Source organism: Streptomyces litmocidini (assembly GCF_014649755.1).
GTDB classification, from domain to species: Bacteria; Actinomycetota; Actinomycetes; order Streptomycetales; family Streptomycetaceae; genus Streptomyces; species Streptomyces litmocidini.
In genome coordinates this window covers 575357-632865 of the sequence record NZ_BMTQ01000003.1, presented here as the reverse complement: position 1 = coordinate 632865, position 57509 = coordinate 575357, and the positions used below count along the sequence as shown (strand labels likewise).

At 72.4% G+C, this 57509-nt stretch carries 51 protein-coding genes (2 of these 51 running past the window's edge); 17 read left to right on the top strand and 34 right to left on the bottom strand.

Annotation, left to right across the window (positions count from 1 at the left end; genetic code table 11):
• The 3 genes from IE180_RS09345 to IE180_RS09335 all read right to left on the bottom strand — a co-directional run.
• Positions 1-38, bottom strand: partial view of a MerR family transcriptional regulator gene (locus tag IE180_RS09345; RefSeq protein WP_190156306.1) — the start only. The gene continues 967 nt to the left of window position 1, outside the view; only the first 38 of its 1005 coding nucleotides appear in the window; its start codon is at positions 36-38; its stop codon lies off the left edge, out of view.
• A gap of 86 nt (positions 39-124) precedes the next feature.
• Positions 125-817 (bottom strand): SDR family NAD(P)-dependent oxidoreductase, encoded by a 693-nt coding sequence (locus tag IE180_RS09340; protein WP_190156305.1) that lies wholly within the window; start codon positions 815-817, stop codon positions 125-127.
• A 35-nt stretch (positions 818-852) separates the two neighbouring features.
• Positions 853-1491, bottom strand: coding sequence for an RNA polymerase sigma factor (locus IE180_RS09335; RefSeq protein WP_229860388.1), 639 nt, complete (start codon positions 1489-1491; stop codon positions 853-855).
• A 260-nt stretch (positions 1492-1751) separates the two neighbouring features.
• Here IE180_RS09335 and IE180_RS09330 point away from each other — a divergent pair, with 260 nt between their 5' ends.
• Together IE180_RS09330 and IE180_RS09325 are read left to right on the top strand one after the other, a co-directional pair.
• Complete coding sequence (locus IE180_RS09330) at positions 1752-2258, top strand: TspO/MBR family protein (RefSeq protein ID WP_190156304.1); 507 nt, start codon at positions 1752-1754, stop codon at positions 2256-2258.
• Complete coding sequence (locus IE180_RS09325; protein WP_190156303.1) at positions 2255-2467, top strand: hypothetical protein; 213 nt, start codon at positions 2255-2257, stop codon at positions 2465-2467. The genes IE180_RS09330 and IE180_RS09325 overlap by 4 nt, the downstream gene beginning before the upstream one ends.
• Before the next feature lie 148 nt (positions 2468-2615).
• On the opposite strand, the gene IE180_RS09320 is transcribed toward IE180_RS09325, so the two are convergent.
• Positions 2616-2873: a DUF6479 family protein gene (locus tag IE180_RS09320; protein ID WP_190156302.1), complete on the bottom strand. Its 258-nt coding sequence runs from the start codon at positions 2871-2873 to the stop codon at positions 2616-2618.
• A 169-nt stretch (positions 2874-3042) separates the two neighbouring features.
• Between IE180_RS09320 and IE180_RS09315 the strand changes: the two genes are divergently transcribed.
• Entirely contained in the window at positions 3043-3252 is a 210-nt protein-coding gene (locus IE180_RS09315; protein WP_190156301.1) for a hypothetical protein, read from the top strand.
• A gap of 51 nt (positions 3253-3303) precedes the next feature.
• On the opposite strand, the gene IE180_RS09310 is transcribed toward IE180_RS09315, so the two are convergent.
• On the bottom strand, positions 3304-5298 hold the full coding sequence (locus IE180_RS09310) for a hypothetical protein (RefSeq protein WP_229860387.1): 1995 nt from the start codon (positions 5296-5298) through the stop codon (positions 3304-3306).
• Between the two features lie 457 nt (positions 5299-5755).
• Between IE180_RS09310 and IE180_RS09300 the strand changes: the two genes are divergently transcribed.
• On the top strand, positions 5756-7198 hold the full coding sequence (locus IE180_RS09300) for a dihydrolipoyl dehydrogenase family protein (protein ID WP_190156300.1): 1443 nt from the start codon (positions 5756-5758) through the stop codon (positions 7196-7198).
• Here the strand turns inward: IE180_RS09300 and IE180_RS09295 are convergent.
• The gene (locus IE180_RS09295) at positions 7186-7833 is read right to left on the bottom strand and encodes a TetR/AcrR family transcriptional regulator (protein WP_190156299.1); all 648 of its coding nucleotides are present in this window, start codon (positions 7831-7833) and stop codon (positions 7186-7188) included. The two genes, IE180_RS09300 and IE180_RS09295, sit on opposite strands and share 13 nt — an antisense overlap.
• A 163-nt stretch (positions 7834-7996) precedes the next feature.
• On the opposite strand from IE180_RS09295, the gene IE180_RS09290 reads away from it, so the two are divergent.
• Positions 7997-9400, top strand: coding sequence for a purine-cytosine permease family protein (locus IE180_RS09290; protein ID WP_190156298.1), 1404 nt, complete (start codon positions 7997-7999; stop codon positions 9398-9400).
• Positions 9401-9440: 40 nt separating this feature from the next.
• On the top strand, positions 9441-11102 hold the full coding sequence (locus IE180_RS09285; RefSeq protein ID WP_190156297.1) for an amidohydrolase: 1662 nt from the start codon (positions 9441-9443) through the stop codon (positions 11100-11102).
• Between the two features lie 51 nt (positions 11103-11153).
• Here the strand turns inward: IE180_RS09285 and IE180_RS09280 are convergent, their stop codons facing one another.
• The 3 genes from IE180_RS09280 to IE180_RS09270 all read right to left on the bottom strand — a co-directional run bounded on the left by IE180_RS09280 (position 11154) and on the right by IE180_RS09270 (position 12764).
• Positions 11154-11807: a DUF305 domain-containing protein gene (locus IE180_RS09280; RefSeq protein WP_190156296.1), complete on the bottom strand. Its 654-nt coding sequence runs from the start codon at positions 11805-11807 to the stop codon at positions 11154-11156.
• 108 nt (positions 11808-11915) lie between these two features.
• The gene (locus IE180_RS09275; protein WP_190156295.1) at positions 11916-12368 is read right to left on the bottom strand and encodes a DUF6153 family protein; all 453 of its coding nucleotides are present in this window, start codon (positions 12366-12368) and stop codon (positions 11916-11918) included.
• Positions 12369-12419: 51 nt separating this feature from the next.
• Positions 12420-12764 (bottom strand): tetratricopeptide repeat protein, encoded by a 345-nt coding sequence (locus IE180_RS09270; protein WP_190156294.1) that lies wholly within the window; start codon positions 12762-12764, stop codon positions 12420-12422.
• Positions 12765-12868: 104 nt separating this feature from the next.
• Between IE180_RS09270 and IE180_RS09265 the strand changes: the two genes are divergently transcribed.
• The 3 genes from IE180_RS09265 (at position 12869) to IE180_RS09255 (ending at position 15511) form a co-directional block, all read left to right on the top strand.
• The gene (locus IE180_RS09265) at positions 12869-13834 is read left to right on the top strand and encodes a pirin family protein (RefSeq protein ID WP_190156293.1); all 966 of its coding nucleotides are present in this window, start codon (positions 12869-12871) and stop codon (positions 13832-13834) included.
• Between the two features lie 437 nt (positions 13835-14271).
• Positions 14272-14550: a GlsB/YeaQ/YmgE family stress response membrane protein gene (locus IE180_RS09260; RefSeq protein ID WP_190156292.1), complete on the top strand. Its 279-nt coding sequence runs from the start codon at positions 14272-14274 to the stop codon at positions 14548-14550.
• Positions 14551-14740: 190 nt separating this feature from the next.
• A complete protein-coding gene (locus IE180_RS09255) occupies positions 14741-15511 on the top strand; it encodes a hypothetical protein (protein ID WP_190156291.1) in 771 nt (256 codons plus the stop codon).
• On the opposite strand, the gene IE180_RS09250 is transcribed toward IE180_RS09255, so the two are convergent.
• A complete protein-coding gene (locus IE180_RS09250; RefSeq protein WP_190156290.1) occupies positions 15501-16562 on the bottom strand; it encodes a zinc-binding dehydrogenase in 1062 nt (353 codons plus the stop codon). The two genes, IE180_RS09255 and IE180_RS09250, sit on opposite strands and share 11 nt — an antisense overlap.
• 250 nt (positions 16563-16812) lie before the next feature.
• On the opposite strand from IE180_RS09250, the gene IE180_RS09245 reads away from it, so the two are divergent.
• Complete coding sequence (locus IE180_RS09245; protein ID WP_190156289.1) at positions 16813-20028, top strand: bifunctional cytochrome P450/NADPH--P450 reductase; 3216 nt, start codon at positions 16813-16815, stop codon at positions 20026-20028.
• A gap of 70 nt (positions 20029-20098) precedes the next feature.
• Here the strand turns inward: IE180_RS09245 and IE180_RS09240 are convergent, their stop codons facing one another.
• The 17 genes from IE180_RS09240 to IE180_RS09160 form a co-directional block, all read right to left on the bottom strand.
• A complete protein-coding gene (locus IE180_RS09240) occupies positions 20099-20725 on the bottom strand; it encodes a TetR/AcrR family transcriptional regulator (protein WP_190156288.1) in 627 nt (208 codons plus the stop codon).
• 51 nt (positions 20726-20776) lie between these two features.
• Positions 20777-22966: an ATP-binding SpoIIE family protein phosphatase gene (locus IE180_RS09235; RefSeq protein WP_444545781.1), complete on the bottom strand. Its 2190-nt coding sequence runs from the start codon at positions 22964-22966 to the stop codon at positions 20777-20779.
• 72 nt (positions 22967-23038) lie between these two features.
• Positions 23039-23905: a phytanoyl-CoA dioxygenase family protein gene (locus IE180_RS09230; RefSeq protein ID WP_190156286.1), complete on the bottom strand. Its 867-nt coding sequence runs from the start codon at positions 23903-23905 to the stop codon at positions 23039-23041.
• Positions 23906-24166: 261 nt separating this feature from the next.
• Entirely contained in the window at positions 24167-25810 is a 1644-nt protein-coding gene (locus tag IE180_RS09225) for a sodium:solute symporter family transporter (RefSeq protein WP_229860386.1), read from the bottom strand.
• Complete coding sequence (locus IE180_RS09220; RefSeq protein ID WP_190156284.1) at positions 25807-26010, bottom strand: hypothetical protein; 204 nt, start codon at positions 26008-26010, stop codon at positions 25807-25809. Before IE180_RS09220 ends, IE180_RS09225 begins: the two co-directional genes overlap by 4 nt.
• A gap of 194 nt (positions 26011-26204) precedes the next feature.
• The gene (locus tag IE180_RS09215) at positions 26205-27305 is read right to left on the bottom strand and encodes a phosphotransferase family protein (RefSeq protein WP_229860385.1); all 1101 of its coding nucleotides are present in this window, start codon (positions 27303-27305) and stop codon (positions 26205-26207) included.
• Positions 27305-28543 (bottom strand): acyl-CoA dehydrogenase family protein, encoded by a 1239-nt coding sequence (locus tag IE180_RS09210; RefSeq protein ID WP_190156282.1) that lies wholly within the window; start codon positions 28541-28543, stop codon positions 27305-27307. Before IE180_RS09210 ends, IE180_RS09215 begins: the two co-directional genes overlap by 1 nt.
• Positions 28544-28570: 27 nt before the next feature.
• Entirely contained in the window at positions 28571-29353 is a 783-nt protein-coding gene (locus IE180_RS09205) for an SDR family oxidoreductase (protein ID WP_190156281.1), read from the bottom strand.
• Positions 29354-29356: 3 nt separating this feature from the next.
• Complete coding sequence (locus IE180_RS09200; protein WP_229860384.1) at positions 29357-31036, bottom strand: class I adenylate-forming enzyme family protein; 1680 nt, start codon at positions 31034-31036, stop codon at positions 29357-29359.
• 42 nt (positions 31037-31078) lie between these two features.
• Positions 31079-32635: a long-chain-fatty-acid--CoA ligase gene (locus tag IE180_RS09195; protein ID WP_190156280.1), complete on the bottom strand. Its 1557-nt coding sequence runs from the start codon at positions 32633-32635 to the stop codon at positions 31079-31081.
• A 99-nt stretch (positions 32636-32734) separates the two neighbouring features.
• Entirely contained in the window at positions 32735-33886 is a 1152-nt protein-coding gene (locus IE180_RS09190; RefSeq protein ID WP_229860383.1) for an aspartate aminotransferase family protein, read from the bottom strand.
• Positions 33887-34008: 122 nt separating this feature from the next.
• A complete protein-coding gene (locus IE180_RS09185) occupies positions 34009-35124 on the bottom strand; it encodes a Zn-dependent alcohol dehydrogenase (protein ID WP_190156278.1) in 1116 nt (371 codons plus the stop codon).
• Positions 35125-35153: 29 nt separating this feature from the next.
• Positions 35154-36512 (bottom strand): NAD-dependent succinate-semialdehyde dehydrogenase, encoded by a 1359-nt coding sequence (locus tag IE180_RS09180; protein WP_190156277.1) that lies wholly within the window; start codon positions 36510-36512, stop codon positions 35154-35156.
• Positions 36513-36538: 26 nt separating this feature from the next.
• On the bottom strand, positions 36539-37243 hold the full coding sequence (locus tag IE180_RS09175) for a transporter (protein WP_190156276.1): 705 nt from the start codon (positions 37241-37243) through the stop codon (positions 36539-36541).
• Entirely contained in the window at positions 37240-38634 is a 1395-nt protein-coding gene (locus tag IE180_RS09170; RefSeq protein ID WP_190156275.1) for a flavin monoamine oxidase family protein, read from the bottom strand. The genes IE180_RS09175 and IE180_RS09170 overlap by 4 nt, the downstream gene beginning before the upstream one ends.
• The gene (locus IE180_RS09165) at positions 38618-39553 is read right to left on the bottom strand and encodes an alpha/beta fold hydrolase (protein ID WP_229860382.1); all 936 of its coding nucleotides are present in this window, start codon (positions 39551-39553) and stop codon (positions 38618-38620) included. Before IE180_RS09165 ends, IE180_RS09170 begins: the two co-directional genes overlap by 17 nt.
• On the bottom strand, positions 39546-41078 hold the full coding sequence (locus IE180_RS09160; protein ID WP_190156274.1) for a flavin-containing monooxygenase: 1533 nt from the start codon (positions 41076-41078) through the stop codon (positions 39546-39548). The genes IE180_RS09165 and IE180_RS09160 overlap by 8 nt, the downstream gene beginning before the upstream one ends.
• A gap of 646 nt (positions 41079-41724) precedes the next feature.
• Between IE180_RS09160 and IE180_RS09155 the strand changes: the two genes are divergently transcribed.
• A complete protein-coding gene (locus tag IE180_RS09155) occupies positions 41725-43212 on the top strand; it encodes an APC family permease (RefSeq protein WP_190156273.1) in 1488 nt (495 codons plus the stop codon).
• Here the strand turns inward: IE180_RS09155 and IE180_RS09150 are convergent.
• Positions 43209-43817, bottom strand: a complete 609-nt coding sequence (locus IE180_RS09150; protein ID WP_190156272.1) for a helix-turn-helix transcriptional regulator — start codon at positions 43815-43817, stop codon at positions 43209-43211. The two genes, IE180_RS09155 and IE180_RS09150, sit on opposite strands and share 4 nt — an antisense overlap.
• Positions 43818-44309: 492 nt before the next feature.
• On the opposite strand from IE180_RS09150, the gene IE180_RS37130 reads away from it, so the two are divergent.
• Together IE180_RS37130 and IE180_RS09145 are read left to right on the top strand one after the other, a co-directional pair.
• A complete protein-coding gene (locus IE180_RS37130; protein ID WP_268255440.1) occupies positions 44310-44435 on the top strand; it encodes a hypothetical protein in 126 nt (41 codons plus the stop codon).
• Between the two features lie 51 nt (positions 44436-44486).
• On the top strand, positions 44487-45722 hold the full coding sequence (locus IE180_RS09145) for a PucR family transcriptional regulator (protein WP_190156271.1): 1236 nt from the start codon (positions 44487-44489) through the stop codon (positions 45720-45722).
• Between the two features lie 7 nt (positions 45723-45729).
• Here IE180_RS09145 and IE180_RS09140 read toward each other — a convergent pair whose 3' ends face one another.
• The 3 genes from IE180_RS09140 to IE180_RS09130 all read right to left on the bottom strand — a co-directional run bounded on the left by IE180_RS09140 (position 45730) and on the right by IE180_RS09130 (position 48372).
• Entirely contained in the window at positions 45730-46878 is a 1149-nt protein-coding gene (locus tag IE180_RS09140; protein WP_229860380.1) for an MFS transporter, read from the bottom strand.
• 526 nt (positions 46879-47404) lie between these two features.
• Entirely contained in the window at positions 47405-47947 is a 543-nt protein-coding gene (locus IE180_RS09135; RefSeq protein ID WP_190156269.1) for a hypothetical protein, read from the bottom strand.
• Positions 47948-48141: 194 nt separating this feature from the next.
• Positions 48142-48372: a metal ABC transporter permease gene (locus IE180_RS09130; RefSeq protein ID WP_190156382.1), complete on the bottom strand. Its 231-nt coding sequence runs from the start codon at positions 48370-48372 to the stop codon at positions 48142-48144.
• A gap of 30 nt (positions 48373-48402) precedes the next feature.
• Between IE180_RS09130 and IE180_RS09125 the strand changes: the two genes are divergently transcribed.
• The 4 genes from IE180_RS09125 to IE180_RS09110 all read left to right on the top strand — a co-directional run bounded on the left by IE180_RS09125 (position 48403) and on the right by IE180_RS09110 (position 53421).
• A complete protein-coding gene (locus IE180_RS09125) occupies positions 48403-48597 on the top strand; it encodes a hypothetical protein (protein ID WP_229860379.1) in 195 nt (64 codons plus the stop codon).
• A gap of 118 nt (positions 48598-48715) precedes the next feature.
• On the top strand, positions 48716-51565 hold the full coding sequence (locus tag IE180_RS09120; protein ID WP_190156268.1) for a helix-turn-helix transcriptional regulator: 2850 nt from the start codon (positions 48716-48718) through the stop codon (positions 51563-51565).
• 172 nt (positions 51566-51737) lie between these two features.
• Entirely contained in the window at positions 51738-52610 is an 873-nt protein-coding gene (locus tag IE180_RS09115) for an NAD-dependent epimerase/dehydratase family protein (RefSeq protein ID WP_190156267.1), read from the top strand.
• On the top strand, positions 52603-53421 hold the full coding sequence (locus tag IE180_RS09110) for an MBL fold metallo-hydrolase (protein ID WP_190156266.1): 819 nt from the start codon (positions 52603-52605) through the stop codon (positions 53419-53421). Before IE180_RS09115 ends, IE180_RS09110 begins: the two co-directional genes overlap by 8 nt.
• Positions 53422-53632: 211 nt before the next feature.
• Here IE180_RS09110 and IE180_RS09105 read toward each other — a convergent pair whose 3' ends face one another.
• From IE180_RS09105 to IE180_RS09095, 3 genes are all read right to left on the bottom strand, one after another.
• Complete coding sequence (locus IE180_RS09105; protein WP_190156375.1) at positions 53633-55108, bottom strand: serine/threonine-protein kinase; 1476 nt, start codon at positions 55106-55108, stop codon at positions 53633-53635.
• A gap of 118 nt (positions 55109-55226) precedes the next feature.
• Positions 55227-55457 carry a hypothetical protein gene (locus tag IE180_RS37125; protein ID WP_190156265.1) on the bottom strand — a complete coding sequence of 77 codons (231 nt, stop codon included), beginning with the start codon at positions 55455-55457 and terminating at the stop codon, positions 55227-55229.
• Between the two features lie 91 nt (positions 55458-55548).
• On the bottom strand, positions 55549-57509 hold the 3' portion of the coding sequence (locus IE180_RS09095) for a glycoside hydrolase family 9 protein (protein ID WP_190156264.1). The gene runs 187 nt beyond the window's last position; 1961 of the gene's 2148 nt are visible here — the last part of the coding sequence; its start codon lies off the right edge, out of view; it ends in the stop codon at positions 55549-55551.

Genomic DNA, 57509 nt, shown 5'->3' with positions numbered 1-57509 from the left:
CCGGTGGTGATTCCGTGAGCAGCTTCGATCTCGGCCATGTCGTCCACCATAGGACCCGGCGACGACGCGGAAGGCCCTTCGAAGGGCACGGGGGGCCCGGGCGCGTGCGGTGCCTGGCCGTCCGTCATCGCCCCTCCCTCCGGGCCAGGACGGGTGCGACGAGACGTCGCTCGACCTCCGTGGCCGCGTCGAGCCCCGGGGGAAGCGCGGGGGGCCTGCCGGTCACCGCCCGGTCGGCGAAGCCCGTGTCGAGGTGGGGCAGGCGCACGTCCATGACGGAGATCCCACGGCCGCGCTGCTCCCGGCGCACCACCCCGAGCCAGGCCGCGAGCGCGGACTTCGCCGCCGTGTAGTCGGCCGTGCCCCGCACCGGCCCGTCGACGACGGCGCCGGTGACGACCGCGAGGACGCTCTCCGCTCCCAGGGCCCGGAGGGCCCCTCGCGCCACGGCCATGGGTGCGAGCGCGTTGACCGCCATCAGGTGTTCGGCCACCGCGCCGGGGACGTCCTCCGCCGGCCCGAAACCCGCGACGCCCACGGCGACGACCACGGCGTCGAGACCGCCCAGGGAGCGCGCCGCCCAGGGCGCCAGCTCCGTACAGGCGTCGAGGTCGTAGGCGTCGAACGAGCGCGCGGGGCAGCCGCCCGTCCGACCGGAAAGCTCCTCGAGGCGCGGCCGGTCGCGGCCCGCCAGCGCGACGGAAGCCCCGCGGTCGGCCAGCATGCCGGCGGCCAGGCCTCCGACGGCGCCGGTCGCGCCCACGACGAGCACCCTCGTGCCGCCGCCCGTCCCGCCTGCCGTGGTGCCGTGCGTCATGCCGTCCTCCCGTCCGCTGATTCCCGTCGGCCTTCTCAGCGCTCCTGGAGAATGCGGCGGAGCGCCAGGAGGCCGCGGCGGATGTGGCTCTTGACCGTTCCCAGGGGGAGACCGGTCCGCTCGGCGATCTGCGCGTGGGTGAGATCGCCGTAGACGGCGAGTGCCAGGAGCTGCCGTTGCACCGGGGAGAGTTCCGCCATCCCGTGCTGGACGAGGATCCGGTCGACGGCGTTCTCGCTCTCGTCGGCGTGGTGGTGCTCGACGTCGTCGTGCCGGGTCCGGACGACCGACTGCTCGATGCGGAGGCGGCGGGTCCGGGCGGAGATCGCGTCGAAGACGACGTGCCGGGTGATGCCGACGATCCAGCCGCCGAGGGCGCCGCGATCGGGCCGGTACCGTTCCCGGCTGCGCCAGGCGGACAGGAAGACCTGCTGGGTGACGTCCTCGGCGTCCTGCGTGTTGCCCAGTGATCGCCGAGCCAGCGCGTAGACCGTGGGAGCCCAGCGACGGTACGCCTCCCGCAGCGCGTCCTCGTCGCCGGCGCGGAACCGGCCGGCCAGCGCCGCGTCGTTCTCCTCCGTCCCCGTCGCCTCGGGCGATGACGGCCAGGTGGGCGCCCGCGGGGTGGTGGGACCGTCGGGAGCGGTGAGGGGGAACTGCAGGACAGCGTTCATGGCGTACTCCTCAGTGGCTTGTGCGCCGCCCTCCCGACAGTGGAAGAAACGATGCGTCTGGGCAACACGCATCGTTTGTGCATCGGATGATCCGGAGCCCGTCCGCATCCGGTGCCTGCCGTCCGGGGGCGATGGGATACGGGGCCGGGGCGGGGGTACGGGAGGAGAGGAAGCGTCTTCGCGCACCCGCACGACGGGCCGCGCCGTCCGGACCGGCCGGAGGGCCCGACGCGGGGCGACACCGCAGGAAGGACGTGCACATGAGGCTCACCGGCGGCGGCTCGGCCCCCCGGCCGACGGACGCGCCGACAGGGCGGTACGTGACGGCCGCGATCGCGGTGGCCGCCGCGGCGGCGGCCGGTGCCGCCGCCGTCGATCCGGACACCCCCTGGTACCGCTCCCTGCGCAAGCCCGCGTGGCAGCCACCCGCGTGGGCCTTCGGCGTGGTGTGGACCCCCCTGTACGCGTCCGTGGCCTTCGCCGGCGGCCACGCGGGAGGCCGCGCCCGCGGCCGGGAGCGGCGGCTGCTCGCCGCGAGCCTGGCCGTCAACCTGACGCTCAACGCCGCCTGGAACTGGTTGTTCTTCCGTCTGCGCAGCCCCCGTGCGGGCCTGGTCGGCACCGTGCTGCTCGACCTGAGCAACGCCGAACTCATCCGCCGTACCGCCCGCACCGATCCGACCGCCGCACGTGCCCTGTGGCCCTACGCGGCCTGGTGCGCCTTCGCCACCGCGCTGAACGCCTCCCTCGTGCGCCTCAACCGATGAGCGGCTTCGCCCACCCGCCCGAACGGCCCGTCTCCGTCGCGTTCGACCGGTGGCCGGTCGAACGCGACGGACGGACGCCGACCCCTCCCGGCCACGGCCGGCGGGCCGACCACGTCCTCCGCACCGGGGACCGGGCCCTCGCCCCGGCCCGGGCCGCCGCCCCGCGCGGCGCCGGCACGACCCTCGCCGACCAGGTCCCGGCGCCCTGACAGCGGCCCGGGAACGGGACGGCGGGGCGGGCCCGTCGACGGGCCCGCCCCGCCGGTCGGACGAGGAACGTCCAGGCCGCGCCCCCGGCACGGAGGCGCGGCTGTCACAGGCTGGTCGGAGGCGGTGCGCGCGGGGCGCCCGCGGCGCCTACTCCCGCGGGGGAGCCGGGGAGGTCTCCGTGCGCGCCCTCAGCTGGTACGGGCGGAGCCGAAGCGCTCCGTCGGCACGCGGCACCTCAGCCGGCCGGCGGTACTCCGACGTCCTGCCGGGCAGCCTGTCCGTGGAGGGCCGCGAAGGGTGGGACGAGGGGTGCGGCGGCCCGCTCTCGCCGTCCCGGACCCTGGCTCCGAGGACGAACGCGCCGATGAGCACGGCGACCACGACCACGCCGATCAGAATCTGCATGACTGTCTCCTCGCACGGGGGTGGCTCTGCCCGCCTGATTCGGCTTCTTCCGTCCCCCGTGGATGCGCCTGCCGGGAAAGGAACCCGTTCGGACGCACCGTGCATCCGGGCAGCCGTGACCCGGCCAATCAGTGCCGAATCTCCCTTCCGATCCGACGAGGTGATCCACGTGACCCCCACCGAGAACCATGCGCCCGGCGCGTACACGCCGAAGGCCGGAACCTTCGTGTGCGACTGCTCCGGCGCCCACCTCTGGCGCATCGACCTCGCCGGCCATCTGTTCCCCGCCTTCCCGCCCGGCTGCTCGGGTCGCTCGTGGCAAGAGCGGGACGCGACCGCGGCGGAGTCGGCGGCCGTCGAGGCGGACCCGCTCCCATGAGGTCGCGCCGGACCCGCTGCGCGGGTCCGGCTCGGCACACGACCGGACCGCTCACCCCCCGCCTTGCACGGTGCGGGCCGTCCATCCGGGCAGCGACGAGCCGTTCGCGAGCCTTCCGGTGAGGCGCACCCGTCCCGCGTCTCCCGCGCGAGCGTCGAGCACGGGCCCCCGCGCGGCGGCGTTCACGGCGCCGGCGGCGGTCACGCCCACGACCCGCCGGCTGCCCGCGGCCAGGAGGTGGCGTGCCCCGCTCGGCGCGGACCAGACCGTCCCGGCGAGGACGTCCTGACCGAACCGCCCGCAGGCGGCGGTGTTCCGTACCGTCGTGACGGGGACCGGCCGGCCGGCCGCCTCCAGGGTGACGTCCGCCCGCCCGGGGCCCTCCCAGGTGTCCGCGCGCGAGCACACCCACAGCGCCCGTCCCGCGCGCTCCGGAAGCGGCTGGGCGGCGAACTCCCAGCGGTTGACCGAGCGGACACCGCTGTCCCGCAGGGCCGTGAGGGAACACGCCGAACGCGCCCACGCCGCGAGGCCGAAGGGGCCCGTTGCCTCCCGCGGGCGGCGCGCGGGGGCTCCGGGCGCCGGCAGGGGCGTCCAGGTCAGATGAGCCGGGACGAGCCCGCCCAGGTCGACGACGAGGAACGCGTGGTCCTCCACGATCCGCGTGGAGGACCGCAGTCGGAGAGCCGGCACCCCGCCGCAGGAGCCGGACGCGGAGCCGGGACCGGCCACCGGCCCGGGACCGGCCACCGGCCCGGTGACGCCGTCCGCCGTCACGGACAGCGACCGTGCGGAGGAGCCGGGAGCGCGCAGATCACGCACCCCGGCCTCCGCGATCCAGGGTGCGAGGAGATAGCGGGTCAGGCGGCCCGTACGGGTGAGGACGACGGCCGCCGCCGTCGTCACGTCGCTGTCGTCGGCCCGCGTCTCCACCAGCGAGGGACGCCCCTGCCCGGTGCCCGGTTCGGTGTAACGGACCAGAGTGCGGCCCGTGTGCAACAGGACGACGACCGCGCCGTCCACGGCACCGGCGAACAGCAGCGAAGGCCGCCCGGCCCGGGACCCGGTCCCCGGGGGCGCACCGCGCGTCCACGCGGTGATCGCGCGCCGCAGCAGGGGCCTGTCGGAGGACCGGTCGCCGCGGGCGGGCCAGGCCGTGAAGTCGACGCGCGAGGTGTCGGCCCACCGCTCGGCGGGGACGCGCACCGGCGCTGCCTCCTCGGGGGCCACGGCCGCCGCCGGGCGCGGGGATCCGGCTTCCGGGACCAGCGCGCCTCCGACCGTTGCGGTGAGGAGCGCCAGGACCCCGGAGAGGGCGGCGACGCGGATGCGCCGACGACGGCGCAGCAGGTCGGTGGGCCGCAGGTGGACCGTGCTGGGATCGAACTCCGGCCGCAGCAGCAGCTCGGCCACGTCGGAGGCGGCGGCCGCGCGCAGCCGCTCCGCATCCGCCACGGCCCGGTCCGGATCCGCCACGCGGGCCTCGCGCAGCAAGGAGAGCACGGGCTCCCGGGCCAGGCCCTCCAGGGCCATGAGGGCGAGGGCCGCGCGCGCCGCCGGCGTCGCCGCCGCGAGCGCGCGGTCCAGCGCCAGCTCGTCCGTTCCCCCGGCCCGGGGGAAGACGCGCAGGCCGAGAGCCTTCGGCAGGGCCGCTCCCCACGACACGCGGAGCGGCGACCGCAGGGAGTGGCGGACGACGCGGGCGCGCAGCCAGTCGTGAGCGGATCGCTCGGGCGTCTCCCCGGACCGAGGTGCGGGGAGGCGAAGCGCGTGGCCGCCGGAGCCGGGACCCGCCCCGGCCCTGCGCCCGGGGAACCGCGGGCGTCCCGTGCCGCCTCCGGCGGTGAGGCTGTGCTGTACGACGGCGTGGGCGGCGAGGACCCTGCCGTGACGGCCGAGATCCGGCGGCAGGATCAGATGCGCCAGCCGTACCAGAGAGGGGTACTGCTCGACGAGGACCGCTTCCGCAGCCGTGCGGGAGGGGCTTCGCCGGGCGCGTATGGAGGCCGTGAGGGCGGGTGAGCCGTTCGTCAGGGGGGACCGCATACAGGGGGAACGACCCCGCGCGGGTGATGTCACCTCGTATCTTTGACCGGGTCCCGGTCCCGCGACGGCCGCCCCGGACGGGCACGCGGAACGGTCGCGCGGGACAACGGTGGGCCGCTCGCCCGACGCCGCCGTCCACCTCGTCCGCGCGGTGCTCATGCCCCGGCGGGCGAGCCCCCCCCCGCGGATACGACGTGTGGAGGACCCGGAGGCCCCGGTCCGCGGTGAAGTCGGCGACGGGGTCGGTGCGCATCCGCCCGCCGACCCCGTCTCCGGCCTCCAGGAGCGGCACCCGCGGCCCCGCCCGGCACGGGTCCCGGCGCGGGCGAGCTCCGCGGTGCTCGTACCGGTCGTCCTCGGGGCTCCTGGCGGTGGACTCCCGGTGCCCCGAGGACTCGCCCGGCACGACGGCGTATCGAGCCGCGCCGTTCCAGGCCGCTGCGTCAGACTGGGACCCATGACACGAACGGTGGAAGACGAACACTCCTACGACGTCGTCGTGATCGGCGCGGGCCCGGTCGGCGAGAACGTCGTCGACCGGGTGCGGGCCGGCGGCCTCACCGCGGCGATCGTCGAGAGCGAGCTGATCGGCGGCGAGTGCTCCTACTGGGCGTGCATGCCCAGCAAGGCGCTGCTCCGCCCCGCCATCGCCCGCTCCGACGCGCGCAGGGTGGCCGGTCTGCGCGAGTCGGTCTACGGTCCGCTGGACGCGATGGAGGTCCTCGCCCACCGGGACGAGGTCGTCGGGCACTGGAAGGACGAGGGCCAGCTGGACTGGCTGGACTCCGTGGGCGCCCGGGTCTTCCGGGGCCACGGCCGGCTCCTCGGCCCGCGCCGCGTCGAGGTCGCGGGTCCCGAGGGCGAGCGGCACGTGCTCACCGCCCGGCACGCGGTCGCCGTCTGCACCGGCACCCGCGCCCTCCTGCCGGAGCTGCCGGGACTGCCCGGGGCGCATCCCTGGACCAGCCGGGAGGCGACCAGCTCCGACCGGGTGCCCGAGCGGCTCGTGGTGGTCGGCGGGGGAGTGGTGGGCGTGGAGATGGCCACCGCCTGGCAGGCCCTGGGCTCGAAGGTGACCCTGCTGGTACGGGGCGGGGGACTGCTGCCGCGCATGGAGCCGTTCCTCGGCGAGCACGTGGCCGCCGCGCTCGGCGCGCGCGGCGTGGACGTCCGTACGGGCGTGGCGGTGAGCGCGGTGGTGCGCGACGGGGGCACCGGACCGGTCACCGTGGTCCTGGAGGGCGGCGACCACGTGGAGGGCGACGAGGTGCTCTTCGCCACCGGCCGGAAGCCGCGCACCGAGGACATCGGCCTGGAGACCGTCGGCCTGACGCCGGGTTCCTGGCTCGACGTCGACGACACCCTGCGGGTCACCGGGAGCGACTGGCTCTATGCCGTCGGCGACGTCAACCACCGTGCGCTCATGACCCACCAGGGCAAGTACCAGGCCCGCATCGCGGGTGCCGCGATCGCCGCCCGCGCGCGGGGCGAGGCCTCCCTGGACACCGGACGGTGGGGCGCGCACGCGGCCACCGCCGACCACGCGGCGGTGCCGCAGGTCGTCTTCAGCGACCCCGAGGCGGCCTCCGTGGGTCTCACCCTCGCCGAGGCGGAGCGCGCCGGGCACCGGGTCCGGGCCGTGGACCTCGACATGCGGTCCGTCGCCGGGGCCGGGCTCTACGCCCAGGGGTACCGGGGGCACGCCCGGATGGTCGTCGACCTGGACCGGGAGGTGGTCCTCGGCGCCGCCTTCGTGGGGCCCGGCATCGGGGAGCTCCTCCACTCGGCGACCGTCGCCGTCACGGGCGAGGTGCCCATCGCCCGCCTGTGGCACGCCGTCCCCGCGTACCCGACGCTGAGCGAGGCGTGGCTGCGTCTCCTGGAGGCCTACCGCGGCTGATGCGCCGTCACGGTCCCTCGTCCGTCCGAAGGGTACGGGGGAACCAGGGCGCGCGCCGCCGAGCGCGCGGCCTCCAGGGCGGGCCGGGGATCCCGGCCCGTCTCCTCGCCGAGGACCACCCGGGTGCTCAACCCGTCGAGGAGGGCCAGGAGTTCGGAGGCGCGGGCGGCTGCGTCCAGCGGGGCGAAACGCCGTCGCGCCGCGCCCGCCGCGAGCAGGGCCTCCAGGTCCTCCTGCCAGCCCGTGTCCAGTTCGGCCTGCGCCTCGCGCAGCGCCGTGTTGCCGGGGGTGCGGGCCCAGAGCTCGATCCACAGGGTCCAGCGCGGATCGCGCGGGCCGCGCGGGAGGTAGAGCCGCAGGAAGAGGTCGAGCTTGCGCTCGGCCGTGATCCGCCGGGCGAGCAGAGCGCGCCGCTCCTCGGCGAGCGCGGCCTCGCTCCAGCGGAGGGCGGCGAGCAGCAGCAGGTCCTTGCTGCCGAAGTAGTACAGGATGTGCCCGCCGCTGGTCCCGAGCCGCTCGGCGAGCGCCGACATGGTGAGGGAGGCGAGGCCGTCCTCGGCGATCGCCGTCATGGCCTCCTCCAGCATCCGCTCCTGGGTGACGTTCCCGTCCCGCCGTCGTGCCGCGCCTGCCACCGCCGCCGTCCCCGTCCTGCCGTTCCACCGAGTCCCGTGTCCGGGATCGACCTTAACCGCAACCTCCGAAGGCCTTGACGTGGCCCGGACCCCTCGCGCATCTTGAATGCCGTTCTAAAAGTTAGAACGGCATTCAAGGCGATATCCACGACAGGAGTGCGGTGTGCTCGAACGCGAGACGGCGCCCGTGACCACGGGCCGGCCGGCGACCGACGAGGTCTTCCAGGTCGAGGAGCACGGGATCGACCCCATCCCCGACGCCGAACGGCACGGCGGGGCCAGGGACGTCTTCTGGCTCTGGTTCGGCTCGAACCTCACCTTCACCTACGTCATCAACGGCGCCCTCGCCGTCGCCTTCGGGCTCTCCTTCTGGCAGGCCACCGCCGTCGTCGTGCTCGGCGGCCTCTCCTTCCTCGCCATCGGCGCGGCCGGACTCAGCGGCGTGCGCACCGGCACCGCCACCCTCGTCATCTCCCGCGCGGCCTTCGGCCGCCGCGGCAACTGGCCCGCCGGACTGCTGAACTGGATCGTCAGCATCGGCTACACCATCGTCAACACCGTGGTCGGCACCCTCGCCCTCGAAGCCTTCTTCGGCGACCTCGGCTGGAACGGCGGACACGCCGCCCGCGCCCTCGCGCTCGCCGTCACCCTCGCGCTGACCTTCGCCGTCGCCCTCTGGGGCCACGCCACCGTCCAGTTCGCCGAGCGCTGGATGGCCTACGTCCTCGCCGCCGGCTTCGCCGCCCTGCTCGTCCTCGTCCTGCCCGGCGCCGACACCTCCGCCCCCGCCGCCGCGCCCGGCGCCTCCGGCTGGAGCCTCGCCTTCGTCGTCATGTTCGCCGGCCCCTTCTCGTACCTCCCCATGCCCGCCGACTACACCCGCTACCTGCCCCGCACCACCAGTCTCAAGGCCCTCACCTGGAGCGGCGCCCTCGGCGGCTTCGTCTCCTCCGTCGCGCTCGGCGTCGCCGGGGTCGCCGCCGCGACCCAGGCCGACATGACCGACGCCGTCGCCGGCACCGAAGGCCTCCTCCCCGGCTGGTTCCAGCCGCTCTTCCTCGCCCTGGTGCTCGGCGGCTCCGTCACCAACTCGATCATCACGCTCTACTCGTCGAGCCTGAACCTCCAGGTCCTCGGCATCCCCTGGAGCCGGGCCCGCGCCATCGTCATCAGCGCGGCCGTCACCGCCGCCGGCTCCCTCGGCGCCCTCTTCCTCACCGACTTCACCACCTCCCTCCTCTCCTTCCTCTCCCTCCTGATCATCGTCTTCGCCCCCTGGGGCGGGGTCTTCCTCGCCGACATGGTGCTCCGCCGCTGCACCTACGACTCCGCCGCCCTGCACGCGGACACCGGCGGCGCCTACGGGTACCGCTCCGGCTGGCACCCGGCCGGCATGACCGCCCTCCTCGCCGGCCTCCTCTTCTCCGCCCTCACCTGCGACTCCGAGCTGTGGACCGGCCCCCTCGTCGCCCCGCTCGGCGGCGCGGACCTCACGCTCCTCGGCGCCGTCGTCTCCGCCCTGGTGTACGTGCTCCTCGCCCGCCGCACCGTCGCCCCGATCCAGTGACCCCCTCGACCCTTCTCGTACGACACGGAGCCACACCCCCATGAACCGCACCGTCCCCGCCGACCTCGTCCTCACCGGGGCCCGCATCCACACCGTCGACCCGGCGCTCCCCGAGGCCCAGGCCCTCGCCGTCCGCGCCGGACGCGTCGTCTGGATCGGAGCCGATGCCGAAGCGGCCGACTGGACGGGCCCCGACACCCGGATCCTCGACGCCGGCGGGCGACTCGTCCTGCCCGGCTTCGTCGACGCCCACAACCACGTCCGCCTCGGCTCCGACGACGCCTGCGTCCAGCTCGCCGGAGCCCGCACGCTCGACGAGATCCACCGGCGCATCCGCACCTGGCGCGCGGCCCACCCGGACGCCGGGTGGATCGAGGCCGAGGCCTTCGACTACTCCGCGATCCCCGGCGGGCGGATGCCCACCGCCGCCGACCTCGACCCGGCCACCGGGGACACCCCCGCCCTCGTCCTCAGCTACGACGTCCACACCGCCTGGCTCAACACCGCCGCCCTCCGCCGCCTCGGCGTCGACCGCGACCACACCGAACTGCCCTTCGGGCGGGCCGTCACCGACCCCGCCACCGGCGAACCCACCGGATTCGTCAAGGACTTCGCCGTCAAGGGCCTCTCCCGCGAAGGCCACCGCGCCCTGCGCGAGCTCGGCCTCCCGTGGGCCTCGCCCGACCGGCAGTACGGACGGCTCGTCAAGAGCCTGGACGACGCCATCGGCTACGGCATCACCACCGTCGTCGAACCGCAGAACTCCCTCGACGACCTCGCCCTCTTCGAGCGTGCCCGCGCCGAGGGCCGGCTCCGCTCCCGGATCGTCGCCGCGCTCTTCCATCCGCGCGGCACCACCGAAGCGGACCTGGACGACTTCGAGACGGCGGCCGACGCGTACGCCGACGACCGGCTGCGGGTCGGGCCGCTCAAGCTGTACATCGACGACGTCGTCGAACCCCGCACCGCCGCCCTCCTGGAGCCCTACGCCGGTTGCTCCCACCACCGCGGCGACACCTTCTACCCGCCCGAGGAGTTCGCCGAGCTGCTCACCCGGCTCGACGCGCGCGGCTTCCAGTGCTTCGTCCACGCCACCGGCGACCGGGGCATCCGCACCGTCCTCGACGCCGTCGAGCGGGCCCGCGCCGTCAACGGGCCGCGCGACGCCCGCCACCAGGTCGTCCACGTCGAGTGCCTCGACCCGGCCGACACCCCGCGCTTCGCGGCACTCGGCGTCGTCGCCTGCATGCAGCCCCGGCACGCCGCCCCCGACATCGCGGGACCCGGCCAGGACTGGGCCGAGAACGTCGGCCCCGAGCGCTGGCACAAGGCCTGGCCGCTGCGCAGCCTGCACGCGGCCGGTGCGGTCCTCGCGCTCTCCAGCGACTGGAACGTCGCCGAGATGGACCCCATGGTCGGCATCCACGCGGCCGTGACCCGCCGGCCGCCCGGCGGCGGCGAGGCCTGGACGGCCGGCGAGACGATCGACGTCGCCACCGCCGTCGAGGGCTACACGAGGGGCTCGGCCTACGCCAACTTCCTGGAGCACGAGCGCGGCTCGCTGACGGTGGGCAAGCTCGCCGACTTCGTCGTCCTCTCCCGCGACATCCTCCGCATCGCCCCCGAGGAGATCCCGGGCACGGTGGCGGAGACGGTCGTGGTGGGCGGAGAGGTGGTCGTGGACCGGCGACAGGGGGCGTGACGGCGGGGCGGCCCGTCCCTCCTGGGACGGGCCGCCCGGAGCCGGACGGGATCAGAGGCGGTCGAGGATCTTCCGCAGCTGGTCGACCTCGGCGGACTGGGTCCGTACGACGTCGTCGGCGAGCTTCCTGGCCGTGGCGTTGGCGCCGTCCTCCTGCTCGTCCTTCGCCATGGCGACGGCCCCGTCGTGGTGGGCGATCATCAGCTCGGCGAACTTCCGGTCGAAGGCCTTGCCCTGGGTGGCGGCCAGGTCCTTCATGTCCTGGTCGGACATCATCCCGGACATGCCGTGTCCGGAGCCGTGGCCGGCGGACTCCGGCTTGCCCCAGCCCTTCAGCCAGGCCTTCATCTTCCGGATCTCCGGGTCCTGGGCCTGCTCGATCGCGGCGACCAGCTTCTTGACCTCGGGGTCCTCGGCGCGGCCGTCGGCGAGTTCCGCCATCTCCAGGGCCTGCTCGTGGTGCGGGATCATCATCTGCGCGAACATGACGTCCGCGTCGTTGAAGTCCCCGGGGGCGGAGTCCGCGCCGGCGGCGGGAGCGGAGGCGGTGGCGGAAGGCGTGCCGGAGGACGTGGCGGACGTCCCGCCGTGGTCCGTCCCGCTCGTGCCGCCGTCGGTGCCGCAGGCGGTCAGGAGCAGCCCGGCTCCGGCGAGCGCCCCGGCCAGGGCGAGCTTGCGGGTGGTGCGGTGCGTGAAGGCGCGCATGGGGATACCTCGTGTGCTGTGTGTACGTACGGCGCGTACGTACGGCGGAAAGGGAACGACCGGCGGCGCGGGGGCGGCGTGGAGCGGCCCCGGGCGCGCGGGTTCGGTCTATATCCGCAGGACGGACAGCCGGGCGAGGTCGGGGGGCCGCGGGGGAGGGCCGTGCGGCCCGACGGCGCGGACGAGCCGCGCGAGGGGGAGGACGAGCCGGTCGGCGCGGCGTCCGAGCGCGGCCCGGACGAGTCCCGCGAGCAGCCAGGCGCCGAGGACGGCCACGCAGAGGGTGGTCATGTCCGTCCCCGTCCCCGTGCCCGGTTCGTGCCGGGCGTCGGAGCCCCCACCGGCGTGCGGGGCGCCGTCGTGCGACGCGGGGGCGTACGCCGGGGAGCCGTGATGCGGGCCGGACACGGCATCCGTGCTCGTGCTCATGTCTCCGCCGGAGCCCTCGGGGTGGCCGACGGTGTGCATCAGGAACACCCCGAGCGCGAGCACGACGACGAGCAGGAGGTGCCCGACGGCACCTCCCGCTCGCTCACCGTGTTCCGCTCGGTGTGTACGCACAGCCAGGACCTCCTGGCGGCGAATATACCGCGTGGGGGTATCAGCGGCGCGTCAGGACAGGGTCTCGCCCGTCATGGCGGCGGCCATCCGAAGGTGCGGCGCGGCCTCCTCCGGGCGCCCCTGGCGCTCCAGGGTGCGCCCGAGCATCAGACGGGCGTAGTGCTCGACCGGGTCGCGCTCCAGAACGGCGCGCAGCTCGGTCTCGGCGCGGGAGAGCTGCGCGGAGTGGTAGTAGGCCCGGGCGAGGAGGAGCCGCTGGGCCGTCTGCTCCGGGTGCTCGGCGACGAGGCCGCGCAGGATGCGGACGGCGGTTCCGTACTCCTTCGCGTCGAAGAACAGCTGCGCCCGCTCCCAGCGCTCCCCGGCCGTACCGAACTCGTAGTACGTGTCGCTCACTTGCGCTCCCTTTCCAGAGCTTCGGATCTGCCACCCTGGGAGGTGGTCGACCACGTCAACACCGCCGATTAGTTGAACATTCCACCAAGAATGGGTTGAGTGCCATGAGCAATCTCGATCGTCAGGCCACTCTGTCCGTGTGCGGCGGTCGCGGCTTCGTCGTCGCCGAACCGGTACGGGAGCTGCTCAGCCCCCGCCGCGTCCGGCTCGGCGAGTCGACCGAGGTCCGCAGGCTGCTCCCGAACCTCGGGCGGCGCATGGTCGGCGCCTGGGTCTTCGTCGACCACTACGGCCCCGACGACATCGCCGACGAGCCCGGCATGCAGGTCCCGCCGCACCCGCACATGGGCCTGCAGACCGTCAGCTGGCTCCACGAGGGCGAGGTGCTCCACCGCGACTCCACCGGCAGCCTGCAGACCATCCGCCCGCGCGAACTGGGCCTCATGACCTCGGGCCGGGCGATCTCCCACTCGGAGGAGAGCCCCCGGCCGCACGCCCGCTTCCTCCACGGCGCACAGCTCTGGGTCGCCCTCCCCGACGCCCACCGGCACGTGGAGCCGCACTTCCAGCACCACGCCGACCTGCCCCGGATCACCGCGCCCGGCCTCACCGCCACGGTGATCCTCGGCGCCCTCGACGGAGCGGCCTCGCCGGGCACCACGTACACCCCGATCGTCGGCGCGGACCTCGCCCTCGCGGCGGGCACCGAGACGGGCCTGCCCCTGGAACCCGACTTCGAGTACGCGGTCCTCGGCATGTCCGGCGAGGCCCACGTCGACGGCGTCCCCGTCCTGCCCGGCTCCATGCTCTACCTCGGCTGCGGCCGCACGGAACTCCCCCTCCGCGCCGACTCCGACGCGGGCCTGATGCTCCTCGGCGGGGAACCCTTCGAGGAGGAGATCGTGATGTGGTGGAACTTCGTGGGCCGCACGGACGAGGAGATCCGCCAGGCCCGGGAGGACTGGACGACCGGCTCCCGCTTCGGCGAGGTGAAGGGCTACGACGGCGACCGCCTGGACGCGCCGGAGGTGCCGGCGACGCAGCTGAAGGCGCGGGGAAGGGTGCGCTGAGCTGGTTTTTCCTGTCGAGCCGATGAAGGGCCGAGGGGTGCTCGGCCCCGGCCGGTGGCTGCCGTCGTGACGGCGGGAGGGGGCGCATCGCGCCCCTTCCCGGTCGCGCGGTCGAGAAGCGTGCCTTTCGGTGTGTGCTCGGGTGCGGGCAGGTCCGGTCAGCCGGATGCGGACCTTCCGCCGACTTCGCTGGCAGGCCATCAGGCGGCATGGTGATGCGGCGCAGGGTGGGGCGGCAAGCCGGCCTCGATTGCCGGCGGTACGGCAGAGGGATCCGCACCGACCCGGGGAGAGGCGCATCGGCTTCATGACGTCCCGGGGGTGCCCCTCGTACACGGACTCGCACGGCTCCGGTGCCGGAGAAGACGTTTGTCCGGACGAGATCGGTGCAGACGTTGAGCTGACACGGTCCTTATACGACGAAGTGGAGAAGCACCATGGGCATCATCGCGTGGATCCTCATCGGCCTGATCGCCGGCGCCATCGCCAAGGCCCTGATGCCGGGCAAGGACCCCGGCGGCATCATCATCACCATGCTCATCGGCATCGCCGGCGGCCTGCTCGGTGGCTGGCTCGGCAAGGTCATCTTCGGTGTGGACTCCGTCGACGGCTTCTTCGAGATATCCACCTGGATCGCCGCCATCGTCGGCTCCGTCATCCTCCTCGCCCTCTACCGCCTCATCACCGGCAACCGGCACACCCATCGCCACGCCTGATCGAGCCGGGGCACACGCCCCACAGCCCCCGAACGGCTCCCTCTCCCGTTGCCCACGGGACGGGAGCCGTCGGCCTGTGCAGCCCCCCTCACCGAACCCTGAAACGGCTGTGCCTCCCGCCATGGCGGCACAACCTCTTCTCCCTGGCCCGCCCCCGGGCTCAACAGACAGGTGAACCTGTCTTCGGGAGGTGCAGTACGCACCGCTGAGCTTCGACATCTCCTTCCAGGAAATCTTCTCCACGCTCTGCTCGGGCGGAACACTGTGCCTGGCCGGCCACACGGAACGCCGCGACCTGCCCGCGCTGCTGGGCCTCCTCGACCGCGAGCACGTCGAGCAGGCCTTCCTTCCCCCGGTGGCCCTCCAGTTCCTCGGGCGCGACGACGCCCAGGTCAAGGTGCGGGGCTTTCGCGTGGAGCCCGCCGAGGTGGAATCGGCCGTCACCCGCCTGGAGGGACGGTACCCGGGCCTGCGGGACGCCTCGGCGGGCGATCCCGGGTGTGATGCCGAGGGCCAGGAGGACCTGGTGCAGGGGGGAGACCGGCCGCGGTCCGGTCCCGCAGACGCCGCCGGGCAGACCGGAATCATCGCTGACACGGGGATCCGCGTCGGCGAGCTCGGGCAAGGCCTCCGAGCGGGCGGTCGGACAGGAGGGGAACTCGCCCCGTGGGCACGATGGTTCGGCCGATGGCCCTCGGTGTCCATGGTGATGTCGCAGGAGGCGCGCCGGACGGTCGCGCCGGCCGCCACCGTCCGGCGCGACCGTGGCGTTCGTCCTCCGCGCCGTGATCGTGGCCGACGCGGTCGCGACGCCGGACGGGGGGCGGGGTGCCCGGCGGGTGCCGCCGGTCTTCGGACGGTGGTGGAGGCGGAGGCTCCTCGGACGCCGGTGGAGGCGGAGGCCGGATCGTCCGCGCCGTGCGTGGTGAGCCGGCCGCCGCCCCCGCTGCTCAGGGGGTGAGCACGAGGCGGATCGGGTCTCCGATCTTCTTCTCCAGCCGGGCGACGGCGTCCGCGGCTTCGGCCAGCGGGACGTGGGCGCTGACGGAGGGGCCGAGGTCGATCCGTCCGGCGGCGGCCAGTCCGACGAGCTGTTCCACGTGCTCCGGCTCGGAGCCGTAGTGCCCGCGGATCTGCCGGACGTTGAAGCAGAAGTCGATGCTGTCGGCGACGGTGATCGGCTCCGGGGTGAGGCCGGCGAGCACCAGGACGCCATTCGGGCCGAGCGCGGCGCCGGCCTGGGCGCGGGCCGCTCCGACGCCGGCGAAGTCGAAGGCGACGTCGATGCCCCGGCCCGCCGTGGCCTCGCGCACCGCCTCGGCGAAGTCTCCGGCCGCGGGGTCCAGCGCGTGGTCGGCTCCGAAGAGGAGGGCGCGCTCGCGGGCGGAGGGCAGCGGGTCGACGGCGATGACGGGGGCGGCGCCGACCAGGCGGGCGAGCCGGATGCCGTGGGCGCCGAGGCCCCCCGCCCCCCAGATGCCGACGGCCTGCGCGGGGCGGACCGCGCCGGTGTCCACGATCGCGGCGTACGGGGTGGAGACGGCATCGGGGATGATCGCGGCCTGGTCGAACGGCAGGTGGTCCGGGATGGGGAGCAGGGTGTCCTCCCGGGCGAGGGCATACTGCGCCCAGCCCCCGTCGTAGTCCACTCCCCGGGTCAGGGGTCGGCGGCAGGGCATGCGGCGCAGGCAGTCGGCGCAGTCGCCGCACGCCTGGCCGGCCTGGAGCACGACCCGCCGGCCGGGAGTCCAGTCGCCCTTCACGTCGGGGCCGAGGGTGTGGACGATGCCGGCCACCTCGTGACCAGGGGTGAGGGCGCCGGATTCCTTGACGGCGTCCACGGGGTGGAAGGGGCTCAGGCTGCCGTCGATCAGATGGATGTCGGACAGGCAGACGCCGGCGGCCCGCACTTCGACGAGGACCTCACCCGGTCCGGGGACCGGGATCGGGACCTCTTCGACGGCGAAGGTGCGGGTGTCCAGGCGCAGCCGTCCGGCCAGCATGGTGTTCACGGGGAAACCTCGATGTGCTCGGTGAGTAGCGCGCACGCAACTCATGCGCTCGACATGGTCGACTGACCATGTCGATTAACCGTGTCCAGTGACGAGGTGGTCTGTCAAGCCGCTCCCGCCGGACGTTCGTGAGGTGCATCGAGTTCCTTCGGTCGACTGTGTCATTAAATACAGTCGTCCGACATGTTCACTCGACAAAGTCGCATATAGGTTGGTCGGCGACTGCTGGAGTGCAACGAAAGGCACGCTCATGACTCAGGTGTCCGTAGGCGCGGCGCGGGCGATCCCCGAGCGCCCCCCGCTGCCCCTCGTAGGCCACGCGTTCAACATTCCCGCGGGCGCGGACGGCCTGGCCTACCTGTTGAAGGAGTTCAGGGAATTCGGACCCGTGTACCGGCTGCGCATCTTCGGGAGGGACACCGTCATGATCGGCGGTCTGGACCTCGTGACCGAGCTGTCGGACGAGACCCGCTTCCGCAAGCACGTCCACGCCGACCTGGTCGAGGTCCGGGCCCTGGCCGGGGACGGTCTGTTCACCGCGTACCACCACGAGCCGAACTGGCGCAAGGCCCACGACATCCTGATGCCCGCGTTCTCGCTCGGCGCGATGCGCAGCTACCACGCCCCGATGCTCGAGGTCGCCCGTTCGCTGATCGGCAAGTGGGACCGGCTGGCCGGTGTGCAGTCGGTGGACGTCCCCGACGAGATGACGCGGCTGACCTTCGACACGATCGGCCTGTGCGGCTTCGGCTACGACTTCGAGTCCTTCCGCCGCGACGACCTGCACCCGTTCGTCGAGGCGATGGCCCGGGCCCTCGTCTTCGCCCAGGAGAAGGGCGAGTCCATCCCGGGCTCCGAGCTGTTCAAGAGGAAGAAGGTCGAGCAGTTCCGCGAGGACGTCGACCTGATGACGGACCTCGTCGACGACGTGATCAGGGAGCGCCGCGCCTCCGGCGACACCGGCACCGACGACCTGATGGGGCTGATGCTGCACACGAAGGACCCCGTCACCGGCGAGCCGCTGGACGACGTCAACATCCGCCACCAGGTGATCACCTTCCTGATCGCCGGCCACGAGACCACCAGCAGCGCGCTCTCCTTCGCCCTGTACTACCTGACCAAGCACCCCGAGGTGCTCGCCCGGGCCCAGGCGGAGGTGGACGCCCTGTGGGGCGACACCGACTCCCCGGACCCCCAGTACGGTGACATCGGCAAGCTCGCCTACATCCGCCAGGTGCTCAACGAGAGCCTGCGGCTGTGGCCGACGGCGCCCGCGTACGCCGTCGAGCCGATCGAGGACACCGTCATCGGCGACAAGTACCCCGTGCGCAAGGGCGAGTCGCTGATGGTGATCACCTCGGCCCTCCACCGCGATGCGGCCTGGGGGGAGAACGTCGAGCTGTTCGATCCCGAGCGCTTCACCCCCGAGCGGGAGGCGGCCCGCTCGGTCCACGCCTTCAAGCCGTTCGGCAACGGCGAACGGGCCTGCATCGGGCGCCAGTTCGCGCTGCACGAGGCCACCCTGCTGCTCGGCCTGCTGGTGCACCGCTACCGCCTGATCGACCACACCGACTACCAGCTGAAGATCAAGTCGACGCTGACCATCAAGCCCGACGGATTCAGCCTGCGGCTCGCCCGCCGCACCGACGACGAACGGCGTCTGCCCGCCGCGGCGGCGGCGGACTCCGCCGCGGGCCGGACCGCGGCCGTGACGCGCCGGGCCAGCGGCACCGCGCTGACGCTGCTGCACGGCTCCAACCTCGGCACCTGCGCCGGCATCGCCCGCGACCTCGCCACGGACGGCGAGGAGCACGGCTTCGCCCCGACCGTCGCCTCCCTCAACCAGTACACGGAGAGGCTGGCCGGCTCCGAGGGGCCGGTCGTCATCGTCGCCGCCTCCTACAACGGTCGCCCGACCGACGACGCCGCCGAGTTCGTCGCCTCGCTGGAGAACCTCGCCCCCGGCTCGCTCACCGGGCTGCGGTACGCCGTCCTCGGCGTCGGCGACCGCAACTGGGCGGCCACCTACCAGCGGATCCCCACCCTGATCGACGAGCGTCTGGCCGCCGCCGGCGCCGTCCCGCTCCTGGAACGCGGAAGCGCCGACGCTTCCGGTGACTTCGGCGGAGTGGTCGACCAGTGGACGGAAGACCTGCGGAAGGCGCTCCTGGACGAGTACGGCGAGGTGATCGCCGGTGAAACGGCCGGCCCGGCACCGGAGGCGCAAGGGGAAGGGCTGTACGAGCTGGAGGACACCTCGGAGTCGGTCCTCGGCGGTCTCGCCGAGCGCCACGGCGTCCAGCCGATGGAGGTCCTCGAGGCGTACGAACTCGTCGACACCGACCACGAACTGGGACGCTCCAAGCGGTTCCTGCGGCTCCGGCTGCCCGAGGGCGTCACCTACCGCACCGCCGACCACCTGGCCGTCCTCCCGAGCAACCCCGAGGACCTCGTCCAGCGCGTCGCCGACCGCTTCGGCCTCGACCTGGACCGCACCGTCCGGCTGCGCGCCCGCCGCCGGAGCCGGGGCGCCCTGCCCGTCGACCGGCCGCTGACCCTGCGCCGCCTGCTCACCGACTTCGTCGAGCTCCAGGACGCGGCCACCCGGGAACAGGTCGCCTTGCTCGCCGAGCACACCGCCTGCCCGCCCGAGAAGCAGCCGCTCACCGCATTCGCCACCGCCGATCCGGAGACCTTCCGGGAGCACGTGACCATGGCGGGGCTCAGCGTCCTGGACCTCCTGGAGCGCTACCGCGCGTGCGAGCTGCCCTTCGAACGCTTCCTGGAGCTGCTTCCGGTGCTGCGTCCCCGGCACTACTCGATCTCCTCGTCGGCCGCGGCCCGGCCCGGCGAGGCCGACCTGATGGTGTCGCTGCTCGCCGCGCCCCACCGGTCGGGGGAGGGCACCTTCCGGGGCATCGCCTCGCACTTCCTGCAGACCGTGAACGCGGGTGACGTGATCCAGGCCCGGGTCCTGCCGTGCAGCGAGTCCTTCCGCCTCCCCGAGGACACCTCCGTACCGGTGATCCTGGTCAGCGCGGGCACCGGCCTCGCGCCCTTCCGCGGCGCGGTCCTCGACCGCCACCACACCGGCTCGACCGGCACCCTGCTCTGCTACTTCGGCTGCGACCACCCCGACGTGGACCACCTGCACCGGGAGGAGTTCGAGGCCGCGGAGGCGGCCGGCGCCGTCAGCATGCGCCCCACGTTCATGCACGCGCCCGAGAACGGCGCCCGCTTCGTCCAGGAGCGCATCGCCCGCGAGAGCGAGGAGGTGTGGTCGGTCCTGGAAGCCGGAGGCCGCGTCTACATCTGCGGCGACGGCCGCCGCATGGCCCCCGCCGTACGGGATGCGTTCATGGCGATCTACCGCGAGCGGACCGGCGCGAGCGACGAGCGGGCCGTGGCCTGGCTCGCCGCGCTCGTCGGATCCGGGCGCTACGTCGAGGACGTCTGGGCCGGCTGACCCTCGCGAGCGGGCGACATGCTCGTGGGCGCACCCGGGAAGGTGCGCCCACGAGCGTTTTCGCGTCGTGTCAGGCCATCGACACGTCCGGGAGGTGGAGGTCCCCCTTGGCCAGCGCCACGGTCGAGGCCACGAGCGCCCTGAGCCCCGTCCGCTCGGTGGCCTCGTCCGGCAGACACAGGAGGACCTGCATGGTGAGTCCGTCGAAGCCGGAGAGGAAGAACCGGGCCACCGTCTCCGGGGACTCGGCCAGTTCCTGCCCCGTCCTCTCCGCCGTCTCCGTGATCACCTGCGCGGTCACCTCTATGACCCGCCGGTAGTGGCTCTGCCGGGCCTCGCTGAGACCGGGCACGCGCAGGGCGAACATGGTCAGCTCGCTGAGCAGCTGGTGGTGTGACGACGGCTCGCGCACGGTGCCCCAAAGGGCCCCCGCCAGGGCGCTGAAGGTCTCCTCGAAGCCCGCGTCCTCCGGCGCCGCCCGCTGCACCTGTGCGACCAGCTCGTCGGTGATCTGGTCCATGACCGCGCGGTACAGGTCCTCCTTCGTCCCGAAGGTGTAGTGGACGGTGGCCTGTGCGACACCCAGCTCCGCGGCGATGGCACGGGTGCTTCCCGCGGCGACGCCCTCCCGGGTCATGAGGTCGATGGCCGCCTTGATCAACTGGGGGCGGCGCTCCGCCGCGGAAACATGAGCCATACGCCCAGTGTATCGACTTGGTCGATCGATCAAGTCGGTTCGGACCAGGCCTCACGTTCCTTCGGCGGCCGCCCCGCTGCCCGCGGGGAGGGCCTGCTCGGCCCAGATGACCTTTCCCTCACGGCCGTGTCGTGCGCCCCAGCGTTCGCTGAGCTGGGCCACCAGGAGCAGGCCGCGGCCGCCCTCGTCGAAGATCCGGGCCCGGCGCAGATGCGGTGCGGTGCTGCTGGCGTCGGAGACCTCGCAGGTGAGCGTCGACTGGAGGACCAGTCGCAGCTGAACGGGGCTCTTGCCGTAGCGGATCGCGTTCGTCACCAGTTCGCTGACGACCAGCTCCGTGGTGAAGGACAGCTCCTCCAGCCCCCAGGCCGTCAGGACGTCGGACGCGAATCCGCGGGCGCCGGACACGGCTGCCGGATCGGACGGGAGGTCCATCGTGGCGACGTGGTCCGGGTCGAGGGCGCGGGTCCGGGCGACGAGCAGAGCGACGTCGTCGGCGGGACGGCCGGGCAACAGCGCGGTCAGCAACCGGTCGCAGGTCTCCTCCAGCGATTCCGGCACCGAGGCGAGGACATCGTGCATCGTGGCGAGCCCGAGGTCCACGTCACGCCTGCGGCCGGCGATCAGCCCATCGGTGTGCAGGACCAGCAGGCTGCCCTCCCGCAGTTCGAACTCGGCCGTCTCGAAGGGGAGTCCGCCCAGACCGAGAGGCGGACCGATCGGTACCTCGGGCAACTCGACCACACCGGTGGTCCGGGCGGCCTCACCGGGGGTCGAGGGGGGCACCACGGTCGGCGGGAGGTGGCCGGCGCTGGCGAGGGAGCACAGGCGGGAGACGGGGTCGTAGATCGCGTACAGACAGGTGGCGCTGGTCTCGTCCCCGTCTCGCGACTCCTCGCGCTGCATCCGGATGACCACGTCGTCCAGATGGGTGAGGAGTTCGTCGGGCATGAGATCGATGTCGGCGAAGGCACGGACCGCTGTGCGGAGCCGGCCCATGGTGGCGGCGGCGTGCAGGCCGTGACCGACGACGTCGCCGACGACGAGCGCGACGCGGGCCCCGGACAGCGGGATCACGTCGTACCAGTCGCCGCCCACGCCCGCGCCGGACCCGGCGGGCAGGTAACGAGAGGCCGTTTCGACGGCCGCCTGTTTCACCGTGTGCCGCGGCAGCAGGGTCCGCTGGAGGGTGAGCGCGGTGGAACGCTCATGGGTGTACCGGCGGGCGTTGTCGATGGACACCGCTGCCCCCGAGACGATCTCCCGCGCCAGCAGGAGGTCGTCGTCGTCGAAGGGGGCCGCGGTGCGATGGCGCGCGAACTGCACCAGGCCGAGGGTGTCTCCGCGGGCGTGCAGGGGCACGAGGAGAACCGAGTGGAGGCCGAGGTCGCGCAGCACTCGACCGTGGGACTCCGACGGCGCCATCCACGTGGGCGTCCCGGCCCGCGCGGTGCGGTGCAGGACGGGTCGTCCGACGGCCAGTGCGCGCAGCGGTTCCGAGCCGTCGGGGTAGGAGTGGGTCTCACCGGTGTGGAGCAGGGACTCCGGACAGCCGTCGAGGACGGAGCGCTGGGCGACCCGGCGCTGTGTCGGAGACTCTGGCGAACCCGTACCCGTTTCGTCGAGGACGGCGTCGAAGAGGTCGACGGTGACGAGGTCGGCGAAGTCCTCGGTGCAGACCTCCGTCAGCTCCTCCGCGGTCCGGGTGACGTCGAGCGTGGTCCCGATCCGCTTGCTCGCCCTGTTGGTGAGGGCGAGCCGACGCTGCAGCAGGTGGTCGCGCTCCTCCTGGTAGGCGGCGACGACCTCTTCCGAGGACCGGTCCACGTAGGCGAAGCCGATCGTGACCAGCCTCATCGAGGCCAGGTGGATCATGTGCCAGTCGCCGGTGAGGCGGGGAGCTTCGGCCTGGATCTGTTCGAGCAGGCTGAGATGGCCGAGCCGGTAGGCACGGAGGAGCCGGCTCACCGGGATTCCCCGGCGGGCGTAGAGGCGGGCGATCTCCAAGGCGACCGGAGGAGCTTCCGGCGCGCTCGCACCGGGGTCGGTTTCCAGGAGATCCAGAAGAGCGGTGACGTGCTGGGCGGTCTCCTCCAGGGTCAGGGCCGCGATGTCCGGGTCCTCCCACAGCTCGGGGAGTTCGCCGTTCAGGCGCTGGAGGAGCAGGGTGGCCAGCTTGTTCACCTCGGGTCTGAGGTGACGGGCCAGCTGACCAAGGAACGCATCGACATCGGTTCCCATAGTGCGAATGTACGGGAAAGCCATGGCGTGCGCTCCTCGGACAACTGTGGCAGCCTCTGATCGGTCCGGCTCTCAGAGACCGAGGTAGTCGCCCAGGTCGGCGTAGTCGACCTGCCACAGGCCGGGAGAGCCCGTGGGGTACTGGGAGCGGAAGCCGAGCATGCGCTGGACGCGCGGCGAGAGCGTCTTGGCGAGTTCCCTGTCGACGAGGAAGGGGTACGCCTCCTCGCCGGTGAGGAAGCCCGCGTTGAACGTGAAGGCGAGACCCCGCCGGTACTCGTCGCCGGTCCGGTTCGCCCCGCCGCCGTGCGCGACCTTGCCGTTGATCAGCAGGACGTCTCCGGCGTTCATGACCGCGGGAATCGTCTGCTCGGGAGTCCCCCGGTCCTCGAAGTCGCTCCAGTGGTTGCTCCCGGGGATGACGCGGGTGGCGCCGTTCTCCTCCGTGAAGTCGGTCAGGGCGACCAGGAAGTTGATGGTCACTTCGGGTCCCGCGGGCCCCATGCCGATGAACGGGTACCAGTTCTCCAGGTCGCGGTGGAGCATCTGCGCCTGGTTGCCGGGGCCGATCTCGATGACCTGTGCGGTGGTCATCCAGTACGTGCCCGACTCCTGGAGGAAGACCAGGTCGCTGATCTCGTGGACCAGGGGGTGGTCGATGACCTCGCTGCGGAACGTGGCGCTGTGCGTCACCAGGTTCGTGAGGCGCTTGGTGTTGCTGCCGTGGAACGCGGCCACGATCTCGTTCTCGTGGGTGGACCCTGGGGCGAGTGCCTGCAGCGGCGACTCGATCTCGGCGTTGAAACGGGCGATCTGCTCCTGCGTCAGGAAGCTCTCGATGACGACGCCGCCGTCGCGGGTCACGATCTTGAGGATCTCTTCCGCCGACGTGTCGTTCGCCACGGACGTCAGGGCCTGGGCCTTCTTCTGTGTCGTCATGTGCGTCCTCTTCCTCGATCTGGATCACGGCTGATCGACCGCTCGATCAGCCGCGGGCGTTCCGTCTTCTCGGGTCTCGCACGCGTCGTCCTCGCGACGGTCGGGTGGGTTCGACGGTCATGGCGTTTCCGCGGTGTTCATGTGGTGGTCGTCCCACTGTCGCCAGCCGGGGCCGCGGGCGAGAACGACGGCGGGCACCTGCTTCACCCGGGCCCGGTGCACGATGCACAGGCCCGTCGCGGGCACGGCGGAGCCATCCGCTCACGACGCTCCCGTCGGAGTCGATGCGCGCCCGGGGGCGTCACGGTCAGGAGTCGGTCCCGACGCCGTGTGCCGGTGGCGTGTGGTCCGCTCCCAGGGACGTGCGCTCCCGAGCCATCCGAGGAGGAAGGCGGCCGGGACGGAGACCAGCCCGGGGGTGTGGAGCGGGAACAGGTTGAAGTCCTGCTCCGGCAGCAGCGCGTATTTCGTTCCGGACACGGAGGGTGAGGCGAGGGTCAGGAGGGCGCACAGGGACAGCCCCCCGTAGACGAGCCACAGCAGCCCCCGGCGGTCGAAGCCGGTCCAGAGGAAGGAGTAGACGAGCGCGGGGAACACGCAGGAGGCCGCGAGGCTCAGCGAGAAGGCGAGGAGGAACTCGATGGGGTAGCGGTGTACGGCGGTGGTGAGGAGGAGGCTCACGGCGCAGAGCGCGACGACGGACAGCCGCAGGACCGCCGGCTCCCCGATCCCGATCCTGGCACGGCCCCTCCGCCCGATCAGGTCGCGGGTCACGGAGACGGCGGCGGCGAAGGTCACGCTCGCCACGGCCGTGAGGACGGCGAGGAAGGCGACACAGGCCACGAGGGTGATGAGCACGACCCGGCCGGTGGAGTGCTGGGGGAGGAGCTCCGAGGCCAGGAGGATCGGGGCCCCCTGTCCCCTCGTGTTGACCGCCCCGATCCGTCCGCCGCCCACCACCGCGGCCGCGGCGAAGCCGGTCGTGATCAGGAGCAGGTAGAAGACGCCGGTCAGCCCCACGGCGACGCTCAGCGAGCGCCGGGCGGCGGGCACGTCCCGGCTGGCGCTGACGCGCAGGAGCAGGTGGGGCATCATCGCGGTGCCCAGGATGACGACGATGTGGTCACTGAGCGTGCCGAGCGTCCCGAGGCCGGCGGTGTGCGTCCACAGGCCGGGACCGAGGTACCCGTCCGGCGACATGCTCTTGTCCACGGCGGCCGACAGGAGGGATCCAGGACTCCAGTCGAACAGGCGGAGCGCCAGCAGGGACACCGCGGCGAGCGTCGCCAGGGCCACGGGCACCTTGACGGCCTGGATGAAACTGGTGCCGCGCAGATCGGCCACTCCTGCGAAACACGTGATCAGGAACCCCATCAGCACCGTGCACACCACCTGGGCCCGCTCGCTCGGCATGCCGATCAGAAGAGCGGCCGTGATGCCGCCGGCACGCAGTTGGACCATGAGCAGGGGCACGGCGATGCACAGGGTCACCACCGCACCGGCGATCCGTGTTCCCGGCCCCTCGGCACGCAGGGAGAACAGCTCGCCCAGGGTGTAGCGGCGGGTCGCGCGGATCCTGGAGGCGAGGAGCAGGAAGACGCCGAGGGCGAGGGCGCTGTCGACGGCGGTCGAGACGCCGTCGTAGCCGAAGAGGGCGATCGCTCCCGGCAGCGAGACCAGAAGGACGACCGTGATCTGTTCTCCCGCCATGGCGACGCCGTTGAAGACGGGCGGGAGGGACCGGCCGGCGACGTAGAGGCGTTCCGGGTCGTCGTCCTGCGTGGCGAGCGTGAAGACCCACAGGAGACAGAGGCCGACGAAGACGAGGAAGGCGCTGATGACCGCGCCCCTCGCGGCGGTGCCGATGAGATCGGGCGAGCCGACGCTCAGGAGGTGCGTCGTCACCACGCGCCCCCGGCCGACGAGGCAGAGGTCGACGCCGGCTCACCGGAGGACGCGGCCCGGCTCTCGTACCACCAGGTCGCGCCGATGAGGACGACGAGCTGCGTGAGCGCCCATCCCACGGCGAGGGTGAGACGTCCGTACACGGAGATCTCTCCGAGGGACGTGGAGCAGGAGAGCAGCACGCCGACGGCGAGCGGCACAGCGTTGACGGTGGCCAGGACCCGTGTGTCGCGGGGCGAAGGTCGGGAGGGGGCGGAGGGCACGTTACCTCTCTCTGAGGAGAAGGAGGACGGAGACGAGAAGGTCAGGTGTGCTTGCCACCGCGCGGGGGCGAGCAGGAGGGCCCGGCTGCGGCGAGGTCGGTGAGGACACCCGTACGCGGGCGCGTCGGGTGTCAGCGGCGGATGGGCGCCGTCAGGCTGGCGTACTGCCCGGCCCGCTCCAGGAGCCGGGGGACACCCGTTTCGAGCGACGGTCCGAAGACCGTGTCGTTCGGGCGCTCGCCACGCCGCCAGCGGGTGTGGATGGCCTCGCAGAAGATCGCCGCCTTCCACAGGGCGAGGGTCTGGTACCAGGGCAGCGGGGTCAGGTCGAGGCCCGTGCGGTGCTGGTAGCGCTCTGCCAGCTGGCGCTGGGTGAGGTAGCCGGGCGACCGGGTCACCCGGGTGAGTTCGAGCGGGGTGGCGGGGTTGCCGGCCTCGGACCAGGTGGCGGTGAGGTACCCCAGGTCCGCCAGCGGGTCGCCGAGGGTGGCCATCTCCCAGTCCAGGATCGCGAGGACCCTGGCCGGCGCCTGGGGGGCGAACATGAGGTTGCCCGTGCGGTAGTCGCCGTGCACCACCGAGGCCGCCTGGCTCGCCGGCAGGTTGCGGGCGAGCCAGTCCGCGATGCGCTCCACCGCGGGCAGGCTGCGGGTGGTGTTGACCTCCCACAGGCCACGGAACCGGTCGACCTGGCGACCGAGGTATCCCTCGGGGCGGCCCAGGGAGGCGAGTTCTCCTTCGGTCACGTCGATGGCGTGCAGGGTGACGAGGGTGTCGACGACGGCCTCGCTGGTGGCCCGGCGCTGTGCGGCGGGGGAGAGGTGGGGCGGGACGGTGTCGGTGACGACCGTTCCGTCGAGCCGGCCCATGAGGTAGAACGGCACCCCCAGGAGCGACTCGTCCTCGCACACCGCGAGGATCTCCGGCACCGGCACCCCCTGCCCGCCGAGGATCTTCTGGATGCGGGCCTCGCGCACCATGTCGTGCGTCGACTTCGGGAGCGGCGGCCGCGGGCCGCGGCGCAGGACGAGGGACTCGCCGCCGCGCTCGATCAGGTAGGTGATGTTGGAGTGGCCGTCGCCGATGCGCTGCCACGCGAGCGGTCCGCTGCCGATGCCGTGGGCGTCGAGGAAGCCGGTGACCGCGTCGAGGACCAGGAGCGGAGGGCTGTCGAGGCGGCGGGCCTCCTCCCCGCTCGCGACGACCTCCACGCCGTCGGGAACGCTGTGCATCACGCGTCCCCGTCCCGGCCGACGACGGCGTCGCCCCGGTACGGCTCACCGGCGCGGACCTCGGCGCTGCGGCCGGCCGAGGCCCGACGGGCGATGGCCCACCGGTGGGTCTCGTTGGAGCCGTCGTAGATGCGGAACGGGCGGACCTCGTTGAGGTACTGCGCCAGCGGGAGCCCGTCGGAGACCCCGTCCCCGCCGCAGATCTGGATGGCGCGGTCGACCACCCGGAAGATGGCCTCCGAGCAGTGGACCTTCGCGATCGACGACATCGCCGAACCCGCCTTGGGGTCGGCCTGAAGCAGCGCCGCGGTCCTGGTGATGATCGCGTCGGACGTCTCGATGTCGATGACCGACTCGGCGATCAGGTGCTGGGCCAGGCCGAGGGAGTCGATCGGGCCGCCGAACAGCTCCCTCTTCCCGGCCCGGTCCAGCGCGATGTCCTGGGCCCGGCGTGCAAGGCCCAGCCACCGCATGCAGTGCGTGAGACGGGCCGGTCCGAGCCGTACCTGGGCGTAGCGGAAGCCGAGGCCCACCTCGCCGAGCACGGCCTCGTCGGGGACGAAGCAGTTCTCGAGGTACAGGTGCGGGTGGCCGCCGTCGATGGAGCGGTCGACGGTGTGGATCGCCTCGCCGACCCGGATGCCGGGGTTCGTCATGTCGACGAGGAACATGGTGGCCCCTTCCGGGGAGCCGTCCAGCGCCGGGGTCCGTGCCATCACGATGCAGAACCCGGCGCCGACCGCGCCGCTGGTGAACCGCTTGTGGCCGTCGACGATCCAGCCGCCGTCGGTGCGCACGGCCGTGGTCCGCAGCGCCGCCGGGTCGGATCCGGCTCCGGGGTGGGGCTCGGTCATGCCGAAGCAGGACCGGATCTCTCCTGCGGCCAGAGGCGCGAGGTAGTGCTTCTTCTGCTCCTCGGTGGCGATGAGGTTGAGCATGTGCATGTTCCCCTCGTCGGGGGCCATGCAGTTGAGCGCGCTGGGGCCGATCGGCGAGTAGCCGGCCTCCTGCAGGACCGGCGACCAGTGCGCGATGGGCAGGCCCTGCCCGCCGTACTCCTTCGGCACGAGCGGCGCGAAGACGCCGGCCTCCTTCGCCGCCGCCTGCAGCCGGTCACGGGTGGCCCGGTCGAGACGTCCGCCCGGCGCGGGTTCAGCGTCGACGACGACCTCGCGGACGAACCGGCGGGTGCGGTCGCGCAGCTCCGCGACCTCGGGCGGAAGATGAGGGAAAGTCATGGCTGTCCTTTGTCGGGTGAGCGCGGTTTACGCGGTGCCGCCGGCGACCGTGAGGCCACCGTCGACGGTGAGGATGTGACCGGTGACCCAGGAGGAGTCCTCCGAGGCCAGGTAGGCCACGGCGGAGGCGATGTCCGACGGGACGCCGAGGCGTCCCAGGGGGTACTCCGCGGCCACCTCGGCCTCCTTGCCCTCGTACAGGGCTTCGGCGAACCGGGTTTTCACCACCGCCGGTGCGACGGCGTTGACGCGGACCTCCGGGCCGAGCTCGACGGCCAGGGTCCTGGTCAGGTGGGACACCGCCGCCTTGCTCACGCCGTACAGGCCGATGCCGGGCGCGGGGGTGTCGCCGGTCACCGAGGAGAGGTTCACGACGGTGCCGCGGCGGTCGGTGAAACCGAGCTTCGGGTGGGCCACCGCGTCCTGCACCCAGGCGAGGGTGGCGAGGACGTTGACCTCGAGGACCTTGCGGGCGACGTCGAGGTCCAGGCCGACGACGGGGCCGTACGCCGGGTTGATGCCCGCGTTGTTCACGAGGACGTCCAGTCCGCCGAACTCGCGTGCGACGGTGTCGAAGACCTCGCGGCGGTGCTCGGGGTCGTCCGCCCTGCCGGCGACGGTGATGACGCTGCCCCGGGGGAGAGCTGCGGCGGCCTCTTCGAGCGGCCCGGCCTTGCGCGCGGTCAGGCACACGCGCGCCCCTTCGGCGACGAGCCGTTCGGCGACGGCGAGGCCGATGCCCCGGCTCGCTCCGGTCACGATGGCGGTGCGGCCCGAGAAACGGCCCCGGTCGGTGTGGTTCTCGTTCATGGATCAGTCCTTCGGGGGCGTCGCCGGCCCGGTGCCGTCGACGCCGCGGAGCTCGGCGCGCCGGATCTTGCCGCTCTGGGTCTTGGGCAGGTCGGCGATGAAGTGGATCGTGCGGGGACACTTGTAGGCGGCCAGCCGGTCGCGGGAGAAGGCGATCAGCTCCTCCGCCGTCGCGTTCAGACCCGCCTTGAGCGAGACGTAGGCGACGACGGTCTCTCCGCGGTACTCGTCCGGCTGCCCGACGACCGCGGCCTCGAGGACCGACGGGTGCTCGTACAGCGCGTCCTCGACCTCGCGCGGCCAGACCTTGTACCCGGACACGTTGATCTGGTCCTTGAGCCGGTCCACCAGGTAGACCCAGCCCTCCTCGTCGATGACGGCGACGTCGCCGGTACGGAGCCGGCCCTCCGGCATCGTGTGGCGGGTGGCCTCGGGCTTGCCCCAGTACCCGGGCACCACCTGCGGCCCGCTCAGTTCGAGTTCGCCCTGCTCCCCGCCGGGCACCGGGGCGCCGTGCAGGTCCACGACGCGTGCCGTGAGGTGCGGCAGCGGCTTGCCGACGGACAGCGTTCCGCTCGGCAGGTGGACGGGGGCCCTGCTTCCCGGAGGCACGGCGATGACGGCGGACGTCGTCTCCGTCATCCCGTAGCCGTTGTGGAGGTAGACGCCGAACCGCTCCCGGAACCGCTCGACGGTCGCCGGCGGGATCGGCGCGCCCCCGGAGTACAGGGCCTTCACCGACGCGAAGTGCTCCGGTCCGGCCTGCGGGAGCTCGTAGATCGCGTTGTACGCCGTGATGGAGCCGATCGTGTAGGTCACCCCGTGCTCGGCGAAGGCCTCCAGGGCGACCTCGGGGTGGAACCGGCCCGCCAGGACGAGCGTGGTGTCGGTGAGCAGGGAGATCGTGGCGTTGACCACCGCGCCGGTGATGTGGAACAGCGGGGCCACGGCGAGCACGACGTCCCCGTCGCCCACCCCCATCCACGACGCGCAGGTCGCCACCACGCTCAGGACGTTGCCGTGGGTGTTCATGGCGCCCTTCGGCGGCCCCGTCGTTCCCGACGTGTACGTCAGGAACGCGACGTCGTCGCGGGTCGGCTCCACGGGCGAGGGGCCGCGGCCCTCGAACTCGCCGATCAGGGCCACCAGGTCGCCGTCCGGCGCCGGGGCGTGCCGCCCGGTCGTCGCGAAGACCCGCGGATCGTTGCGGGTCTGGTAGTCCAGCGCCGAGGTGCTGACCAGCCATCGGACCGTGCTCCCCGCCAGCGTGCCGAGCGTCTCGTGGACGTCCGCGTCCGCGCAGACGACCCCGACCGCCCCGGAGTCGTCGATGATCCGGCGCAACTCCTGGCGCCGGTACATCGGGTTGAGGCCCAGTGCCGTGGCCCCCAGCTTCCACAGGGCCAGCAGCACCAGCGCGTACTGCGGAACGTTCTGCAGGTAGATGCCGACGCGGTCACCCCGTCCGGTCCCGCGGGCCTCGAACGCGGCGGCCAGGGCGTCCGACGCCGCGTCCACCTCCCGCGCGGACAGGGCACCGTCGAAGTAACGGAGCGCCGTGCCGTCCGGATTCTTCGCCACGCGCGCCTTCCAGGCGGCCACGAGCGAGTCGGGGGACGCAGCCGACCCCTCGTCGGACCCACTGGGGAACGCGTCCCTCCGCCGACCCTCGTCCACTGTCATCTGCCGTCCTTCCCACCCGTATGAATGCGCTTGTCGTGCCGGTCACGCGAGTTCGCGCTTGAGGATCTTTCCGGTGGACGTCATCGGCAGCGTTTCGACGATCTCCACGATGCGCGGGTACTTGTAGCCGGCCATCTGCTCCTTGCCCCAGGCGATCAGCTCGTCGGGGCGGGCCTCGGCGCCGCGGTCGAGGATGACGAACGCCTTGATCTCCTCGCCGTGGCTCTCGTGCGGCACGCCGACGACCGCGGCCAGGCTGATCGCGGGGTGCGTCATCAGGACCTCCTCGATCTCGCGCGGGTAGACGTTGAAGCCGCCGCGGATGATCAGGTCCTTCGCCCGGTCGACGATGTAGTAGAAGCCGTCCTTGTCCCTGCGGGCCAGGTCGCCGGTGCGGAACCAGCCGTCCCTGACCGCGTCGGCGGTGTCCTCGGGGCGGCCGTGGTAGCCCTTCATCACGTTGTGGCCCCTGACCGCGATCTCCCCGACGGCGCCGCCCGTGCCGTCGTCCTCGACCTCCGACCAGTCCGGCTTGACGAGCTTGACCTCGACGCCCCAGATCGGCACGCCGATCGACCCGGGCCGGGGCTCCCGCGCCGGATCGCTGAAGGTCACCGCCGGTGAGGTCTCGGAGAGGCCGTAGCCCTCCAGGACCTGGACGCCCAGCCGCTCCCCGACCTGTCTGATGAGCTCCGCGGGGAGCGAGGCACCGCCGGAGACACCGGCGCGCAGGTTCCTCGCGATCCTTTCGACGTCGACGTCGTCGGTGAGCGCCTGCAACAGTCCCCACCACATGGTGGGGACGCCCGCGAAGAAGGTGATCTCCTCCCGCTGCATCAGGGACACCGCCTGCCGGGCGTCGAACCGTGGCAGCAGCACCAGGGTGCTCGCCGTCGAGAAGCCGGCGTTCATCTGCACGGTCGCGCCGAAGGAGTGGAACAGCGGCAGCACGACCAGATGGGTGTCCAGGGCCAGCCGGTTCTCCAACAGCCGGTTGCACGCGAGGGCGTTGAGGACCAGGTTGGCGTGGGTGAGTTCGGCGCCCTTCGCCTGTCCCGTCGTACCGCTCGTGTAGAGGAGCACGGCCGGGTCGTCCCCCGAGGTCCCGATGCTGTCGAACGTCGTCGCCGTGCCCCGCAGCGCGGCGCCCATGGTCTCGACGCCCTCGATCGGGCTTTCCGCCGAGGGGTCGGCGGTGATGAGGAAGAAGTGCTCGCAGCCCGGGGCCTCGGTGAACCCGGCGTGTCCCTCCGCGCCCATCGGCAGACCCGCGTCGCCCTCGAAGCAGAAGTACGCCTTCGCCTCCGAGTCGGCGAGGTGGTAGGCGACCTCCCGGCCCTTGAGCAGGATGTTGAGGGGCACGACGACGGCGCCGGCCTTGAGGATCCCGTAGTAGACGATCGGGAACCAGGGCAGGTTCGGACAACTGAGCGCGACCTTGTCGCCGGGCCAGATGCCGCGGTCGACCAGCAGGTTGGCGATCCGGTTCGCGGCGGCGTCGACCTGGGCGTAGGTGAGGCGCGTCGGGCCGAGGACCACCGCGTCCCGGTTCGGGTGCGTGCGGGCGGAGTCCTCGAGCAGGACCGAGAGGTTCAGCATGGTGTCTTCCGGGGTGGTGGACCGGGCCAGGCCGCGGGGAACGGGACATGCGGCCTGGCCCGGGGTGGGTGGGGCGTTATACGTGGCTCGGTGCGGACGTCACAGCTTCCGCAGGAGCCGGTCGAGGGCCTCGGCCGTCGCCTCGATGTCGGCGGTGGTGTGCGCCGTGCTGAGGAAGACCTTGCCGGACGGCATGAACAGGAAGCCCTGCCGCAGCATCCCTTCGAGGATCGTGGTCCAGATCCCGCCGGTTCCGTGGAGCCCGGTGGCCCCGCCGGCGGGGACGTACTGGAGGAGCGAGCCGACCCGGTTGAAGCGGCCGAAGTCGGGAGACGAGCCGAGCACGCCACCGACGAGGGCCTCGAACTCGGACGAGGTCCGTTCGAGCAGCTCGTAGACCGCGGGATCGGCCAGGACGCGCATCGTCGCCTCGACGGCCGCCAGTGCGATCGGGTTGGCGTTGAAGGTTCCGGCATGGACGACGCCGGCCGTCACCTGATCGACCAGCTCCGCCCGGCCGACGACGGCGCTCTGGGTGAAACCGCCGGCCATCGCCTTCCCGAAGACGGACAGGTCGGGGAGCACGCCGTACTTCTCGGCCGCCCCGCCCCGTGCGATCCGGAACCCGGCGATCACCTCGTCGAAGACGAGGACGACGCCGTGCCGGTCGCAGAGGGTCCGCAGCGTGGACAGGAACTGCGGTGTGGGTGCTTCGACGCCGGCGTTGCTCATCACCGGGTCGACGAGCACGGCCGCGATGTCGCGCTCGACGGACTCGCTCAGCAGGCGTTCGGCCAGCTGGACGTCGTTGAAGCGCGCCACGACCAGGTCGTCAAGGACGCTGGTCGACTGCCCCGGCCCGCCGGGAGCCGCGGGGCGGCCGCAGTCGTCCTCGGACATCCCGGCGTACACGGTGTCGTGCCAGCCGTGGTAGCTCTTGGCGAACTTGAGGACACGGCGCCGCCCGGTGGCGGCCCGCGCGAGGCGCAGCGCCACCTGCACCGCTTCGGTCCCCGTGTTGCTCCACAGCAGTCGCTCACCGTGCGGCACGGCCTCGAGGACCGCTTCCGCCGCGAGGTATTCGAGCCGGTGGCCGGTGCCGACGACCTGCATCTTCTTCGCGACCTCGGACACCGCGGAAACCACCCGCGGGTCACCGTGACCGAGGACGAGCGGGCCCCAGGCCATCACGTAGTCGATGTACCGGTCGCCGTCCAGGTCCCAGACGTGCGCGCCCCGTGCTTCTTGCACGAAGAGCGGATGGGGAGGCATCGCGGCGCGCAGGCCCGACCCCACACCCCCGCCGACGCTGCGGCGGGCTCGCTCGAAGGCCGAGCGTGATGATTCCAGGGCCATGGGATTGCCCCCGCCTTTCAGTACGTGATCACCGAACGGATGCCGATGCCGCGCTTCATCTGGTCGAACGCCTCGTTGACGTCCTTCAGATCGATCACGCGCGTCACGAGGGAGTCGAGATCGATGCGGTCGTTCATGTAGTGGTCGATCAGCATGGGGAAGTCGGAATCCGGCTTGCTGGAGCCGTAGTTCGAGCCGATCAGCGAAAGCTCCTGATCGGACATGACGAAGGGGTCGATGGAGATCCTCACGCCGTCCGCCACCTGCCCGGCGACCACCGCCGTGCCGCCTCGGGCCAGGACCTCGTAGGCCGACTCGATGGTGCGGGGCAGCCCGATGGCCTCGATGGCGATCTCCACGCCGCGTCCGTCGGTGAGCCGGCGCACCCTGTCGGCGAAGTCCTCGCGGGCGTTGTTGATCAGGTCGGTCGCGCCGAAGACGCGTGCCTGCTCGAGCTTCTCGTCGGAGATGTCCGCGGCGATGATCTTCCGGGCGCCGGCGAGCCGGGCACCCTGGATCGCGTTCAGCCCGACGCCGCCGCAGCCGAGGACCAGCACGGTGTCGCTCGGACGCACCTTGGCGGTGTTGACGGCCGCGCCGACGCCGGTCGTGACGGCGCATCCGACCAGGGCCGACTGTTCGAACGGGGCGTCGTCCCGGATGGCGATCGCGGCTGATTCGGGCACGAGGGTGTACTGGCCGAACGTTCCGAGGCCGGCGAAGCTGTAGACGTCGCCCTCGTCCGCGGACGTGATCCGGGTCCGGCCGTCGAACGACAGGTGGTTCGCCGAGTGCCGGCTGACCATGTCGCACAGGACGGGCCTGCCGCTGATGCAATAGCGGCAGCGGCGGCACGAAGGCGTCCACGACAGCACGACGTGGTCGCCCTTCTTCAGTGTCGTGACGCCTTCGCCGACGCTCTCGACGATCCCGGCCCCTTCATGGCCGAGGACCATCGGCGAAGGCACCTCCCATTCGCCCACGAGCACGTGGAGGTCGCTGTGACACACCCCGCTCGCTTTGAGCCGCACGAGCACCTCGCCGGGCGGAGGCGTCGAGGGGAGGGTCACTCTTTCGATGGTCAGCGGTTCGTTCGGCGTCCTGAAGACGGCGGCGTCGAATTCGACGGTCATGACGGGTTCCCTTCTGTGCGCTGTGGCGATCAGGTCCGAGCGGTGCGGATGAGCTTCTTGTTGGCGAACTCGTCGATTCCGCCCCGGCCCAGTTCGCGGCCGAAACCGGACCGCTTGACCCCGCCGAAGGGCAGTTCCGCGCCTTCGAGGCCGACGCCGTTGACGAAGACCATGCCGGCGTCGATCCTGTCGGCGACGCGCAGCGCCTGCTCGGCGTCCGTCGTGAACACGTAGGAGCCCAGCCCGTACGGGGTCTCGTTCGCCAGCTCGACGGCCTCGTCCTCGGATCCGACGCGGTAGACGGTCGCGACGGGGCCGAAGAGCTCCTCGGCGGCCGACGGCGACGTCGGCGAGACGCCCGTCAGGACGCCGGGCGGGAAGTACGCCCCTTCGCGCTGTCGAGCGGAGACGAAGGTCGCCCCGTCAGCGACGGCTCGCTCGACCTGTTCCTCGACGTACTCGGCGGCGGCGACCGAGGAGAGCGGCGCCAGCCCGTCGGTCAGGGCGAGCACCTTCTCGGTGAACCTGTCGAGGAAGGCGTCGTAGACGTCGTCGGCGACGATGAAGCGCTTCCCGGCGTTGCACGCCTGCCCGGCGTTCTCGAACCGGGTCTCGACCGCCGCCTGGACCGTGGCGTCGAGGTCCTGGGTCGACAGCACGATGAAGGGGTCGGAGCCGCCCAGTTCGAGCACCACCTTCTTGAGGTTGCGCCCGGCCTTCTCGGCTACCTCCGCGCCGGCCCGCTCCGAACCGGTGAAGGAGACGCCCTGCACCCTGGGGTCCGCAATGACGCGGCCGATCTGCTCGCCGGTGGCGTGGACGTTGACGTAGCAGCCCTGGGGGAAGCCCGCGTCCGTGAACAGCTGCTGGAGCGCCTCGGACGACTCCGGACACTGCGACGCGTGCTTGAGCACGATGGTGTTGCCCAGCGCGAGGTTGGGCGCGGCGAACCGGGCCACCTGGTAGTACGGGTAGTTCCAGGGCATGATCCCCAGCAGCACGCCGACCGGCTGGCGACGGACGAAAGCGGTGCCCTCCCCCTCGAGGAGCTCGATCGGCTCGTCGGTGAGGAACTTCTCCGCGTTCTCGGCGTAGTACCGGTAGATCGAGGCGCTGAACTCGACCTCCGCGACGGCCTCGTCCACCGGCTTGCCCATCTCCCGGTGGATGATCTCGGCGAGCTGCGCGCTGCGCTCGTCGTGGAGGGCGGCGACGGTGTTCAGCAGCTGGGCGCGCTGTTCCACGGAGGTCTGCCCCGACCACTGCGCGTAGGACTCCGCCGCCGCGTCGACCGCCCCCTCGACGGCCTCGTCCGTCGCGGTGGGGTACTCCTTGACCAGCTTGCCGCTGGCGGGGTCCACCACCGCGTACACGTGCCTCTTCGCCATGCTGACTCCTTCTTCGTTCTCGGGGTTCATGCGAGGGTTTCGGTTGCGCGGGCCGGAGCCGCGTCCAAGGTCGCGTTGCGCTCGTGCAGCGCGCGGTAGGCGCGGAAGTAGACGAATCCCTGGGTGCCCCACGTCGCGAGCGCGGCGGTGTAGAAGATCGTGCGGTTCGCGTCGTCGAACGGCAGGGGGAAGAAGTCGTAGGTGATCGCGATGGTGGTCCCGGCGGCCGTGACCAGTCCCGTCCAGATCGCCGGCCACCTCGCGCCCGCGTCCCAGAGCCGCTTGACGAAGTACCCGAGGAAGACCGCCGTGAGGAGATTGACGACGACGTAGAACACGGCGACCCAGAACGCGCTGCCGCCGGTGTGGAGATCCGCGCCGTGGAACGGCCGGAGGAACAGACCGGCCACGACCGCCACTCCGAACACGGCGACGTCGACGCCGACGCTCGGCTTGTAGCGGTGGGTGACCTTCATCAGGCCCATGATCAGGATGAGCGTGATGCCGACCGACCGGGAGAACGCGTCGAAGAAGTACGCGATGGCGTACATGGGGCTGCCGCTGTCACCACTGAGCAGCGACCAGAGCAGGAAGTTGCTGCCCGACGTCGCGACGACCATCAATTCGAGACCGAGGAGGTAGTTGCCGTACCGGCGGATGAACTTCCAGCCGTAGAAGTAGCCGACGAAGATCATCCACAGGTCGGCCAGCAGGAACAGCGCCTCTCTCATCGAGACGCCCCCTCTCGGACGTCGCGGGACAGGAGGGCGACGACGCGCTCGGCGGTGCGCTGGCCCGTCAGGACCGCGCCGTTCATGGTGCCGGCCCATTCGCCGGCGGTCTCGGTGCCGGCCCAGTGGACGCGCCCGTGGGGCTCGGTCAGCGCCTTGCCGTAGCTCACCGTCGCGTGGGGGCCGGCGGCAGGGTGGGGGCCGCCCGGAGCGAACGGTTCCGATCCCCAGCAGTGGTCCAGGTAGTCGATCGGGGTGCGGGCCTGCGGACCGTAGAGGTCGACGAGCTGCTGGACGACCAGGTCGCGTCGGGTCTCGGGGTCGAAGCCGTCGAAGACGCGGGGGTCGCAGAAGGTCATCAGGACGCCCGGTCCGCCGGGGGCGGGCGACACGTCGAAGGTGATGAACACGGTTCCGGTGTCGGTCACCGCCTCGCCGGAGAGCCCGTCGGTCCGCCAGAACGGCTTCTCGTAGGCCACGAAGGCCTTGCTCAGCACGCCCATGCGCCAGGTGCGCGCGAGCCCTTCGGCCTGCTCGGGCAGAGCGGGGTCGAACGCGATGGCGGCGCGGTGCTCCGGCGCGGCCGTGACGATCGCGTACCCGGCGCGGATCTCGCCGGAGTCGGTGTGGACGGTGACGCCGTCGTCGTCCTGCGTGATGCGGCGCACCGGTGTCTCCAGGCGCACGCGGTCGCCGAGCCGCTCCGCCACCCGCTTGGCGATCTCCTGGGTGGTTTCGACGAACCGGTCCTCGTTCGCTCCGCCCTCGACGTCCAGCATGTGGTCGAGCCCACCCGCCGCACGGATGTAGCGCAGTACGTGCAGCAGGGAGACGTCTCCCGGGGTGCAGCCCCACTGCACCTTGCTGATGATGGTCATCAGCGCACGGGTGCTGGGCAGCGCGTTCTTCCGGTCGAGCCACTCGCCGAACGAGACGGCGTCGAGCCGGCCCGCCCCGGGCGTCTCCCACGGGGCGTTCACGTCGATGGTCGCGACCAGCTTGTTCACCGCCGCCTGCATGCGGGCCATGTCCACCAGGGTCGCGGGGGAGACCTTGGGAATGGTGCCGCTGTAGGTGCGGCGCCGGCCGGCCAGCCACAGCACGTTGCGACCCTGGTCGAACTGGCCGGTCGTGGTACACCCCATCCGGTTCGCGAGGTCCCGGATGGCGGTGTGGCGTCGTGCCACCCACGTCGCTCCGAGGTCGACCTTCACGCCTGCCACCTCGCCGGAGCGCGATCGTCCTCCGACCCGGTCGCGGCCTTCCACGACCAGGACGGACCGCCCCGTGCTCACCAGTCGCTCGGCGGCGCTCAGGCCGGCGAAGCCGGCACCGACGACGACGACGTCGACCGTGGTGTCCCCGGAGCCGGGCTTACGAGATCCGGACATGGTTTCCTCCTTCGCCCACGCGGGCCGCGTGCTGCGCGATGTACTCGGTGACGGGGCCGACGAGGGCCTCGGGGATGTGGTGGCCCATGCCGGGGATGACCACGTGCTGGGCCGAGCGGATCGCCCGGACGGTCGCGGCGCCGCCGCTCGGGTCGACCAGCAGGTCCCGGTCGCCGTTGATGACCAGCGTCGGGGCCGTGATCCTGCCCAACTGGGCCGTCCGGTCGCCGGAGCGCTGGATCGCCTGGACCTGGCGCGCCACGCCGGCCGCCGGATCACCGGCGCTGCGATCCCACCCGTGAGCAGCCAGGGCCGCCTCGGCGGCGTCGTCGATGGGGTATCCCGCTCCGGCGATGTGCCTGGTGAGCCGCAGGTGGGCACGGACCGCCGCGGTCCTGGTCCTCGCCGGTGGGGAGGCGAGGAGCCGGATCGTCGACAGGGCCGGCTGTCCCACCTTCTTCGCCCCGGTGGTCGAGTAGAGGGACGTGAGCGACAGGACGCGCTCGGGCGCCGTGGCCGCGATCGTCTGCGCGATCATCCCGCCCATCGACCGCCCCACCAGGTGCACCCGCGGGATCCCGAGGTGGTCGAGCACACCGACGGCGTCCTGGGCCATGTCGGCCAGCGCGTACGCGTCGCCGCGCGGGCGCGCCGCGACCTGCCGCCAGAGCGCGGGAGGGGGCGCGGCGACGAACGTCGACTGGCCGACGTCACGGTTGTCGAACGCGACGACCCGGAAGCCGCGGGCGACGAGCGAGTCGGAGAACGAGTCGGTCCAGAAGGTGAGGTCCTCGCCCATGCCGGCGACGAGCAGGATGACGGGGTCGGCCTTGTCGCCGTGGTCCCGGAAGCAGATCGTCATTCCGGACGGCAGGGTCGCGTACTGGTCGACGCCCTCGGCGCCGCTCGTCTCAGGCACGGGCCGCTCGCCTCCCGGTCCGCTGCGCGGCCGGCCGGCCGGTGCCGAACTCGAGGTTCTCGTCGGCCACCGGTCCGCGCAGGGCCTTGGCGTCCTCGGGGTAGGACATCGCCATCCGCCAGGGCTTCTCGGGGCCCTGCTTGGGCATGAGCTTCTCGCCGCGCTTGGCGTACCCGGCCTGGAGGTCCATGACGGGCCTGCGCGGCGTCCCCGACGGTGCGACCGGAACCACCGTGTCGTATCCGTGGGCGTCCATGTGCCTGACCAGGTCGATGAAGTAGCGACACATCAGGCTCACCTTGAGCGTCCAGGACGAGGTGGTGTAACCGATCGCCATCGCCCAGTTCGGGATCCCGCTCAGCAGCATTCCGCGGTAACAGAGCGCGTCCGCCAGGTCGACCTTGCGTCCGTCGACCACGATGGGCATGCCGTCGAAGAGCTGCAGGTTCAGCCCCGTCGCGGTGACGATGATGTCGGCTTCCAGCTCCTCGCCCGACGCCAGGACGATGCCGCGCTTGCTGAACCGCGCCACGGAGTCGGTGACGACGGAGGCCCTGCCCTCCTTGATCGTGTCGAAGAAGTCGCCGTTCGGCGCCACGCACAGCCGCTGGTCCCACGGGTCGTACGGCGGGTTGAAGTGCTTGTCGACGTCGAATCCCTTGGGAAGGCGCTTGACGTTCTCGCGCCGGATCAGCGCTCGCCCGGTCTTGGGGAAGGTCCGCAGGCCCTTCACGACGGCGTGTTCGGTCCAGATGTTCTTGAACCGCGTCACGGCGTACCCGCGCTCTTCCCCGAGCAGCTTCGTGAGCGCCAGGGCGACCTTGTCGACACGGGGGAGCGCCATGACGTAGGTGGGGGTGCGCTGCAGCATCGTCACGTGCCGGGCGGCGCCCGCCCCGGTGGCCATGGCCGGCACCAGCGTGATCGCGGTCGCGCCGCTGCCGATGACGACGACCTTCTTGCCGCTGTAGTCGAGGCCCTCGGGCCAGTGCTGCGGGTGGACGACCAGGCCCTCGTAGTCGTCGCGCCCCGGGAACTCCGGGGAGAAACCCTGGTCGTACCGGTAGTAGCCGGTGGCGGCGAAGACCCAGCCCGCGCGGATCGTCTTGGTCCGGGTCTCTCCCGTGGCGGGGTCCGGCGTCTGGACGGTGAGGGTCCACCTCGAGTCCTCCGAGGACCATTCCGAGCTGACGACCCGGTGACGGAGCCTGATGCGGCGCTCCAGGTCGTTCTCCTCGACCGCTTCCTGGAGGTATCCCTTGATGAGGGGGGCGTCGGCGATCGCGGCTTCGTGGCGCCACGGCTTGAACTCGTAACCGAAGGTGTGGAGGTCGGAGTCCGAGCGGATGCCGGGATAGCGGAAGAGGTCCCAGGTGCCACCGATGTTGTCGCGGGCCTCCAGCACGACGAGCGACTTGTCGATGAGCTCTCGGCTGAAATAGGCGGCCGCGCCGATTCCGGAGATTCCCGCTCCGATGATCACCACGTCGAACTCCTCGACGGCGTCCAACACCTCAGCTGTCATGGCGTTTCCTCGCTGTTCATGTGGCTGGTGGCTTCACTTTCTCCAGCCACGCCCGTCGGCGAGAACGACAGCGGGCACCTGCTTCGCTCGGGTCCGGTGCACGGTGCACAGGCGAGTCGCACCGCTGCTCTCCTCCGGTTGTCGACGGCCGGGCGCCGCCTGGGCCGAGGTCTCGCAGGCTCTTCGGGAAGCGGAGCGGCCGGCCGCCTTGCCGACGACCTTGTGGTGACACCACCGGCGTGATAGAGGTTTGCCGCCGCGGTTTAGTAGCACTAAACGCCTTGTCGTGGCCCCGCTGCCCCGGGACGCTCGGCAGGGTGCCCCCGGGTAACCAAACGGGCGTCATGGGTTACGGCGCGGACGCGGTGCGCGGAGAACCTGTGCACCCGCCGGCGGACGGACACGTCGCATCACGGCGCGCCTCTGTCGAAGTCCGGCCTCGGTCCGACCGCGGGGGAGGCCGAGGCGGCTCGCAGCCGTGGAGATGTCGCCGGTCGCCATGGCCGGGAGCCGGCCGACGGGGCGGCCGCGGGCGACGACTGCCGGATCGCCGGTGAGCGGGAACGGCGAGCAGCCGGCTCCCGCTCGGGACGATCCATCCAACCATGACGAGCCGGCACCGGCCGTGAGCTGAAAGGTGGTCGACATGACCGACCTCTCCAAGACAGGGCACGTCGAAGCACCCAGCGGTGAAGCGGGATCGGGCGACCCGCTCGACCGCGGGCTCGGCGTACCGCAGATCGTGTTCATGGTCCTCGCCGCGGCGGCGCCGCTCGGGCTGGTGGCCGGTGGGGTGCCGCTCGCCTTCGCCGTGAGCGGCAGCCCGGGCATGCCGCTGTACTTCGCGCTGTCCACCGTGATGCTGCTGGTCTTCGCGGTCGGCTTCACGCTGATGGCCGGACGGGTACGCGACGCGGGCGCCTTCTACGCCTACGTCCAGGCGGGGCTGGGCCGGATACCCGGCCTCTCGGCCGCGACCCTCGCGCTCTTCTCCTACACGCTGCTCCTCGTCGGGGTGAACGCCTACGTCGGCGTCGCGACGAGCAACGTCATCGAGCGGTACGCCGACGTCAACTCCCCCTGGTGGGTGTGGGCGTTCGTCTCGCTGGGCATCATCGCTTTCCTCGGCCATCGCGACATCGAGCTGAGTGCCAAGGTGCTCGGTGTCGTGCTGGTGCTGGAATCCCTGCTGCTCCTGGTCATGGACCTCGGCATCGTGGGCCACGGCGGCGCCCACGGCCTGACGGCCGAGCCGTTGTCGCCTTCGATCGTGGGGAACGGCTCCCTGGGCCTCGGCGTGATGTTCGCCTTCTTCGGGTTCATCGGCTTCGAGGCGACGGCCGTGTTCCGCAACGAGGCCAAGGACCCCGACGTCACGGTCCCGCGGGCGACGTACGTCGCGATCCTGGTGATCGGGATCTTCTACTCGTTCACCGTGTGGGCGGTCGTGGTGGGTGTCGGGGTCGACTCCGTGACCGGCGCCGCGAAGGCCGATCCCGAGGGCCTCGTCCTCAAGCTGGCGCAGAGCTACGTCGGGTCCGTCTGGGCCGACGTGATGCAGCTGCTCCTGATCACCAGTCAGTTCGCGTGCGTGCTGGCCTTCCACAACGTCGTGACGCGCTACCAGTTCTCGCTGTCCCGGGCCGGCACCCTTCCGGCGTCGCTGGGCGTCGTCCACCCCCGGCACCGCGCGCCGTCATCGTCCTCGGCCGTCGCCTCGGCGGTCGCGTTCGTCACCACGCTCGTCGTCGTCGCGCTCGACCTCGATCCGATCGGGGACCTCTACGCCTGGTTCTCCGGCGCCGCCACCCTCGGCATCGTCCTGCTGATGGCGGCCACCAGCCTCGCGGTGATCGGCTTCTTCCGGCGCGCCGACGAGCGGCAGTCGGTGTGGGCCACGGTCGTGGCCCCGGCCGTGGCCTTCCTCGGCCTGGCCTGCGTGGTCTACCTGACGGTCGCCAACTTCCCGCTCCTCGTCGGCACCACAGAAGGCGCGTGGGTGATCGGCGGCTTCGTCGCCCTCTCGGCCGTGGTGGGCGCGGTGCAGGCCCTCGTCCTGCGGTCGGCCCGACCGGCCGTCTACGAGCGGCTCCAGGCCGTGTCCTCCGGCCGAAGTCCGAAGGACGCGGTTTAGACCGGTCCTCGCGCGCCGCGCGGCAGGGGAGGCGACAGGACCCACAGGACTTCGCTGACCGTCGTACCCGGATTGTCGAACTGGTGAAGCGTCCGACCGGAGAACGAGGTGGACACGCCGGCCGACAGCATCCGGGTCTCGCCCCCGACGATCAGACGGGTCGAGCCGCTCAGTCCCGTCGCGAAGATCGTGGCGGTGTCGAGCCGATAGGGGCCACCCGTGCCCCCGCCCGGCTCGATCACCGAGCGGAAGACCTGGAACGCCGTGGTGTCGGCAGGCGTGAGCAGGTACTCGGTCACGCCTTCACCGCCCATGTCGATCCGGCTTCCGCTCTCCACGACCTGCTCGTCCGGGTGGGTGAACAGCTCGCCGACCCCGATCCGCAGCACGTCGCAGACGCGCAACAACGTCGGGACGGACACGTTGGTGAGACCACGCTCCAACTGGCTCAGGAAGCCCTTGGTGACCTCCGCCCGGTGTGCGACTTCAGTCAACGACAACCCGCGGCTGAGCCTGATCGCCCTCAGCTGCGCGCCTGTGGACGCTTCGTGAGCAGGGGGGTTCTTGGCCGCTCCGCCTGCTCTCCCGTTGCTTTCGATGGACATCGTGTGCTCACCGCCCGTCCAGAGGTCGAGGTCGTGTGCCCGTCGGGTGACAGGCCGACTCGGACGAGCCCCCTCCGTGACACGAGGCTAAGGCATGCGCGTCACGGGGGGCCGGTGCCCTTCGGGGGGCGACGCCGCCGGACTCTTGCAGCGCCACCGGCAGCGTGGTAAACCTGCCGCCGGTTTGGTAGCACTAAACACCCTCCGCTTTTGGAGCCCCATGCGCGCGGTTGTTCTCCGAGGCCCTGCCACGCCCGTCGAGGCGGCGGACACGACGCGCCGCCGCACCACCACCCGGGCGTCTCGTCGTGGGCCGAAGAGATCGTGATCCCCGCCGGCGACGCCAACGAGGTCCACGAGGACGCCCTCTTCGAAGAGGGCCGCACAGGTGCCGGAGGACATCGCCGCTGGACGGCAGTCGCGTCAACCGCCCGTCCCCCGAGCCCGAAACCCCGTATGCCTCCGGCATGCCTCACTCACGAAGAAGGAACCATGACCCGCATCGTCGACGACGCCGGCAACGGCATTTTCCGGTCCGCGACGGCCGCCTTTCCGGCGCGGTCCAGGACGACGTCCGCACAGCGCCAGGACGCGCTGCTCGCCTTCATCTGTCAGTGACACGGCATGTCGGGAGCGTCGGCTCCTCAGGACCGGAGGGACACTTAAGACATGGAAGAGCTGTGGCCCCCGCCCTCCCGCGAGGTCGCTGATGCGATCAGGTCACTGTGCCAGCGCCTGCTGACGGAAACGGACGCCCTGGTCGACGCCTTCGCGGAGCCCTCTCTCGTGGCCCAGAACGATCCTGCCCTCCTCGCGGACGCCTCGCTGGTCGAGGAGGACCGCGAACTCAACCGCTCCGACATCGCCCAATGGCTGACCGCGAACATCCAGCAACCGGGACGGCGGGTGGAGCCCTACGTCGGCCCGAGGACCACGGCGTACATCCACGATCTCGTCTCCCGCGGCATCGCGCCCGACTTCGCCGTCGCCTGGCGCGTGGCCCTGGGGATCGGCTGGCGGCGATGGCTGGAGGAATGCGTGGCGCACTGCGCCGACCCCGCCCTTCTCGTGGGGGTCCTGGACGTGTCGGGGAAGTCGCTGGTGCAGTACGCCCTCGACTCGGTCGTGGCCCTGCGCGAAGCCGGCCTCGCCGCGGCGATGGGCAATACGGACGCCGAGGGGATCGCACTGATCCAGCTGATCGCCAGCGGGGCACCGATGGCGGAAGACCTGGCCGAGGGGCGCCTGCGCTACCGGATGGGGCGGTGGCACGTGAGCCTCGTCCTGTGGATCGATGATCCTCAGCTGGCCGATGCCCTGGACGAGGCGGTCCCGGCCGTGCGCTCCGCCGCCGGGGGCCGGAGCGCCCTGGTGGCGCGTGCCAGTGCCACGTCGCGGTGGATCTGGCTCTCGGGGGAGGTCGTTCCGGACCTCCATCATGTGGAGAAAGCCCTCGCGGCGACCGACCGGGTCCGTGTGGCGGTGGGAAGGCCGGGACGTGGGCTCGAAGGATTCCGGTCCAGCCACCAGGACGCCCTCGCGGCGCAGGCGCTGGTCACCCGGCTCGGGTCCGACCGGCGCCTCACCGCCTACGCCGACGTCGAGCTGATCGACGCGCTCACGAAGGACCGTGCCGGCGCACGTCGGTTCGTCATCAATACGCTCGGGGCGTTGGCCGAAGCCGACACGGCACTACGACAGGCACTCCTCACCTACGTGCAGTGCGGCTTCAACACCACGCGGGCGGCTGCCCACCTCTACGCGCACCGGAACACCGTCGAGCGGCGGGTCTCGCGTGCCAACGAGCTCTCGGCCGTCAAGGTGGAGCACAATCCGACCCATGTGGCGGCCGCGCTCCTGCTGCTGGATCTCGCGCCCGACATCGCTGCGCCCGATCCCGGCTGAGCCCACCTCACGGGGCCGTGGTGTCGAGCCTCCTGAACCAGTGGAGTGCCGGGAGGGCGAGCAGGGTGGCGGCTGACAGGACCGCGAACGCGATCGCGGGGCGGGTGACGAGCAGCCCGACGGCCGCCGCCAGCAGCACTCCTCCCAGATTGCCCGCCATCCAGATGAGGCCGGCCGCCGTGCTCTCGGCCTCGGGCGCGTGCCGCTCGCTCAGGGAGAGCACGATGGGAAGAGCGGGCAGCAGCACGAAGCCCGTCCCGAGGAGCATGAGGAAGGCCATGGGCGCGCTCGGGACCAGGACGAGATGGAGGCAGGCCCCGGCAGTGAGAGCGATCGCGGCACCCATGACCTGAATCTCGCGGCCGCGTCGGTCCGCCCAGACGGGCACGACGGCGCAGCCGATCACACCGGCGATCATGGTCAGCGCGAGGATCAGACCGGCGGTGGATTCCGAAACCCCCGCCGGCGCCAACAGCGGTTGCACGAACGTCGCGAGGGCGATGAACGTGCCCATCGGGATGGTGACGGCCACGCACAGACGTCGTACGTAGCGGTTGCCGAGTGCCGCGCGAAAGGACCGCAGTCCACTGGGCGCGGGTGCGGACTCGGGGCGCGCCCGTGGCGGGAAGCGAAGTGCCGCGACGAGACACAGCCCGGCGTCCAGGGCGATCAGGGCGGTGATGAGGGTGAGGGTGCGGATGTGGTTCTCGCCGGGGAGGAACGCGCCCAGCAGGTAGCCCAGGACCATGCCGGCGAACGTGGCGGAGGACGCGGCGGCGATTCCCGTGGCGCGGTGCTTATCGGCGAGGTAGCCCACGGCGAGACCCGGTATGGCGTTCAGGACGAAGGGCTGCCCCGCAGCGGCGACGGCCTGTCCGATGAACGCCCAGGTGAAGTCGTCGGCGACCAGCCTCAGGAACGCCCCTGTCGCGGTGAGCACCGCGCCGACCACGAGGGCCGGACGGAGGAACCGGTCGAGCGCGATGCCGGCGGGGACGGCGAGGACGACGTAGATCAGCGGGAAGATCTGGGACAGCCAGCCGATCTCGCCGATGGAGACGCCGAAGTGCCGCGCGGCGTCCTCCGTCACGGGCGCGTAGTTGACGAAGAGCGCCTGGGTCGCGGCCGCCAGGAGTCCGTAGGCGAGGAAGACCACCCACCGGCTCTTCGCGTGCTGCTCGACGCGCGGCGCAGCCGCCGTCGCGGCTGCGCGTGCGTTCTCGTCCGCACTCCCGGGCAGTGCGTGACGACCGGGCGATTCGCCGCGCCTCCGGGTGCTGCGTCGGATCATGACCGTGGCGACTGCGCCCACACCTACGGCGGCGGCTCCGCGCGCTCGTCGCTGAGCGGTCGTCAACTCCGGCATCTCGTTGTCCTTGTCGGTCGACGGTGGTGCTCCACTGTCGCGATCCGGACCGTCCTTGGGTACGACACACTGCACCCGGGTTCGCGTCGCCCTGTGCACTTGGCACTACCGGCGCGGGCTCTGGCGTCGCCGCGCCGGTCTCCGCTCCCGGCTCCGTACGGCCGCTCCGCGACCCGTTCGGTCCTGAAGGGCGCCGGGCCGCGTGTCAGCCGGCCTCGTCGCGCCCTGGTCCCGCGGTTCGAGCCCGGCGGGAACGTGGTCTTCACGGCGGGGGTCCGACCGGCGCCATCGACCTCGGCGAGGGGAACCTGCCGTTCTACGACCGCCCGGCCGAGGGCATGATCGTCACCACGGAGCAGAGCTGGTCGGCCCAGGGCGTCACGTGAGGCCGACTGCTCCACGGCCTCGCGCTCGCGCCCGGCGAGAGCACCAAGGCCGCGGTCGTCGACCGGCAGCGCAGCACCAGGGCCACCGGCACCGAGACGACGGCCGAGGCCGACACGCTGTCCGGCACCACCGACCAGAACCGGTCGATCAGCGAGGTCGCGAACGCGATCGCCCGTGAAGAGCAGTACGGCACGTCCCAGGCGAACCATGCGAGCAGATCGTCCGGCTCCGGCGGCAGCATCGGCGTCTCGATCTTCGGCATGGGCGGCGGCTCCCGGAGCGAGTCGTCGAACCCGGGCTTCGCCACCGCGGTGTCACGCTCCAGCGGCGTGAAGTCGGTCGCGGACGAGGCGATGCAGCGCATCAGCGCGCGGACCCAGCAGCTGGCGACCGCGACCCGCAGCCGGAACATGACGGTCGTGCGCGAGACGTCGCAGTCGGAGAAGGACCAGGTCGTCACCCGCGTCGCCACCGACTACGACCACATGCACGCGATGTCGGTGCAGTACTACGAAGTCGTCCAGGTCTACAGCGTGACGACCAGGGCGACCAAGCTGGAACGCTGTCTGTTCATCCCGCTGCAGGAGCTCGCCGTCACCCACACCAGCCTGCAGCGGTACAAGGAGGTGCTCGCCTCGGTCGCGCCGGCCGAATGGGCGGCGAAGGTCAGGGCCGCGAACCCCGTTCGACACCACCGTGCGCAAGCTCGACGCCTGCACGGCGCCGGAAACGCCGCAGGGCCAGGACGACGGCGACCGGTACGGCCCCGATGCCGGCCACCCGCCGGACGCCGGCCGCGTCGACGGCGAGGACCTGGCCGGACAGGAAGGACGACAGGTCGGTCGTCCAGCCGTCGCGCGTGGAGACCAGGACGAGGCCGAGGGCGAAGGCGCGCACGCCGGCGACGCTCCGGACCGGTACGAGGAGATGTACGAGCGACAGCGCGAGGTCCGCTCCTCCCGCCGCATCCGGGTCGAGCGCGGCATCGCCCGTCCGAAGAACCGGCGGGCCCCGGCCCGCCACCTCGGCCGCCGCGAGCACATCAGCGACGTGGTCCAGGCCGTCACCGGCCTGTTCTCCCACCGGCAGACCGCGGACCCGGGCCCTCGACGACAGAGGTGAGCACCAGGCCCCGCAGGGCCCACGGCCGTGGAACCCGTGACGCCGTGGGACTCGTGACATCGTCAGCCACGCCCATCGTGGAAGGTGAGGTGTCTGGAAGAAGAGGAGGAGACCGCCGATGACCGACGCGGTCCTGGCAGGTGCCGCCGACCGGGGGCCCGCCGATCTCAGCGGCCGGAACGACGAACGGGAAGCCCTCGACGGGCTCTTGGGAGGAGCCCGGGCGGGCCGGGGCGGAGCCGTGGTGCTCCTTGGAGAAGCGGGGTCGGGCAAGACGGCGCTGCTCGACCGGTGCGCCTCGGCGGCAGCGGGCGAAGCACGGCTGCTGCGGTGCACGGGCGTCCAGTCGGAGGCGGCGCTGCCGTACGCCGGTCTGCAGGTCCTCCTCCGGGGCGTCCTGGACCGGGTGGGCGGCTTGCCGGAGCGCCAGGCGAAGGCGCTGCGCGGGGCGGTCGCCCTGGACGGCCCGTCCGTCGGTGACCGCTTTCTGGTCGGAGCCGCGACGCTGGGCCTGCTCGACGAGCTGGCCGAGGAACGTTCGGTCGTGGTGCTGGTCGACGACGCGCACTGGCTGGACCTGGAGACCGTGGACGTGCTGCTGTTCGCGGCTCGTCGGCTCGGGGAGGGGCGGGTGGCCATGGTGTTCGCCGCGCACGAGGAGTCGGCGGCCTTCGACGGTGCACCGGGCGTGCCGGTTCTGCGCCTCGGGGCGCTGACCGATGAGGAGGGAGCCGCTCTCCTCGCCGGCCGGGCCCCCGATCTGCAGGCCGCCGTGCGCAGCCGCATCCTCGGGCTCGCGCAGGGCAATCCGCTCGCCCTGGTCGAGCTCGTCGGGGCCCTGACAGCTGCACAGCGGGAGGGGAGCGAACCGCTGGACACGCGGGAGATCGCCGTGTTGCCGGCCTCGTGGCGGGTGCGGCGCATCTTCGACGAGGGGATCCGGGCGCTCCCCGCGCCGACCCGGCTGCTGCTGACGGTCGCCGCGGCCGACGACACCGGTGACGTGGCGTTGGTGGTCGCGGCGGGGGACCGGTTGGGCGCGGTCGTCGGGGACTTCGATCCGGCGGAGGCGGCGGGCCTGGTGAGGGTGGCCGGGCAACAGCTGGTGTTCCGGCATCCGCTGGTGCGGGCGGCCGCGTACCAGGGGGCGCTGTTGGCCGAGCGGACGGCCGCGCACCGGGCGCTCGCCGAAGCCGCTTCGGCAGCCGGGGACGTGAGCCGCAGGGCCTGGCACCTGGCCGCGGCGACCGTCGGCTACGACGAGGTGGTCGCGGCCGAACTGGAGCGCAGCGCCAAGCTGTTCCGCTCGCGTGGCGGCCAGGCCGCGGTCGCCGCCGCCTATCGGCGGGCCGCGCGGCTGACCGAGGACCGGGAGACCCGGTCGATGCGGCTTGTCGCGGGGGCGGCCGCCGCGGCCGAGGCCGGACAGGCGGAGCTCGCGGAGGCCCTCGCCGACGAAGCGGGGCCGGTGAGCAGCCCGTCGGCGGTCGCCCGGATCGCCAGCGTCCGGGCGGCGCTCGAACACCGGCGGGGCCGCGCGGAGTCGGCGCGGCTGCTGCTCGTCGAGGCGGCTTCCCAGGTGACGGTCCACTGTCCCGCCAGGGGGGCGTGGCTGCTGTTCGAGTCGGCCGCGATGGCCTGGGACGTGCCGGATCCGGTCGTGGCGGCCCTGGACACCCGAGAGCGGGTGGCCGGTCTGGACTTCGGCGGACACCCCGTGCACCGGGGCGCGGCCGGGGTGCTCGACACGCTGGCGGGTGATCCGGCGGCCGGGGCGGCGGCGATACGGGAGTTCGCCCGGTACGTGGTGCGGACCAGGCAGGAGCGCAGCCTGATCGATCAGGTGCGACTGCACGGCTGGGACATGCTGCTCGGCGAGTACCGCTCGGTGCACGAGGAGGCCGTGGTCCTGGAGCGGGAGTGTCGTACGGAGGGCGCCGTGGGGGTGCTGGCACGGGTGCTGCTGCGGTTGGCGCGGCTGCGGCTGTTCCTGGGGCGGCACCGGGACTCGTACACGACGGCGGTCGAGGGCCTGGAGATCGCTTGCGACACGGGCCAGCGCCATCTCGCCACGATGTTCAGCGGCGTCCTGGCGGTGCTGGCCGCGCTCGAAGGGGAGGAGCCGGACGGCACGGAGGGGACGGGCGGCACGGAGGGACCGGGCGGGGCCGAAGGACGAGGCAGCGGGGACCGGCGGGATTCCGCCGGGCAGGCCGGCAGACACCCGCGCCCCGGTGTCGCGCCGATCACGATCTGGCTGACCAGGGCGCAGGGCCTGCTCGACCTCGGGCTCGGACGCTACGACCGGGCGCTGCAGCGTTTCGCCGCATTGACCGGCGGGCCGCACCGGCACCTCATGGTCTCCGTGCACAGCCTGCCCGACCAGGTGGAGGCCGCCGTCCGGACGGGCCGGGCCGCCGACGCCGGGGCGGCCGCCGAGCGGTTCACGCGCTGGGCCGGGGCCACCGGGACCGCGTGGGCAGGGGCGGTGGAGCTGCGCTGCCGCGCCCTGCTCGCCGCCGACGACGCGGGGGCGGAGGAGCTCTACGAGCGGGCGCTCGCTGCCCACGAGGGGGACGGCCGCCCGTTCGAGGAGGCGCGCACCCGGTTGCTGTACGGGGAGTGGCTGCGCCGTGCCCGGCGCCGTGCCGCCGCCCGGGAGGCGCTGACCGTGGCGCTGGAGTCGTTCGAGCGGATGAGGGCGGCCGCGTGGGCGGGCCGGGCCCGTACGGAACTACGGGCCGCCGGTGCCGCCCCGACCGCTCCGGCGGCGGGCGCGGACCTCGTCGACCGGCTGACCGCACAGGAACTGAGGATCGTCCGGCTCGCGGCGACGGGCCTGAGCAACCGCGACATCGGCGCGCGCCTGTTCCTGAGCCCGCGCACGGTCGGCTACCACCTGTCCAACGCCTACCCGAAGCTCGGCGTGGCCTCGCGGGCCGCACTGGGAGCGCTCGACCTGGACTGACGTCCGCTCGCCCCGTCGCCCCGTCGCCCCGTCGCCCCGGCCGACCCGGGTCACCGCTTCGGCCTCGTCACGCATGAACACCGGTACGGCACCCGGTCATTCGACGGATCCGCGGATCCGGGCGCGTTTCGTACGGTTCTCCTGTTCGAGGAACGTCCGCATGGGAGGGTTCATGAAGGTCCTGATACTCGGTGCCACCGGCTACATCGGCTCCGCGGTGGTGTCGCGACTGACGCTGGAGGGCCACGACGTGGTGCCCCTCGTCAAGGACGCGGCGGCCCTGTCCCCGGACGCGCCGGTTCGGGTCGGCGATCTGACCGACCCGGCGTCGCTGCGCGCGGCGGTGACGGACGACGTGGACGCGGTGGTGAACCTGGCCACGCCGACCGGCGACGAGGCGGTCGACGCCGCCGCCCTGGAGGCGCTGCTCGCACCGCTGCGCGGCACGGGCCGGGCATTCGTCTACACCAGCGGCGTGTGGGTGCTCGGCGCCACCGGGGACGCCGCGCTGACCGAGGACGCCGGCACCGACCCGATCGCGATCGTCGGCTACCGGCCGCGGATCGAGCAGCGGGTGCTGGCCGGTGCCGGGGACGACGTGCGGGCCGTGGTGATACGCCCGGGCATCGCGTACGGCCGTGACGGCGGCATTCCCGCCCTGATGACAGGCTGGGCCCGCGAGCACGGCACGGGTCGCTACGTGGGTCCGGTCACGACCCGCTGGCCGATGGTGCACGTCGACGACCTCGCCGAGCTCTACGTCCTCGCCCTGACCAAGGGGCAGCCCGGTGACCTCCTGCACGGTGTGGCGTGGGAGTCCGTCCCGGCGGCCGCGATCGCGGCCGCCGCCGACATCGCCGCGGGCGGCACCGGCCGGGCCGAGCCGTGGCCGCGCGCGGAAGCCGCCGAGGCGCTCGGGGAGCCGTTCGCCGAGGCGCTCGCGCTCGACCAGGTGGTGTCGGGACGGCGCGCCGTCGAGGAACTGGGCTGGCGGCCGAGCCGCCCGTCCGTCCTCGCCGAGCTCGCCGGAGGCACCCGTGGCTGACGTCACCGCGCCCCCGATCTGCCGCACCTGCGGCACCCAGTACGCCGCCCCGCGCCAGGACTGTCCGGTCTGCCTGGACGAGCGGCAGTACGTGGGTCCGGACGGCCAGCGGTGGACGACGTCGGCCGAGCTGCGCGAAGAGGGCCACACCGGCCGCTTCGAGGAGCAGGGCCCCGGCGTGCTCGGCATCGGCGTCACCCCCCAGTTCGCCATCGGCCAGCGGGCCCTGCTGCTGCGTACCGCCGCCGGAAACGTCCTCTGGGACTGCACCCCCTACCTCGACGACACCATGGTCCGGGCCGTCGAGGAACTCGGCGGCATCGACCACATCGCCATCAGCCACCCCCACTTCTACTCCTCGATGGTGGAGTGGGCCCACGCCTTCGACGCCCCGGTCCACCTCCACGAGGCCGACCGCCAATGGGTGGGCCGCCCGGACCCGGCCGTGCGCTTCTGGAGCGGGCGCACCCTCCAGCTCACCGACGAACTCACCCTGATCAACCCGGGCGTGCACTTCCCCGGCAGTGCGGTCCTGCACTGGAGCGCGGGCGACGGCGCTCTCTTCACCGGCGACGTGGTCAACGTGTGTCCGGACAACCGCTGGGTCACCCTCATGTACAGCTATGCCAACCACATCCCGGAGCGCCCGCAGGCGGTCCGGGCGGCCGCGGACCTGCTCGCCGGCTACCGCTTCGAGCGGATCTACGGCGCCTGGTGGCACCGGGTCGTCACCTCCCACGGCAACGAGGTCCTGGCCCGGTCCGTCGAACGCTACCTCCGCTTCGCCCGGGGCACGGCCCCGGGCGACTGACGCGCCCACCGCACCGCTGCCCCTCCCCGCCGTGGACGGGCCGGGCGAGGCAGCGGTCCTGGGCACGGGTGCGGACGGTCGAAGCCTCGTCCTCGTACCCTCTGCCGACCGGGAGGGGACGGAGGGTGGCCTCGTCGCGTCGTCGGCGGCAGCACCTTGATCATCCGCCCGGTGCGCGGGCGGGGCGGGGCGGATGTCGGGCGTCCGGTGGTCAGAGGTAGTCGACGTGGACGTGCGGGGCGCAGCGGGTGACGGCCTCGCGCAGCTGTCCCCGCAGCGTGGTGGTCGTGGTGCCGATCGGCCGGGGCACGGTGATGGTGACCCAGTCCGGGTACCGGGGCTCGACGCCCTGGCGGGGGAGCGGCAGCGGGGCGCCCCAGCGCAGTCTGAGGAGCAGGTGCACGTGCGGGCCCTTGGCGGCCGGTGGGCGGCCGGCGGCGACGACGTCCGTCCACGGGATGGTGACGAACGGGTCGTCCTTGCGGGTGCCGCGCAGGCTGCGGACGGTGAGGCCGGGCGTCTCTACGGTCACGGTGTGGGGGCGGGCCAGGACGAGCGCGACGCGGAGCGCGAGCGCGGCCAGTGCCACCGGAGCCCAGAGCCGGAGGCTCTGCCCGTTGTCGTACTTCGTGTAGTCGGTCTGCCAGGCCCCGAGGGCGACCAGGGCCGCGAACAGCGCGCCGGCCAGGGTCCAGGCGAGTCCGGCGAGTTTGCGTCCGGGGGTGGCCTCGAAGACGACGGGGGAGGGTGGGGCCACGACGGCGGGCGCCACCGGCACCGGCGCGGGCGCCTGCGGTGCGGGGGCCTTCGGCGGCGCGGCCAGGGCGGGATCGGGGGTCGGGGCGGGGGCCGGGACCGGCATGGGCGTCGGGACCGGTGCGTGGGCACGCAGTTCGGCCAGGAGGCCGGGCGCGGTGGGCCGGTTCGCCGGGTCCTTGGCGAGGCAGGAGCCGACCATCGCGCGCAGTGCCTCCGGCACCGCCGACAGGTCCGGCTCGGCGTGCACGGCCCGGTAGAGCAGACTCATTGCCGGGCCCTCGCCGAAGGCGCTGCCGCCCGCGGCGTGCACCAGGAGCGCGCCGAGGGCGAACAGGTCGCAGGCGGGTCCGACGGTGCCCTGTTCGATCTGTTCGGGCGCGAGGAAGCCGGCTGTGCCGATGACGGTGCCGGTGTGGGTGAGGCGGGTGTCGTGGAGGGCGCGGGCGATGCCGAAGTCGAGGACCCGGGGCCCGTCGTCGGACATGATGACGTTGCCCGGCTTGAGGTCGCGGTGCACCACCCCGCAGGCGTGGATCGCGGTCAGCGCCTCGGCGAGTGCCGCGCACAAGGCGTACAGCGCGTCCTCGTCGAACGGCCCGTCCTCGGCGATCGTGCGGTCGAGGTCGCGGCCGGACACGAAGGCGGTGACCATCCAGGGCGGGGTGGCCTCCGGGTCGGCGTCCACGACCTGCGCGGTGTGGAAGCCGCCGACCTGTCGTGCGGCGGCGATCTCGCTGCGGAAACGAGTGCGGAAGCCCTCGTCGGCGGCGAGTCCGGCGCGGGCCACCTTGACGGCGACCAGCCGGCCGCCGGGCGAACGGCCCTGGTAGACCCGGCCCATGCCGCCCTCGCCGAGCTTGCCGATGATCTCGTACCCCCCGACCGTGCGCGGATCGTCGGGCCCCAGGCCCTGTCCCGGCTCGTGCATGGACACCCCCGAAATGTCGTTGACGGTCCTCGGGGAGAATGCGCCCCGGGTGTCACCATTTTGACGTACCGTCAGTCGACTTGGCCGGGCTTACCGGGACTTGCGGAAGACCGACTGATCACCTCCAGCGTCTTCTGTCCAGGGTGAGGACGGCTTCGGTGACGACGGCCATGCGGTGGGGGCTGATGCGGGCTCCGCGCAAGATCTGCCAGGCTTCGGGCGGGCCGGCCACGTGGTGGGCGAGCACGCTGAACGTGCCCGAGTCGGCGGCCGTCGCCGGTGGCGCCGCCGTGGTGGGTCCGGCGAGTGCGGCTGCCGCCGCCGTCAGGCAGCCGAGGAGCCGGCGCACGGGGAGGCGCCTGGTGGTGGGGGTTCCGGCCGGGGTGCGGCGCGGGCCGGGGCCGGGCGGTCGCTTCCGCCCGGCCCCGGCCGGCCGCGGATCAGGTGCAGGCGCTTCCGTTGAGCGTGAAGGCCGTGGGGGAGGGATTCGCGCCCGGGTGGGTGCCCTGGATCCCGAAGCTCGCGGTCGCGCCGGGTGCGATCGCCCGGTTCCAGCCGGCGTCGCGGGCGCTCACGGCCGTGCCGCTCTGGGTGACGGTGGCGTTCCAGGCGCTCGTGACGCGCTGACCGCCCGGATAGGCCCAGGTCAGCTGCCAGCCGTCCACGGCCGTCGGGCCGGTGTTCCTGACGGTGACGGTCGCGGTGAAGCCGGTGTTCCAGACGTTGTCCACCGTGTACGTCACCGCGCAGGCGGCGGTGGGCGGTTCGCCGCCGGTGGAGGTCCGCTCGGCGGCGTAGGCGGCGAGCCAGGCCAGCGGGGCGTTCCAGTTGATCGCCACCTCGTTGGTCGAGTACGAGCCGATGTCGTCGATGTAGCAGGCGGCGGGCGCGCAGCCGGTCAGCTTCTCCTGCGCGACCGGGTCCTGGAGCGCGCTGTCGGGACCGCCCGCGAGCGACCCGGCCGGCGGGTGGGGCAGGGCGGCGTCCAACTGGTGGGCCCAGAAGCGGTGGTGCTGGTTCTGCGAGGACGTCTCGCCGTGGCCGGTCACGTAGGACTGGCCGAGGGCGTTGCGGCCGAGCAGGTAGTCCATGGCCTCCAGTGCGCCGGCGCGGTAGCGCCCGTCGCCCGTCAGCTCGCCGGCGACGGCCATGACGACCGCGTCGTCGGCGACCTCGCCGTTCGAGCCCCAGAAGTACCCGTCCGCCGGGACGGGCACGGCGTAGCCCTGGGCGGCCATCCTGGACAGGTAGCCGTCGGCGGCCGCCGTCACCGAGGCCCTGATCCGGGCCAGGTCGGACGCGGGCAGGCCGTTGGGGACGGTGGCCAGGACGAGCCGGCCGAGTGCGGCCGTGTCCGCCCAGCCGAAGCCGTACGGGCTGAACGCGTCGGCGGAGGTGTGCCAGGGCGAGGAGGTGACCGCGTCCCGGTAGGCGCTCTCGCCGGTCGTCGCGTACAGCTCGGCGGCCGCCCAGTAGAACTCGTCGGTGACCTTCGTGTCGCCGTAGGCTCCGCCGCCCGTGCTGTCCGAGTCCGGTGCGTACAGGGCGGGGTGGGACTGTGCCGCGGTCCAGGCCCGGCGGGCGGCCGACAGGCACCGGTCGGCGTACGCGGAGTCGTACGGGCGGAAGACCCGGGCGCACTGCGCGGCGGCCGCCGCGAGGTTGAGGGTCGCCGCCGTGGACGGCCGGTGCAGCTCGCGGGGCTGCGCGTCCTGGTCGGGGCGCAGCGGCATGCCGGTCCAGGCCGCGTCGTGGACCTTGTGGAAGGCCATGCCCGCGTACGGCCTGCCGTCAGGCACCTGCATGCGCATCAGGAAGTCGAGCTCCCACCGGGCCTCGTCGAGGACGTCGGGCATTCCGTTGCCGCGTTCGGGGACGCGCAGGGTCGAGTCGCCCAGCGCGGCGTCCCTGCCGGCCCGCTTGGCCCGCTCGAAGGAGTTGACGACCAGCCAGGTGGAGATGCCGCCGTTGACCACGTACTTGCCGTGGTCGCCCGCGTCGTACCAGCCACCCCTGACGTCCTGCGTGTAGTCGCACACGGTGGCCTGGCACGGGACGGACGTGTCGCCCTGGTTGGGCGCGACGCCGAGGTGTCCGGCCGGGCGCGCGTACGCGGAGCCCACGAGGGAGGCGTCGATCGCGATGCCGCTGCGCTGGTGGTGGAAGAACGCCATCGAGTCGGAACGCAAGGCGTCGTAGAGGTCTGCGCGGATGTCGAAGGGCGCGCTGCTGTTGCCGTCCACGGCCAGGACGTATCCCGAGCCCGTGGTGCGGTACGAGGAGAAGTCGGCCACCTGGACGGACTGTCCGGAGGGGGCGTCCGCGCCGCGCGGGACCGTCGATCCGGAGGCGACCAGGGCGCCGGACGCGTTCCGCAGCTGCCAGGTGAGCGCCTGCGTCG

Excerpts from the sequence above, each read along its gene's own strand:
- IE180_RS09125 (WP_229860379.1), top strand. The coding sequence starts at position 48,403 with ATGTACGAGCGACAGCGCGAGGTCCGCTCCTCCCGCCGCATCCGGGTC.
- IE180_RS09240 (WP_190156288.1), bottom strand. The coding sequence starts at position 20,725 with ATGGCTCATGTTTCCGCGGCGGAGCGCCGCCCCCAGTTGATCAAGGCG.
- IE180_RS09330 (WP_190156304.1), top strand. The coding sequence starts at position 1,752 with ATGAGGCTCACCGGCGGCGGCTCGGCCCCCCGGCCGACGGACGCGCCG.
- IE180_RS09215 (WP_229860385.1), bottom strand. The coding sequence starts at position 27,305 with ATGCACAGCGTTCCCGACGGCGTGGAGGTCGTCGCGAGCGGGGAGGAG.
- IE180_RS09325 (WP_190156303.1), top strand. The coding sequence starts at position 2,255 with ATGAGCGGCTTCGCCCACCCGCCCGAACGGCCCGTCTCCGTCGCGTTC.
- IE180_RS09170 (WP_190156275.1), bottom strand. The coding sequence starts at position 38,634 with ATGTCCGGATCTCGTAAGCCCGGCTCCGGGGACACCACGGTCGACGTC.
- IE180_RS09195 (WP_190156280.1), bottom strand. The coding sequence starts at position 32,635 with ATGCTGAACCTCTCGGTCCTGCTCGAGGACTCCGCCCGCACGCACCCG.
- IE180_RS09150 (WP_190156272.1), bottom strand. The coding sequence starts at position 43,817 with ATGTCCATCGAAAGCAACGGGAGAGCAGGCGGAGCGGCCAAGAACCCC.
- IE180_RS09300 (WP_190156300.1), top strand. The coding sequence starts at position 5,756 with ATGACACGAACGGTGGAAGACGAACACTCCTACGACGTCGTCGTGATC.
- IE180_RS09320 (WP_190156302.1), bottom strand. The coding sequence starts at position 2,873 with ATGCAGATTCTGATCGGCGTGGTCGTGGTCGCCGTGCTCATCGGCGCG.
- IE180_RS09180 (WP_190156277.1), bottom strand. The coding sequence starts at position 36,512 with ATGGCGAAGAGGCACGTGTACGCGGTGGTGGACCCCGCCAGCGGCAAG.
- IE180_RS09265 (WP_190156293.1), top strand. The coding sequence starts at position 12,869 with ATGAGCAATCTCGATCGTCAGGCCACTCTGTCCGTGTGCGGCGGTCGC.
- IE180_RS09230 (WP_190156286.1), bottom strand. The coding sequence starts at position 23,905 with ATGACGACACAGAAGAAGGCCCAGGCCCTGACGTCCGTGGCGAACGAC.
- IE180_RS09120 (WP_190156268.1), top strand. The coding sequence starts at position 48,716 with ATGACCGACGCGGTCCTGGCAGGTGCCGCCGACCGGGGGCCCGCCGAT.
- IE180_RS09115 (WP_190156267.1), top strand. The coding sequence starts at position 51,738 with ATGAAGGTCCTGATACTCGGTGCCACCGGCTACATCGGCTCCGCGGTG.
- IE180_RS09185 (WP_190156278.1), bottom strand. The coding sequence starts at position 35,124 with ATGACCGTCGAATTCGACGCCGCCGTCTTCAGGACGCCGAACGAACCG.
- IE180_RS09155 (WP_190156273.1), top strand. The coding sequence starts at position 41,725 with ATGACCGACCTCTCCAAGACAGGGCACGTCGAAGCACCCAGCGGTGAA.
- IE180_RS09145 (WP_190156271.1), top strand. The coding sequence starts at position 44,487 with ATGGAAGAGCTGTGGCCCCCGCCCTCCCGCGAGGTCGCTGATGCGATC.
- IE180_RS09175 (WP_190156276.1), bottom strand. The coding sequence starts at position 37,243 with ATGAGAGAGGCGCTGTTCCTGCTGGCCGACCTGTGGATGATCTTCGTC.
- IE180_RS09205 (WP_190156281.1), bottom strand. The coding sequence starts at position 29,353 with ATGAACGAGAACCACACCGACCGGGGCCGTTTCTCGGGCCGCACCGCC.
- IE180_RS09260 (WP_190156292.1), top strand. The coding sequence starts at position 14,272 with ATGGGCATCATCGCGTGGATCCTCATCGGCCTGATCGCCGGCGCCATC.
- IE180_RS09210 (WP_190156282.1), bottom strand. The coding sequence starts at position 28,543 with ATGACTTTCCCTCATCTTCCGCCCGAGGTCGCGGAGCTGCGCGACCGC.
- IE180_RS09285 (WP_190156297.1), top strand. The coding sequence starts at position 9,441 with ATGAACCGCACCGTCCCCGCCGACCTCGTCCTCACCGGGGCCCGCATC.
- IE180_RS09335 (WP_229860388.1), bottom strand. The coding sequence starts at position 1,491 with ATGAACGCTGTCCTGCAGTTCCCCCTCACCGCTCCCGACGGTCCCACC.
- IE180_RS37130 (WP_268255440.1), top strand. The coding sequence starts at position 44,310 with ATGACCCGCATCGTCGACGACGCCGGCAACGGCATTTTCCGGTCCGCG.
- IE180_RS09105 (WP_190156375.1), bottom strand. The coding sequence starts at position 55,108 with ATGCACGAGCCGGGACAGGGCCTGGGGCCCGACGATCCGCGCACGGTC.
- IE180_RS09310 (WP_229860387.1), bottom strand. The coding sequence starts at position 5,298 with ATGCGGTCCCCCCTGACGAACGGCTCACCCGCCCTCACGGCCTCCATA.
- IE180_RS09280 (WP_190156296.1), bottom strand. The coding sequence starts at position 11,807 with ATGCGCGCCTTCACGCACCGCACCACCCGCAAGCTCGCCCTGGCCGGG.
- IE180_RS09160 (WP_190156274.1), bottom strand. The coding sequence starts at position 41,078 with ATGACAGCTGAGGTGTTGGACGCCGTCGAGGAGTTCGACGTGGTGATC.
- IE180_RS09245 (WP_190156289.1), top strand. The coding sequence starts at position 16,813 with ATGACTCAGGTGTCCGTAGGCGCGGCGCGGGCGATCCCCGAGCGCCCC.
- IE180_RS09200 (WP_229860384.1), bottom strand. The coding sequence starts at position 31,036 with ATGACAGTGGACGAGGGTCGGCGGAGGGACGCGTTCCCCAGTGGGTCC.
- IE180_RS09340 (WP_190156305.1), bottom strand. The coding sequence starts at position 817 with ATGACGCACGGCACCACGGCAGGCGGGACGGGCGGCGGCACGAGGGTG.
- IE180_RS09235 (WP_444545781.1), bottom strand. The coding sequence starts at position 22,966 with ATGGGAACCGATGTCGATGCGTTCCTTGGTCAGCTGGCCCGTCACCTC.